The 57,671-nt window shown below is 32.0% G+C and carries 55 protein-coding genes (2 of these 55 only partly in view); 35 read left to right on the top strand and 20 right to left on the bottom strand.

Translation table 11 applies throughout. The features are described 5' to 3' along the window. The 13 genes from AB3G39_RS09830 to AB3G39_RS09770 all read left to right on the top strand — a co-directional run. Nucleotides 1–284: the end of a hypothetical protein gene (locus AB3G39_RS09830; RefSeq protein ID WP_369765061.1), read on the top strand. Its footprint begins 901 nt before the window's first position; 284 of the gene's 1,185 nt are visible here — the last part of the coding sequence; its start codon lies beyond the left edge, outside the window; it ends in the stop codon at nt 282–284. 458 nt (nt 285–742) lie between these two features. Beyond that, nucleotides 743–1,360 carry a GNAT family N-acetyltransferase gene (locus AB3G39_RS09825; RefSeq protein WP_367770124.1) on the top strand — a complete coding sequence of 206 codons (618 nt, stop codon included), beginning with the start codon at nt 743–745 and terminating at the stop codon, nt 1,358–1,360. Nucleotides 1,361–1,429: 69 nt separating this feature from the next. Further along, nucleotides 1,430–2,623, top strand: a complete 1,194-nt coding sequence (locus AB3G39_RS09820; protein ID WP_367753280.1) for an argininosuccinate synthase — start codon at nt 1,430–1,432, stop codon at nt 2,621–2,623. A 130-nt stretch (nt 2,624–2,753) separates the two neighbouring features. Then, complete coding sequence (argC, locus tag AB3G39_RS09815; protein ID WP_369765060.1) at nt 2,754–3,731, top strand: N-acetyl-gamma-glutamyl-phosphate reductase; 978 nt, start codon at nt 2,754–2,756, stop codon at nt 3,729–3,731. Between the two features lie 71 nt (nt 3,732–3,802). After that, nucleotides 3,803–4,939: an aspartate aminotransferase family protein gene (locus tag AB3G39_RS09810; RefSeq protein WP_367770128.1), complete on the top strand. Its 1,137-nt coding sequence runs from the start codon at nt 3,803–3,805 to the stop codon at nt 4,937–4,939. Between the two features lie 84 nt (nt 4,940–5,023). Next, the gene (locus AB3G39_RS09805) at nt 5,024–6,220 is read left to right on the top strand and encodes a glutamate-5-semialdehyde dehydrogenase (protein WP_369753870.1); all 1,197 of its coding nucleotides are present in this window, start codon (nt 5,024–5,026) and stop codon (nt 6,218–6,220) included. A gap of 90 nt (nt 6,221–6,310) precedes the next feature. Further along, on the top strand, nt 6,311–7,072 hold the full coding sequence (gene proB / locus AB3G39_RS09800) for a glutamate 5-kinase (protein ID WP_369765059.1): 762 nt from the start codon (nt 6,311–6,313) through the stop codon (nt 7,070–7,072). Between the two features lie 66 nt (nt 7,073–7,138). Next, entirely contained in the window at nt 7,139–8,086 is a 948-nt protein-coding gene (locus AB3G39_RS09795; protein ID WP_369765058.1) for an N-acetylornithine carbamoyltransferase, read from the top strand. Next, nucleotides 8,076–8,861: an acetylglutamate kinase gene (argB, locus tag AB3G39_RS09790; protein ID WP_369765057.1), complete on the top strand. Its 786-nt coding sequence runs from the start codon at nt 8,076–8,078 to the stop codon at nt 8,859–8,861. Before AB3G39_RS09795 ends, argB begins: the two co-directional genes overlap by 11 nt. 52 nt (nt 8,862–8,913) lie before the next feature. Then, nucleotides 8,914–9,984, top strand: coding sequence for a M20 family metallo-hydrolase (locus tag AB3G39_RS09785; protein ID WP_369765056.1), 1,071 nt, complete (start codon nt 8,914–8,916; stop codon nt 9,982–9,984). A 166-nt stretch (nt 9,985–10,150) separates the two neighbouring features. Further along, on the top strand, nt 10,151–11,431 hold the full coding sequence (argH, locus tag AB3G39_RS09780) for an argininosuccinate lyase (RefSeq protein WP_369766278.1): 1,281 nt from the start codon (nt 10,151–10,153) through the stop codon (nt 11,429–11,431). 143 nt (nt 11,432–11,574) lie between these two features. Beyond that, a complete protein-coding gene (locus AB3G39_RS09775) occupies nt 11,575–12,573 on the top strand; it encodes a DUF2157 domain-containing protein (protein WP_369765055.1) in 999 nt (332 codons plus the stop codon). Continuing rightward, complete coding sequence (locus tag AB3G39_RS09770) at nt 12,554–13,717, top strand: hypothetical protein (RefSeq protein ID WP_369765054.1); 1,164 nt, start codon at nt 12,554–12,556, stop codon at nt 13,715–13,717. The genes AB3G39_RS09775 and AB3G39_RS09770 overlap by 20 nt, the downstream gene beginning before the upstream one ends. 81 nt (nt 13,718–13,798) lie before the next feature. On the opposite strand, the gene ytxJ is transcribed toward AB3G39_RS09770, so the two are convergent. After that, the gene (gene ytxJ, locus AB3G39_RS09765; protein WP_369765053.1) at nt 13,799–14,188 is read right to left on the bottom strand and encodes a bacillithiol system redox-active protein YtxJ; all 390 of its coding nucleotides are present in this window, start codon (nt 14,186–14,188) and stop codon (nt 13,799–13,801) included. 158 nt (nt 14,189–14,346) lie between these two features. On the opposite strand from ytxJ, the gene clpB reads away from it, so the two are divergent. From clpB to AB3G39_RS09750, 3 genes are all read left to right on the top strand, one after another. Continuing rightward, nucleotides 14,347–16,953 carry an ATP-dependent chaperone ClpB gene (gene clpB / locus AB3G39_RS09760; protein ID WP_369769326.1) on the top strand — a complete coding sequence of 869 codons (2,607 nt, stop codon included), beginning with the start codon at nt 14,347–14,349 and terminating at the stop codon, nt 16,951–16,953. A 522-nt stretch (nt 16,954–17,475) separates the two neighbouring features. After that, nucleotides 17,476–18,564 carry a PAS domain S-box protein gene (locus AB3G39_RS09755; protein WP_369769325.1) on the top strand — a complete coding sequence of 363 codons (1,089 nt, stop codon included), beginning with the start codon at nt 17,476–17,478 and terminating at the stop codon, nt 18,562–18,564. A 178-nt stretch (nt 18,565–18,742) separates the two neighbouring features. Further along, a complete protein-coding gene (locus tag AB3G39_RS09750; protein WP_367770157.1) occupies nt 18,743–19,132 on the top strand; it encodes a DUF2809 domain-containing protein in 390 nt (129 codons plus the stop codon). 92 nt (nt 19,133–19,224) lie between these two features. Here AB3G39_RS09750 and AB3G39_RS09745 read toward each other — a convergent pair whose 3' ends face one another. Continuing rightward, a complete protein-coding gene (locus AB3G39_RS09745) occupies nt 19,225–19,506 on the bottom strand; it encodes a hypothetical protein (RefSeq protein ID WP_367753311.1) in 282 nt (93 codons plus the stop codon). A gap of 183 nt (nt 19,507–19,689) precedes the next feature. Here AB3G39_RS09745 and AB3G39_RS09740 point away from each other — a divergent pair, with 183 nt between their 5' ends. Together AB3G39_RS09740 and AB3G39_RS09735 are read left to right on the top strand one after the other, a co-directional pair. Continuing rightward, nucleotides 19,690–20,577: a carbon-nitrogen hydrolase gene (locus tag AB3G39_RS09740; protein ID WP_367770160.1), complete on the top strand. Its 888-nt coding sequence runs from the start codon at nt 19,690–19,692 to the stop codon at nt 20,575–20,577. Between the two features lie 2 nt (nt 20,578–20,579). After that, complete coding sequence (locus tag AB3G39_RS09735) at nt 20,580–21,623, top strand: agmatine/peptidylarginine deiminase (RefSeq protein ID WP_369765050.1); 1,044 nt, start codon at nt 20,580–20,582, stop codon at nt 21,621–21,623. A 78-nt stretch (nt 21,624–21,701) separates the two neighbouring features. Here the strand turns inward: AB3G39_RS09735 and AB3G39_RS09730 are convergent, their stop codons facing one another. Continuing rightward, on the bottom strand, nt 21,702–23,969 hold the full coding sequence (locus AB3G39_RS09730) for a M1 family metallopeptidase (protein ID WP_369765049.1): 2,268 nt from the start codon (nt 23,967–23,969) through the stop codon (nt 21,702–21,704). A gap of 179 nt (nt 23,970–24,148) precedes the next feature. Here AB3G39_RS09730 and AB3G39_RS09725 point away from each other — a divergent pair, with 179 nt between their 5' ends. The 3 genes from AB3G39_RS09725 to AB3G39_RS09715 all read left to right on the top strand — a co-directional run bounded on the left by AB3G39_RS09725 (nt 24,149) and on the right by AB3G39_RS09715 (nt 26,230). Then, a complete protein-coding gene (locus AB3G39_RS09725) occupies nt 24,149–24,997 on the top strand; it encodes an aldose 1-epimerase family protein (RefSeq protein WP_369769324.1) in 849 nt (282 codons plus the stop codon). Nucleotides 24,998–25,016: 19 nt separating this feature from the next. Beyond that, nucleotides 25,017–25,568, top strand: coding sequence for a GNAT family N-acetyltransferase (locus AB3G39_RS09720; protein ID WP_367753319.1), 552 nt, complete (start codon nt 25,017–25,019; stop codon nt 25,566–25,568). 110 nt (nt 25,569–25,678) lie between these two features. Then, on the top strand, nt 25,679–26,230 hold the full coding sequence (locus tag AB3G39_RS09715) for a DUF3575 domain-containing protein (RefSeq protein ID WP_367753321.1): 552 nt from the start codon (nt 25,679–25,681) through the stop codon (nt 26,228–26,230). On the opposite strand, the gene AB3G39_RS09710 is transcribed toward AB3G39_RS09715, so the two are convergent. Further along, a complete protein-coding gene (locus tag AB3G39_RS09710; protein ID WP_367770171.1) occupies nt 26,222–26,458 on the bottom strand; it encodes a VF530 family DNA-binding protein in 237 nt (78 codons plus the stop codon). The genes AB3G39_RS09715 and AB3G39_RS09710 overlap by 9 nt on opposite strands. A 70-nt stretch (nt 26,459–26,528) precedes the next feature. On the opposite strand from AB3G39_RS09710, the gene smpB reads away from it, so the two are divergent. Both smpB and AB3G39_RS09700 read left to right on the top strand, forming a co-directional pair. Continuing rightward, nucleotides 26,529–26,981, top strand: a complete 453-nt coding sequence (gene smpB / locus AB3G39_RS09705; protein ID WP_367770174.1) for an SsrA-binding protein SmpB — start codon at nt 26,529–26,531, stop codon at nt 26,979–26,981. 102 nt (nt 26,982–27,083) lie between these two features. Beyond that, nucleotides 27,084–28,136, top strand: a complete 1,053-nt coding sequence (locus tag AB3G39_RS09700) for a Fic family protein (RefSeq protein WP_367770177.1) — start codon at nt 27,084–27,086, stop codon at nt 28,134–28,136. A gap of 134 nt (nt 28,137–28,270) precedes the next feature. Here the strand turns inward: AB3G39_RS09700 and AB3G39_RS09695 are convergent, their stop codons facing one another. Next, nucleotides 28,271–28,912, bottom strand: a complete 642-nt coding sequence (locus AB3G39_RS09695; RefSeq protein ID WP_367753329.1) for a protein-L-isoaspartate(D-aspartate) O-methyltransferase — start codon at nt 28,910–28,912, stop codon at nt 28,271–28,273. A gap of 145 nt (nt 28,913–29,057) precedes the next feature. Between AB3G39_RS09695 and AB3G39_RS09690 the strand changes: the two genes are divergently transcribed. The 10 genes from AB3G39_RS09690 to AB3G39_RS09645 all read left to right on the top strand — a co-directional run bounded on the left by AB3G39_RS09690 (nt 29,058) and on the right by AB3G39_RS09645 (nt 41,515). Then, a complete protein-coding gene (locus AB3G39_RS09690; protein WP_369769323.1) occupies nt 29,058–30,023 on the top strand; it encodes a Gfo/Idh/MocA family protein in 966 nt (321 codons plus the stop codon). Nucleotides 30,024–30,081: 58 nt separating this feature from the next. Beyond that, nucleotides 30,082–30,969 carry a 3-hydroxyacyl-CoA dehydrogenase family protein gene (locus AB3G39_RS09685; protein WP_369769322.1) on the top strand — a complete coding sequence of 296 codons (888 nt, stop codon included), beginning with the start codon at nt 30,082–30,084 and terminating at the stop codon, nt 30,967–30,969. A 274-nt stretch (nt 30,970–31,243) separates the two neighbouring features. Further along, nucleotides 31,244–31,903 carry a YggS family pyridoxal phosphate-dependent enzyme gene (locus AB3G39_RS09680; RefSeq protein ID WP_369769320.1) on the top strand — a complete coding sequence of 220 codons (660 nt, stop codon included), beginning with the start codon at nt 31,244–31,246 and terminating at the stop codon, nt 31,901–31,903. A 71-nt stretch (nt 31,904–31,974) separates the two neighbouring features. Beyond that, the gene (locus AB3G39_RS09675; protein WP_369769319.1) at nt 31,975–33,336 is read left to right on the top strand and encodes an exonuclease domain-containing protein; all 1,362 of its coding nucleotides are present in this window, start codon (nt 31,975–31,977) and stop codon (nt 33,334–33,336) included. A 26-nt stretch (nt 33,337–33,362) separates the two neighbouring features. Further along, nucleotides 33,363–34,190, top strand: coding sequence for an ion transporter (locus AB3G39_RS09670; protein ID WP_369769318.1), 828 nt, complete (start codon nt 33,363–33,365; stop codon nt 34,188–34,190). 161 nt (nt 34,191–34,351) lie between these two features. Next, on the top strand, nt 34,352–35,278 hold the full coding sequence (miaA, locus tag AB3G39_RS09665) for a tRNA (adenosine(37)-N6)-dimethylallyltransferase MiaA (protein WP_369769317.1): 927 nt from the start codon (nt 34,352–34,354) through the stop codon (nt 35,276–35,278). An 8-nt stretch (nt 35,279–35,286) separates the two neighbouring features. Next, on the top strand, nt 35,287–36,027 hold the full coding sequence (locus AB3G39_RS09660) for an acyl-[acyl-carrier-protein] thioesterase (RefSeq protein ID WP_369769316.1): 741 nt from the start codon (nt 35,287–35,289) through the stop codon (nt 36,025–36,027). Nucleotides 36,028–36,186: 159 nt separating this feature from the next. Beyond that, complete coding sequence (locus AB3G39_RS09655; RefSeq protein WP_369765044.1) at nt 36,187–38,079, top strand: tellurite resistance TerB C-terminal domain-containing protein; 1,893 nt, start codon at nt 36,187–36,189, stop codon at nt 38,077–38,079. Continuing rightward, complete coding sequence (locus AB3G39_RS09650) at nt 38,076–39,389, top strand: ATP-binding protein (protein WP_369769315.1); 1,314 nt, start codon at nt 38,076–38,078, stop codon at nt 39,387–39,389. Before AB3G39_RS09655 ends, AB3G39_RS09650 begins: the two co-directional genes overlap by 4 nt. Nucleotides 39,390–39,400: 11 nt before the next feature. Beyond that, on the top strand, nt 39,401–41,515 hold the full coding sequence (locus AB3G39_RS09645) for a DEAD/DEAH box helicase (protein WP_369769314.1): 2,115 nt from the start codon (nt 39,401–39,403) through the stop codon (nt 41,513–41,515). Nucleotides 41,516–41,742: 227 nt separating this feature from the next. Here the strand turns inward: AB3G39_RS09645 and AB3G39_RS09640 are convergent, their stop codons facing one another. From AB3G39_RS09640 to AB3G39_RS09580, 13 genes are all read right to left on the bottom strand, one after another. Beyond that, a complete protein-coding gene (locus tag AB3G39_RS09640; RefSeq protein ID WP_369765041.1) occupies nt 41,743–42,456 on the bottom strand; it encodes a response regulator transcription factor in 714 nt (237 codons plus the stop codon). A gap of 3 nt (nt 42,457–42,459) precedes the next feature. After that, nucleotides 42,460–44,049 (bottom strand): sensor histidine kinase, encoded by a 1,590-nt coding sequence (locus AB3G39_RS09635; RefSeq protein WP_367753347.1) that lies wholly within the window; start codon nt 44,047–44,049, stop codon nt 42,460–42,462. Nucleotides 44,050–44,108: 59 nt separating this feature from the next. Further along, a complete protein-coding gene (gene coaE / locus AB3G39_RS09630) occupies nt 44,109–44,705 on the bottom strand; it encodes a dephospho-CoA kinase (RefSeq protein WP_367770197.1) in 597 nt (198 codons plus the stop codon). 2 nt (nt 44,706–44,707) lie between these two features. Then, nucleotides 44,708–45,706, bottom strand: a complete 999-nt coding sequence (locus tag AB3G39_RS09625) for a glycosyltransferase family 2 protein (protein ID WP_369769313.1) — start codon at nt 45,704–45,706, stop codon at nt 44,708–44,710. A 135-nt stretch (nt 45,707–45,841) separates the two neighbouring features. Beyond that, nucleotides 45,842–46,648 (bottom strand): enoyl-ACP reductase, encoded by an 807-nt coding sequence (locus AB3G39_RS09620; RefSeq protein WP_369769312.1) that lies wholly within the window; start codon nt 46,646–46,648, stop codon nt 45,842–45,844. A gap of 99 nt (nt 46,649–46,747) precedes the next feature. Further along, entirely contained in the window at nt 46,748–47,938 is a 1,191-nt protein-coding gene (fabV, locus tag AB3G39_RS09615; protein WP_369769311.1) for an enoyl-ACP reductase FabV, read from the bottom strand. 92 nt (nt 47,939–48,030) lie between these two features. Beyond that, nucleotides 48,031–49,683: a DNA repair protein RecN gene (gene recN / locus AB3G39_RS09610; RefSeq protein WP_369769310.1), complete on the bottom strand. Its 1,653-nt coding sequence runs from the start codon at nt 49,681–49,683 to the stop codon at nt 48,031–48,033. Nucleotides 49,684–49,736: 53 nt separating this feature from the next. Then, complete coding sequence (locus tag AB3G39_RS09605; RefSeq protein WP_367770210.1) at nt 49,737–50,621, bottom strand: DUF4835 family protein; 885 nt, start codon at nt 50,619–50,621, stop codon at nt 49,737–49,739. Next, nucleotides 50,614–51,825: a bifunctional phosphopantothenoylcysteine decarboxylase/phosphopantothenate--cysteine ligase CoaBC gene (coaBC, locus tag AB3G39_RS09600; protein ID WP_369765036.1), complete on the bottom strand. Its 1,212-nt coding sequence runs from the start codon at nt 51,823–51,825 to the stop codon at nt 50,614–50,616. The genes AB3G39_RS09605 and coaBC overlap by 8 nt, the downstream gene beginning before the upstream one ends. 6 nt (nt 51,826–51,831) lie before the next feature. Continuing rightward, nucleotides 51,832–52,149, bottom strand: coding sequence for a DNA-directed RNA polymerase subunit omega (locus tag AB3G39_RS09595; RefSeq protein WP_007138306.1), 318 nt, complete (start codon nt 52,147–52,149; stop codon nt 51,832–51,834). An 8-nt stretch (nt 52,150–52,157) separates the two neighbouring features. Continuing rightward, the gene (locus AB3G39_RS09590) at nt 52,158–52,952 is read right to left on the bottom strand and encodes an outer membrane protein assembly factor BamD (RefSeq protein WP_367753363.1); all 795 of its coding nucleotides are present in this window, start codon (nt 52,950–52,952) and stop codon (nt 52,158–52,160) included. A 137-nt stretch (nt 52,953–53,089) separates the two neighbouring features. Continuing rightward, entirely contained in the window at nt 53,090–53,971 is an 882-nt protein-coding gene (gene dapA / locus AB3G39_RS09585; RefSeq protein ID WP_367753365.1) for a 4-hydroxy-tetrahydrodipicolinate synthase, read from the bottom strand. 6 nt (nt 53,972–53,977) lie between these two features. Further along, on the bottom strand, nt 53,978–54,496 hold the full coding sequence (locus AB3G39_RS09580; RefSeq protein WP_369765035.1) for a hypothetical protein: 519 nt from the start codon (nt 54,494–54,496) through the stop codon (nt 53,978–53,980). 47 nt (nt 54,497–54,543) lie between these two features. Here AB3G39_RS09580 and AB3G39_RS09575 point away from each other — a divergent pair, with 47 nt between their 5' ends. Beyond that, nucleotides 54,544–55,323 carry a 5'-nucleotidase C-terminal domain-containing protein gene (locus AB3G39_RS09575; protein WP_367770218.1) on the top strand — a complete coding sequence of 260 codons (780 nt, stop codon included), beginning with the start codon at nt 54,544–54,546 and terminating at the stop codon, nt 55,321–55,323. Between the two features lie 120 nt (nt 55,324–55,443). Continuing rightward, the gene (locus AB3G39_RS09570) at nt 55,444–56,355 is read left to right on the top strand and encodes a bifunctional UDP-sugar hydrolase/5'-nucleotidase (RefSeq protein WP_367770220.1); all 912 of its coding nucleotides are present in this window, start codon (nt 55,444–55,446) and stop codon (nt 56,353–56,355) included. Here AB3G39_RS09570 and AB3G39_RS09565 read toward each other — a convergent pair. Both AB3G39_RS09565 and ligA read right to left on the bottom strand, forming a co-directional pair. Beyond that, the gene (locus AB3G39_RS09565; protein WP_367770223.1) at nt 56,341–57,024 is read right to left on the bottom strand and encodes a hypothetical protein; all 684 of its coding nucleotides are present in this window, start codon (nt 57,022–57,024) and stop codon (nt 56,341–56,343) included. The genes AB3G39_RS09570 and AB3G39_RS09565 overlap by 15 nt on opposite strands. Before the next feature lie 4 nt (nt 57,025–57,028). Further along, a protein-coding gene (gene ligA / locus AB3G39_RS09560) for an NAD-dependent DNA ligase LigA (RefSeq protein ID WP_369765034.1) crosses the window boundary here: on the bottom strand, nt 57,029–57,671 show its 3' portion. 1,364 nt of this gene lie beyond the right edge of the window; only the last 643 of its 2,007 coding nucleotides appear in the window; the start codon falls outside the window, past its right edge — the gene reads right to left on this strand; its stop codon occupies nt 57,029–57,031.

Here is a 57,671-nt window from a genome sequence, read left to right as displayed (position 1 = left end):
AATTCAATCAATTTAAAGCGTGTCAAATAACCGCTAAAGTTGATTATGTAAATCTAAAAACCAATCAATTATTAGAATCATTTCCAATTGCATCTGAGTTTATATTTGAAAATAGATATGCAACTTACAAAGGAGACAAAAGAGCTGCTGATATTGATTACTATAACTATTTTGACCGAAGACCATTACCATTTCCTTCCAATGAACAAATGGTATATCATACTGGTGAAGACTTGAAAGAAAAACTAAAAGCTATAATTACACAAAATAAATTCAGAAAATAAATAATCTTCAATTTGAATAGTACATTTTAGCAATGAAATATTAAAATATCGAGTTTTACTAACATTTTGCTAAAAAATTGTTAGAAAATATAAAATAAAGATTACATGTCAAAAATAAGTGTACTTTTGCACCAATGAATTATACAAGATTACATATAACATCTATCTCACGGATAAAACCAGCTAGTACTTCGCCCGAAGTACGGATACTATCTTTATAGTAGCCAAAACAAGTTTAGTTATATAGTATTCATTTTTCATTTTACCGTTTTGAAATCCCAACTGTTAAACATTGGATTATCATATCCTAAAAACAATAAAAAACAACATTCAATAACATTTATATCTAATTGTTATTCAATACTTTATTACTTTGTTTTTACATATAAATTCTTTAACTTTTGCTTCTCAAATTTAATTTATAGCTTATTTTTTAACCAAAAAATTCATCTTCTGAAATGAATATCTCTATTATTATAGCCCAGGAAGAACATTTTAAGTACGCACAAATTATATGCGATACCATAGAATCATCTGCCTTATTGAGAGGAACTGGAATTGCAAAACGTACTCCTGAATACATCCAAAAAAAGATGGAAAATAAGGATGCCGTAATTGCTTTAGACAATGGTGTATTTGCAGGCTTTTGTTATATCGAAAGTTGGCAAGACAGTAACTATGTTGCACATTCTGGATTAATTGTACACCCTGATTATAGAAATTTAGGTTTAGCCAAAAAAATTAAATCTAAAGTTTTTGAATACTCTTTAAAGAAATATCCAAATGCTAAAGTATTCGGAATCACAACAGGTTTGGCCGTTATGAAAATAAATTCAGAATTAGGATACAAACCCGTGCCTTTTTCTGAACTAACTACCGATCCAAGTTTTTGGAAAGGTTGTCAAACTTGTACGAATTATGAGATTCTAAAAAGCAAAGACAATAAAATGTGTTTGTGTACAGGAATGCTTTATGACCCAAAAGAAAAACAAAAGATCCCACCAAAGCATCCTTTTAATGTCCGGATTTGGAACCGTTTAAAAAAAATTAAGCAGGCCCTTTTTTTGGAAGACTAAAAAGGAAATTAAAATAAAAATAAAATTAGCTAAATGAAACTAACACATTTAGCCCATAAAAGCTCAAAAATGAAAAAAGTAGTATTAGCATATAGCGGAGGTTTAGATACTTCATATTGTCTTAAATATTTAAAAAACGAAAAAGGATATGAAGTTCACACTGTATTAATTAATACAGGAGGATTTGATGATGAAGAATTAACAGCAATTGAAGAAAGAGCATATGAATTAGGAAGTGCACAACACGCAAACCTGACTATTGTAGACAAATATTACGATAAAGCTATCAAGTATTTAATTTATGGTAATGTACTTAAAAACAATACCTACCCTTTATCTGTAAGTGCCGAAAGAGTTTTTCAAGCAATTGAAGCCATAAAATATGCGAAATCTGTAGGTGCCGAAGCTATCGCTCATGGAAGTACTGGTGCAGGAAATGATCAAATTCGTTTTGACTTGATTTTTCAAACCATCGCTCCTGAAATCGAAATCATCACTCCTATTCGTGATTTAAAATTATCAAGACAAGAAGAAGTAGACTATTTATCAAAAAATGGTGTACACTATTCTTGGGAGAAAGCACAATACTCTATCAACAAAGGACTTTGGGGAACTAGTGTTGGTGGTAAAGAAACACTTACTTCACACCAAGCTTTACCAAGTGAAGCCTACCCTTCTCAATTAACAAAAGAAGGCGAAGAAAAAGTAACTCTAGAATTTAAAAAAGGGGAATTGGTTGCCGTAAATGGAAAAGCAGATAAGCCATCCAATAATATTGTTGTTTTAGAGAAATTAGCAAACGCTTTCGCAATTGGTAGAGACACTCATGTAGGCGATACCATTATTGGAATAAAAGGAAGAGTTGGTTTTGAAGCAGCTGCTCCGCTGATCATAATTAAAGCACACCATTTATTAGAGAAACACACTCTAGGAAAATGGCAGCAATACTGGAAAGAGCAACTAGGAAACTGGTACGGAATGTTATTTCACGAAGGTCAATTTCTTGATCCTGTAATGCGTAACATCGAGGCTTTCCTTGAAGATACTCAAAAAACAGTTAACGGAACAGTTACAGTTTCTTTAAAACCATACCATTTCTCATTGGACGGAATAGAATCTGCTAATGATTTAATGAATACTGGTTTTGGTCAATATGGGGAAATGAACAATGCTTGGACATCTGACGATGCGAAAGGATTTATTAAAATTCTAGGTAATGCTCAAAACATATTTTCATCGGTAAACAATGAAACTTACGAGTAAAAATTTAACAGTCGAAAGTCAAAAGTCATAAAGTCGAAATTACTTGGTATTATAAAATAATCCCATGTGATGAAGCAATTGACTTTATAAACTTTAAGACATTTGACTTTCTACTAAAAAAACATAGATTATGATTACTATTGGAATAATAGGTGGTTCAGGATATACAGCAGGAGAATTAATTAGAATTCTAATGTTTCACCCTAATGCAAAATTAGATTTTGTTTACAGTACAACTAACGCAGGAAAACCACTTTCTATAGCGCATCAAGATTTAATGGGCGATATCGAAATGAATTTTACGGACACTATCAATCCTAATGTTGATGTTCTTTTTTTGTGCTTAGGACACGGAAAATCAATTTCGTTTTTAGAAAACAACACATTCTCTGATAAAACCAAAATCATCGATCTAGGAAATGATTTCCGTTTAACGAAAGACAAAGATTTTGAAGGAAAATCTTTTGTTTACGGTTTACCTGAATTGAATAAAATAGACATTCAAAAAGCTAATTATATCGCAAATCCTGGTTGTTTTGCAACAGCTATCCAACTGGCTTTATTGCCATTGGCCGCTGACGGATTATTAACCGAAGATGTTCACATCAACGCTACTACGGGTAGTACTGGTGCTGGTGTTGGTTTATCCCCTACATCGCATTTTAGTTGGAGAAACAACAATTTCTCACACTACAAAGCTTTTGAGCACCAACATTTGGGCGAAATCAATCAAAGCATCAATCAATTGCAAGCTTCCTACAGTGACGAATTAATTTTTGTTCCAAACAGAGGTGATTTTCCAAGAGGTATTTTTGCAACTTTATACACAAAATCTGAGGAAAGTTTAGAAGATTTAGTTGCTAAATATGAAGCATTTTATGTTGACCAACCGTTTGTAACCGTTACTACAACTAACATTAACATGAAGCAAGTAGTACAAACAAACAAATGTATTATTAGTTTATTGAAAAAAGAGAACCGGATATTAATAACCTCTGTTATTGATAATTTACTCAAAGGCGCCTCAGGTCAAGCCGTTCAAAACATGAATTTAATGTTTGGATTGGAAGAAACTACAGGATTGCATTTGAAACCATCTGGATTCTAAAAAAGTTTAATCGGTGAATCGTTTAATCGATTAGCCGAATAAGCGATTAAACAATTAAACAAAAAATCAAAATGAACTTATTTGACGTTTACCCATTATACCCTATCACGCCTGTAAAAGCATTAGATTGCACTATTACAGACGATAAAGGAATTGAATATTTAGATTTATACTCTGGTCACGGAGTAATTTCAATAGGTCACACTCAGCCAGATTATGTGGCTAAAGTAAAAGCACAATTGGATAATTTGAGTTTTTACTCGAATGCTATCCAAAATCCATTGCAAGTAGAACTAGCTGATAAATTAGGAAAAGCGTCTGGCTTGACTGATTTTAGTTTGTTCTTATGTAGCTCTGGAGCTGAAGCCAATGAAAACGCTTTAAAAGTAGCTTCTTTTCATACCAATAAATCAAGAGTGATTGCTTTTGACAACTCGTTTCACGGAAGAACATCTGCTGCTGTTGCAGTAACCGATAACAAAAAAATTGTAGCGCCATTAAACGCACAACAAGCAGTTACTTTCTTGCCATTGAACCAAATCGAACTGGTTGAAACAGAATTGAAAAAAGGAGATGTTTGTGCCGTAATCATTGAGCCTATTCAAGGGGTTGGTGGTTTAGACCAAGGAACAACGGAATTCTTTCAAGGGTTGGAAAAAGTTTGTGCTGCTAATGAAGTGGTTTTGATTTTGGACGAAGTACAATCGGGTTACGGAAGAAGCGGAAAGTTTTTTGCACACCAACATCACGGAATCAATCCTGATATTGTAACCACTGCTAAGGGAATGGGGAATGGTTTCCCAATTGGAGGTGTTTTAATTTCTCCAAAATTCAAAGCAAGCTACGGATTACTAGGAACTACGTTTGGTGGAAGTCATTTGGCTTGCGCTGCTGGTATCGCAGTTCTAGACGTGATGGAAAGCAAGAACTTACTTGAAAACACGAATAAAGTATCCGAATACTTTTTTGAAGCAATTAAAGTAATTCCAGAAATCATCAAAGTAAAAGGAAGAGGATTAATGCTTGGAGTTGAATTTGACTTTGACGTGAGTGCTTTGAGAAAGAAAATGATTATTGAAAAACATATATTTACAGGTGGAGCCAACAATAAAAACTTATTGAGAATCCTTCCTCCATTGACTATTACAACCGAAGCAATTGACACATTTATCGTTGCTTTACAAGAATCATTGGCCGAATTGAAATAATATTTTAAACATATAAGTCTAATAAGCCCTCAAACTTATATGACTTATATGTTTAATTTCTTCTATACTATTAAACTAAAAACGATGAATACCTTATTATCCATAGAAAAACGAAATGCTGTTTTAAGTAGAATGGCTGTACTTCTTGAACAAGAGAGAGCCCCTCTTAAAGCAATCAATCAACAGGATTTAAACAATTATTCTGGGGATGATTTGGCTATGGAAAAACGTTTATTAGTTGATGATACTAAGATTGATGGAATGATTTTATCGTTGCAACAATTGGCTAGTCAGGAAGATCCAGTAGGTAAAGTTCGTTTTAACTTCACTCATGATAACGGATTAAAAATCAGTAATAAAACTGCTGCATTTGGAACAATTCTAATCATCTACGAATCACGTCCAGACGTAACTGTTGAAGCAGGCGGAATTGCTTTCAAATCGGGAAATAAAATTTTATTGAAAGGCGGTAAAGAATCGTTACTTTCGAATCAAAAAATCGTGAGTCTATGGCATCAAGCATTGACTGATAATGACGTTGCCACTTCTTGGGTAGAATACCTAAATTATGATAGAACTGAAACCCAAGCTTTCTTAGAAAAACCAACACAAAAAGTTGACTTAATTGTTCCGCGTGGTGGAGAAAAATTAATTGCCTTTACAAAAAAACATGCTACTTGCCCCGTTATTGTAAGTGGTAGAGGAAACAATTTTGTTTACGTAAATGCAGAGGCCAATTTAGACCAAGCACTTTCTATCATTGTAAACGGAAAAACCTCAAACATATCTGTTTGTAATGCTTTAGATAAAGTATTAATTGATACTAATCTTCCTAATTGGGAAGTATTTGCAAATAGAGTTGTGGCAAAATTAAAAGAGTTCAATGTAATTGTTTTAGGAGATTCAACTGTAGCTGCAGCTACAAACGTTCCTGCAATCGAATCCGATTTAATTTGGTATGAAGAGTTTCTAGATTATAAAATTGTAATTGGTACAACCAATTCTGATCAAGGCGCCATTGATAAAATAAATAAATATTGTGGCGGGCATTCAGCTTCGATAATTACAACAAATAATGAAACAGCGCAAATATTCATGGACAATGTAGATACTGCCGCAGTTTATCAAAATGCCTCTACTCGATTTACAGACGGTGGTCAGTTTGGCCTAGGAGGAGAATTAGCAATAAGCACTGATAAATTACATCAAAGAGGTCCTATTGGTTTACAGCACCTAGTTACTAATAAATGGTATATTTATGGTGAAGGACAGATTAGATAGGGATTTAAAGATTAAAAGATTCATGTATTAAAAGATTGGGATAAAGAAATTTTTAAATTCTTAAATCTTTCAATTTTTAAATTAGAAATAATGGCTAAAAAAAGAATATTACTAAAAATAGGAAGCAATACCTTAACCAAGGAAACCAATCATATTTCGAGAGGAAAGATTGAAGATATTGGAATGCAAATAGCTGCTTTAAACGATCAATACGAATTTGTAATTGTAAGTTCTGGTGCTATTGCAGCTGCAAAACAATTTGTAAAGTTAGAAAGTAAAGGAAAAGAAATTTTCGTTAAACAAGCATTAGCATCTATTGGACAACCCCATTTAATGCGGATTTTCCATGAAAACTTTAGTGATTTAGGATTATTGACTTCACAGTGTTTATTGTCATATTCAGATTTTGAAAAAGAACAATCCAAAGTGAATATCGTTAACACCATCAATGTATTGATTGAGAATAATTATATCCCAATAATTAATGAAAATGATACAGTTGCTACAGACGAAATCCAATTTGGAGACAATGATAAATTAGCAGCTTTAACAGCGGTACTTTTAAAAGTTGATATTTTAATAATCGCAACAAACACAAACGGAATCTATACAAAAGCTTCAATTCATAACGATATTCCAGAAACCATTTCATTAGTAACTGATTTAGCTTTAATGCAACAAGAAGTTGGCGATTCTAAATCATCACATGGTACTGGTGGAATGCAATCCAAAATTGAAGCGGCTGCAATTGCAAAAGCCGCCAATATTGAAACTTGGGTTGTCAATGGATTAAAAGATGATTTTATTTTGAATGCGATAAACAACAGTATTCCGTTTACGAAAATTATATAAATGTTTATGTGTTTAATCGGTTAAACGATTAACTGATTAAACAAAAACCGATTAAACAATAAAACAATGAACTACATATCAGTAAAAAATATAGATTCACTCGACACATGGGTGAAACAAGCTTTAAAAATTAAAAAGAAGCCTCTTAAAAACAAAAAGCTAGGTAAAAACAAAACCTTAGGAATGTTGTTTTTCAACCCGAGTTTAAGAACGCGTTTGAGTACTCAAAAAGCAGCTTTAAACCTAGGAATGAATGTGATGGTAATGAATTTTACCAATGAAGGTTGGACACTAGAGTTTGAAGATGGCGCAGTGATGAATCAAGGCGCTTCAGAACACATTAGAGAAGCTGCCGAAGTAGTTTCTCAATACTGTGATATTATTGCGGTAAGAGCATTTGCTGGCTTAGTTGACAAAGAAAAAGACAATTCCGAAACAGTTTTGGCTGGATTCTTAAAATTTGCAACTGTACCCGTTGTCAACATGGAAGGTTGTACAGGACACCCATTACAAGCATTGGCTGACGCCATAACCATGGAAGAACACAAAACGGCACACCGTCCAAAAGTAGTTTTATCTTGGGCGCCACACCCTAGAGCTTTACCTCAAGCTGTAGCCAATTCTTTTGTGGAAATGATGCAGTTACAAGATGCCGACTTTGTAATTACTCATCCTGAAGGCTACGAATTGAATCCAGAAATTACAAAAAATTCAATCATTGAATACGATCAAAACAAAGCGTTTGAGAATGCCGATTTTATTTATACTAAAAACTGGAGTAATTATATTGATTACGGAAAAATAACAAATTCAGACCCAAACTGGACTGTGACTACTGAGAAAATGGCATTAACGAACAATGCCAAATTCATGCACTGTTTACCCGTGAGACGAAATGTAATTGTTACAGATGAAGTGATAGACAGCGAAAATTCAATCGTGATTGAACAAGCCAACAACAGGACTTATGCAGCGCAATTAGTATTACAAAAAATATTAGAAAATGCACAATAAAAAACCCATTACAGTAGTTAAAATTGGTGGAAATATTATTGATGATGCCGCAGAACTTAAACAATTCCTAGCTGACTTTTCAAAAATAGAGGGGCATAAAGTATTGGTTCACGGTGGAGGAAAATCGGCTACCAAAATGGCAAAAAGCATTGGCCTAGTTCCTCAAATGATTGATGGACGGCGCATTACTGATGCTGCCATGCTTGAAGTTGTGGTCATGATTTATGCAGGACAAATCAACAAAGATATTGTGGCTCAATTGCAAGCCAATAACACTAATGCGATCGGATTTTCAGGAGCTGACGGGAATTTAATCCAATCCGAAAAAAGAAACCATCCTACCATTGATTACGGTTTTGTAGGTGATGTTAAAAAAGTCAACACTTCCCTACTGGCTACTTTAGTAAATAGCGCCATTGTTCCTGTATTTTGTGCCATTACACACGATAAAAAAGGACAGTTGCTAAATACTAATGCAGATACAATTGCTAGCGAATTAGCGATTGCTTTATCGGATGTTTTTGAGGTAACATTGAGTTACTGCTTTGAAAAACCTGGTGTTTTATACGATGCCGAAGATGACTCATCAGTAATTGAAAAAATGAATTACGAATTGTACGCCAAATTAAAAGCCGAGAAAGCCATACATTCCGGAATGATTCCTAAATTAGATAACTGCTTCAATAGCTTGTCCAAAGGAGTGCATAGCATAAAAATTGGTCATCATAAAATGCTGAAAGACGCTAATGCAGTTTGCACACAAATTGAATTATAATAAAAGTTAGTCACACCCTTAAAAAAAGAATTGTGGCAAAACATAATAAAATATGAAAAACAAAGAAACACTTACTCAAGAAGCCATTGCATTACTAAAAAACCTGATTGAAACCCAATCTTTTTCAAGCGAAGAAGAGCATACAGCGGCTTTAATCGAAAAATGGTTTATAGTAAACGAAATTCCATTTGAGAGAGAAAATAACAATATTTGGGCATACAACAAGACTTTCGACAAGAGTAAACCAACACTTTTATTGAATTCGCATCACGATACGGTAAGACCCAATCAGGCGTATACCAAAGATCCTTTGAAAGCCATTGTTGAGAATGGAAAATTATACGGTTTAGGGAGCAACGATGCTGGTGGATGCTTGGTTTCACTTTTGGCAACATTTGTACATTTTTATCCTGCTGAAAATCTTCCTTACAACATTGTAATGGTAGCATCGGCAGAAGAAGAAAGCAGTGGAAAAAAAGGGCTAAATAGCGTGCTTAAAAGTTTACCTGAACTAGAGTGTGCCATCGTTGGAGAACCTACTTTAATGCAATTGGCCATAGCCGAAAAAGGTTTATTAGTTCTTGATGTTAAGGTAAAAGGAACGCCAAGTCATGCCGCACATCAAAATGATGATAATGCACTCTACAAATCAATTCCTGTGATGGAATGGTTTAAAAACTATACTTTCGAAAAAATATCAGAGCAATTAGGACCAGTAAAAATGACTGTTACCCAAATAAATGCTGGAAAACAACACAATGTTGTACCGTCTGAGTGTGATTTAGTTGTGGACATTCGCGTCAACGATTGCTACACCAATCATGAGATATTGGCCATCGTAAAAGAAAATGTACCTGCAGAAGTTACATCACGTTCCATGAACTTGAGTTCGTCATCAATCCCAGAATCGCATGGGTTAGTACAGGCAGGAATTGCTTTAGGAAGAACCACCTACGGCTCACCTACCCTTTCAGACCAGTCCGTTTTGAGCTGTAAATCCTTAAAATTAGGACCTGGTGACACCCTGCGTTCACACTCTGCTGATGAATTTATCTATTTAAATGAAATAGAAGAAGGAATCGAATTGTATATTAAAATACTTAGTGATTTTTTAAAGCAATAAAATAATTAGGAGCTATTTCCTGCTATCCGCTATATCTTTCCCTGCTTAAAAAAGCAGGAAAAGGATGTCGCTACTATCAGGGCTAGAAGATCTTAATAAACAACAAAAATACTATTTAAGTTTTAACCATAAACTTGACACATTAAACCTGAAACAAAAAAACAATATGAAACTTTGGGAAAAAGGAATACCAACTGATAAACAAATAGAACAATTCACTGTTGGTAACGACAGAGAATTGGATTTAGTTTTGGCTAAATACGATGCTTTAGGATCTATTGCTCACGCTAAAATGTTAGGAAACATTGGTTTATTAACCACTACCGAAACTGATTCTTTAGTCTCTGCATTAAACGAAATCATCGCTGATGTTGCCGCTGGAAATTTCGAAATTGAAGATTCATTTGAAGATGTACACTCCAAAATTGAATATTTACTGACAGCAAAACTAGGTAATGCTGGTAAAAAAATCCATACCGCTCGTTCTCGTAATGACCAAGTTTTGGTTGATGTCAACTTGTATTTAAAAGATGTTGTAATCGAACTAAAACAGCAAGTAAAATCGCTTTTTGATTTACTAATGGAATCGGCAGAGAAATACCAAAATGTATTGTTACCAGGCTATACGCATTTACAAATTGCTATGCCATCGTCATTTGGGATGTGGTTTTCCGCTTATGCCGAAACTTTGATTGATGATATCACCATGTTGAATGCCGCTCTAAAAGTGGTAGACCAAAATCCGTTAGGTTCCGCTGCAGGTTACGGAAGCTCCTTTCCTATCAACAGAACTTTCACAACCAATGAACTGGGATTCGAAACCCTAAAATACAATTCGGTTGCCGCTCAAATGAGCCGTGGAAAATCAGAAAAAACATTGGCTTTTGCCATGAGCAGCGTGGCAGCAACTTTGGCTAAGTTTTCGATGGATGTATGTTTGTACATGAGTCAAAACTTTGATTTCATTGGCTTACCAGCACATTTAACTACAGGTTCGAGCATTATGCCTCACAAGAAAAACCCTGATGTATTTGAGTTGATTCGTGGAAAATGCAATAAAATTCAAGCCTTACCTTATGAAATCACTTTAATTACAAATAATCTACCTAGTGGTTACCACCGTGATTTACAGTTATTGAAAGAGGGATTGTTCCCTGCCATTCAAAATTTACAGGCCTGTTTGGATATTGCGATTTTTTCTATCAAAGACATCAAAGTAAAAGACAACATCCTAGCAGATCCAAAATACAACTACTTATTTACTGTTGATACCTTAAACGAAATGGTGGTTGCTGGAATGCCATTTAGAGATGCTTATAAAGCGGTTGCAGAGCAACTGGAAAATGGAACTTACACTTCTCCAAAAGAAACCAAACACACGCACGAAGGAAGTATAAACAACTTATGTTTGGCTGAAATAAAAGAAAAAATGAATCAGGCTTTCTAAAAACTGGAAATCAATTTAAAAAATACTACGCACTGTAAATCACAGTGCGTTTTTTTATTCCCTATTTTAAACCTCAAAATATCATAATGCTAAATGTTAAAAAAATAACTATATATTTATAAAAGTAATTTTAAACGATTCGTATGGGAAAATTTGAAGAAAACGCCACAAATAGACTTTTTGAAAAAAATTTAATACCAGAGGAGCAATTCAAAGAAATTACTGTTCACCGAGATTTAAATATATTTTCATTGCATTCAGAATTAAAATTCTCCTTATACTTATCTGTTTTACTATTTACCTCGGGAATTGGTATTTTAATTTATGAAAACATTGATACCAGTGGCCATATCGCAATTCTCTCCTTATTATTGATAGTAACAGCAATTTGTTTTTATTTCAGTTTTAAAAACACGATAGGATTTAAAAAACAAGAAACTAATTTTGAAAATCCACTATTTGACTACTTAATTCTTACTGCTGTACTATTGAGTTGTATTTTCATAGGATATCTACAATTTCAGTACACTGCTTTTGGTACTCATTATGGATTAGCAACATTAATTCCCACAGCAATCGGACTCTTTTGCGCTTATTATTTTGATAATAAAAGCATCTTATCTATTGCTATTACAGGATTAGCTGCATATATCGGTTTATCTGTAAGTCCACAATCATTACTAAACAATAGTTTTTACGAAACAACTACATTAAGTTATTCGGCAATAGGTTTAGGAGTTATATTAGTTCTATGGTCCATTTACAGTAATAAGATTGCATTAAAAACCCATTTCACTTTAATCTATTTAACATTTGCCTTACACCTAATCAGTTTTTCCTGCATCAATAATTTATTCAATCCGTATTGGGGAATATTTGGATTTCTATTACTAGCCTCATCTTATTATTTTTATAAATCAAGCTATGAAGTTAAATCTGTTTCTTTATTCGTCTTCACCATTATATATGCTTACGTAGGTATCAATATTTTTATTTTTAAACTTATTGATATAGCAAATATCTCTGATTTTCTAATCCCGCTATTATATCTAGCTCCCTTTTATTTCATTGGTTCTATAATTTTATTTATCCGACTTATTAAAAAATTCAATAAAAATAGCAATGATGATACAATACGATAAAACCGAATTAGAGAATGTATCTTTAGTTGAAGAAGCACATTCTTTGAAAAATGCTGGCTTTATAAGCAAAGAACAATACAACTTGATAGTAAAAGAATTAATTATATTAAAAAGTAATACTAACATCCTTGTACGCATTGGTTTTTTTATACTTGGCAGTTTTTTATATTCTTCTATTTGTGGATTTATTTCTTTAATTCTCCTTCAAGCACTTACTGAAAATTATAAAGTTCTTCTTTTTATCTATACTATTATAGGTTTTGTAGGAACGGAAATTTTAACCAAGCAAAAATATTATGGACATGGTCTTGACGATGCCTTTTTGATTGGCTCCCAATTAACTTTGGCAATAGCCATAGGAATTTCAACAAATGGAAACGGATTAGTAATTGCCTCGATTCTTACTATTACTTCATTATTGAGTTACCTTCGTTATCTTCATTTATCAATGGCATTTCTGTTTTGTATATCAGGAACTTCGACATTGGTGTATACCCTATTTGAGTTTGGCGCCATGGGTAAAACGATTTTACCATTTGTAATTATGCTTTTTTCTGCAGGCATTTATCTTTATAGCAAAAAGGTTTTGGAAAATTTAAAAACGTTTTACTACTACAAAGGAATTCAATTAGCCTATAGCTTTAGTCTTATTTTATTTTACCTATCGGGAAATTATCTAGTAGTTAGGGAACTTTCAGTAGCATTACTTGGTGCGGGTATTGCTCCAAATAGTGATATCCCTTTTGCTTTTTTGTTTTATGCTTTTACGTTTATTGTTCCTATTGGCTATGTGGTGTACTCTTTGTTAATTAAGGACCGAATCATGCTTTGGATTGGATTAGTAGCACTATGCTTTTCTTTTTACACTATACGCTTCTATTACGCTATTTTGCCTATTGAAATAGTCTTAACCATAGGCGGATTAGTATTGTTTGCCTTTACTTATTTTTCGATAAAAAAATTAAAAAATAATACTACAGGAATCACATTCCAACCAGATCGTTTTAGTACAAAAAATGCATTTATGAATGCTGAAGCTTTAATTACTTCTCAACTGGGATTAAAACCCGAAATTAATCAAGAATCCAATATAGAATTTGGTGGTGGTGGTTTTAGTGGTGGCGGATCGTCAGGCAACTTTTAAAAACAAAAAATAAAGCCACGAATTCACGAATTATAAAGATTTTAATTCGTGAATTCGTGGCCTTATTTTAAACTTTCAGGATTATACTTTAGTCTTCAAAACTGTAGCGTCAATATCACTGTGAGAAGCATTATAAATCGCTTTTCCATCTTTTATAAGTAGCAACTGAGGAGATTGATGTTGTACTCCAAAACGATTTGCAATTTCATTAGAAACTTCACGATACGCTATTAAATCTAAAAAATATGGCGTAACTTTATCTGAGCTATCAAACTCATTTTCAAACTGTTTCAATGCCATTCTGCTTACACTACAACGTGTACTGTGTTTAAAAATAGCCACTGGATTTTCATTTGAAAGTGTCATTATTTCGTTCAACTGCCCCAAATCAGTTAAGTTATTCCAGTCCATTTTGCTACTAGAATCATTTTGGTTCTCTGAACCACTAAAAATATTTTTAAAAAAACTCATAATTTGTCGTTAATGCAGTCATTTTGACTGGTTTTTATGATAAAAATCATATTTTATACGCCATTTTGTCTATAATATTGTAATGGAATATAAATTGAAGATCTGTTTGCAAAGTTATCAATTAACTATAATTATATAACTACAAAAACAATAAAATCATGAACATAAATAAATTTACCATAAAATCGCAAGAAGCCATACAGCAATCGCAACAATTGGCTCAAAGCTTTGGACAGCAACAAATAGAGAACGAACACATTTTCAAAGCCATCTTTGAAGTCGATGAAAATGTAGCACCTTTTATTTTGAAAAAACTAAATGTAAATGTTCCATTATTCATACAAATATTAGATAGTACAATCCAGAGCTTCCCTAAAGTTTCGGGCGGTGAAGTGATGCTTTCGAGAGATGCAAATACGGCACTAAACGAAGCGGAGATTATTGCTAAGAAAATGAACGATGAATTCGTTTCTATTGAGCATTTAATTTTGGCTATTTTTGGTTCTAGAAGCAAAGTTTCCCAAATCTTAAAAGATCAAGGTGTAACCGAAAAAGGATTGAAAGCAGCCATTGACGAACTACGTAAAGGAGAAAGAGTTACTTCAGCATCAGCGGAAGAAACGTATAACTCATTGAATAAATACGCTAAAAACCTAAATGAATTAGCCAAAGCAGGTAAACTAGATCCAGTTATTGGTCGGGACGAAGAAATTAGACGTGTATTACAAATTCTTACGCGTCGAACTAAAAATAACCCCATGTTGGTTGGGGAACCTGGAGTTGGTAAAACTGCAATTGCCGAAGGTTTAGCGCACCGTATTGTGGATGGCGATGTTCCTGATAATTTAAAAGACAAGATAGTTTTCTCACTAGATATGGGAGCGCTGATTGCGGGAGCCAAATTCAAAGGAGAATTTGAGGAACGCCTCAAAGCGGTAGTGAAAGAAGTCACTGCTGCCGAAGGTGACATTGTGCTTTTTATTGATGAGATACATACCCTTGTAGGTGCAGGTGGTGGCGAAGGCGCTATGGATGCTGCTAATATTTTGAAACCAGCTTTGGCTCGTGGAGAATTAAGAGCCATTGGTGCAACGACATTAGACGAATACCAAAAATATTTTGAAAAAGACAAAGCCTTAGAACGTCGTTTCCAGAAAATTATCATCGAAGAACCCGATACCGAAAGTGCGATTTCTATCCTTCGTGGTATCAAGGAAAAATACGAAACACATCATAAAGTACAGATAAAAGACGAGGCTATTATTGCTGCGGTCGAATTATCACAACGTTATATTACCAATCGTTTTCTTCCAGACAAAGCGATTGATTTAATGGATGAGGCCGCTTCTAAAATCCGAATGGAAATCAATTCAAAACCAGAAGAACTGGATGTTTTAGATCGAAAAGTGATGCAACTTGAAATCGAAATCGAAGCCATCAAAAGAGAAAAAGACGAGACCAAGCTCAAAACCTTAGGAATGGATTTAGCCAACCTAAAAGAAGATCGCAATAAAATCTATGCCAAATGGAAATCAGAGAAAGATGTAGTTGATAATGTGCAGGCAATCAAAACGGAAATTGAAGATTACAAATACGAAGCAGAACGTGCTGAGCGTGATGGTGATTACGGTAAAGTAGCCGAAATTCGTTACGGAAAAATCAAAGAAGCCCAAGAGCGTCTCGATGTCTTACATAAAGAATTAGTCGAAAATCAAGCCGGTGGAAGCTCTCTAATCAAAGAAGAAGTTACTCGTGAAGATATTGCCGAAGTAGTGGCTAAATGGACTGGAATTCCAGTGATGAAAATGCTACAAGGAGAACGCGAAAAACTATTGCATCTAGAAGAAGAGCTACACCGTCGTGTGGTAGGACAAGAAGAAGCGATTGAAGCCGTGAGTGATGCCGTACGTCGTTCTCGTGCTGGATTGCAAGACATGAAAAAACCAGTAGGAACTTTTCTATTCTTGGGAACAACTGGTGTAGGAAAAACCGAATTGGCGAAAGCCTTAGCTGAATACTTGTTTGATGATGAAAACGCCATGACGCGCATTGATATGAGTGAATACCAAGAACGCCACAGTGTGAGCCGTTTAGTAGGTGCGCCTCCAGGATATGTAGGTTATGATGAAGGCGGTCAATTGACCGAAGCCGTGCGTAGAAAACCGTATTCGGTGATCTTATTGGATGAGATTGAAAAAGCACATCCTGACACGTTCAACATCTTGCTACAAGTACTGGATGAAGGACGTTTAACAGATAACAAAGGACGTTTGGCCGATTTCAAAAACACCATTATTATCATGACTTCTAATATGGGTAGTCAGATCATACAGGAAAAATTCGAAAATCTAAAAGGAAGTATGGAAGCCGCTACTGAGGCTGCCAAAGTAGAAGTTCTTGGTTTATTAAAACAAACGGTACGCCCTGAATTCATTAACCGTATTGACGAAATCGTGATGTTTACCCCTTTAACAAGTGCCAATATCACAAGAATTGTGAGTCTACAATTGAAATCAGTGACCAAAATGCTTGCCCTACAAGGCATTACCATGGACGCCACACCAGAAGCCATAGAATATTTAGCCGAGAAAGGTTTCGATCCACAATTTGGTGCCCGCCCCGTAAAACGTGTGATTCAAAGAGATGTATTGAACACCTTGTCCAAAGAAATTTTGGCTGGTAAAATAGCTACTGATAGTATCATACTGTTGGATGCTTTTGACGGAGAATTGGTTTTTAGAAATCAATCCGAATTAGTAGAATAATTATTTATAGTTTTTTTGTAGTAAGAAAACACCAGTCATGAAGCTGGTGTTTTTTTATACCTTATTTTTAAGGAGCAGAACTAGTGTTTTCCATAAAAACCCTCCCTCCTGCTTTCGGCTGTATCTCTCCGTTGCACTACGAGGATGCCGCCTCCATCAGGGCTAGAAAGAACGAGCTATTTTCATAATTTGAAGTAAATTATATATATTAATGTGCTTACCGGAGCGTTCCGCTCGTGACCACAAAAAAAATAACCCCACTGGTTCACGTTTGTCTCAATTATCTGGAACTTGTTTCCTACGAGTACTTGCCTAAATTAGAAAATGAGTAGTAGCATTTTGAACGTGGCTAACTAAAGCGATAAATATAACAGCAACCTCATTTTGTTAATTTAAATTATAGTATAATTTATATTGTAAATAATTATTTGCTAAATTTGAAAAAGCACCGTTTACTTTTTAAAAGCAATTCATTTAATAAATATTGGTCTAAAATCCCAGTTAGTCTAATTTTCAAACGCAATGACAATAAAAAAAAATCCTACTTCAGATATCGAATATCATTTTGATAATTTTTTTAATATTTCAGCTGATCTAATTTGTATTGCCGGATTTGATGGTTATTTTAAAAGAATAAATCCCGCTGTCTCAGAATTATTAGGGTACACCGATGAGGAATTGTATGCTAGACCCATACATACATTTGTTTATGCACCAGATCTTAAAATGACAATCGAAACGAGAGAACAAGTGTATAAAAATAAAGCGCTGTTAAATTTCGAAAATAGATACTTAACCAAAACTGGGGAGCTGGTATGGTTATCTTGGACTTCGATGCCAGTTGAAGATGAAAAATTAGTATATGCCATAGCTAAAAACATTACTCATAAAAAAAGAATTGAAGAAGAGCGAAATATACTCCTTGCAAATTTGACAAAAATTAATAAAGACCTCAAACATTTATCCTATACCACCTCGCATGATTTAAAATCTCCCGTAAATAATTTACTATCGGTATTTGATCTTATTGATATTTCTAAGATTAATGATGAAGAGACCCTTGAATTTATAACGATCCTAAAAACAACAACAGAACGTTTAAGCCAAACTTTAAAAAAATCCGTAGATGAATTAATTCAAAAAGATGAGTTAAATGCTTCAATTGAAGAATTAAGTTTAAAAGAAAATTTAAAGCAAGTATTACTTTCTATAGACTCTTTAATAAAAGAGTCTAAAATTAAAATCGCTATTGATTTTGAAGCAGTTCCTACTATTAATTTCAATAAAGAATACCTCAAAAGCATATTCTTAAACTTAATCACAAATTCAATAAAATATTCAAAACCAGATACTTTCCCTTCTATTTCTATTACTTCTACAACAGAAAATGGAAAAAGTCAGTTAATTTATTCCGATAATGGATTGGGTTTTGACATGGATTTAGTCCGTGATAAAATATTTGGATTGCATCAAAAATTCCACAATCATATTGATAGTAATGGTATCGGACTTTACTTAATTTACAATCACATCACTAATTTAGGTGGTCGGATTGAAGTAGAAAGTCAAATAAACGAAGGAGCAAAATTCACAATAACATTCAAGGACTAAAAACAGAATAACGTCAAAAACACACGATTAAATCATCGCTACCATGAATTATTTGGTGTGGGCTTCGTTTTAAAAGCACAAATTATTTTTATAAAAATACCATCTAGCGTTACCGTTTGAACGTAAGAAACAAACAAAATCTAGATTTTAAAGAACATAATACATTAAAAAATAAATCATGTTAACCTTCAATAAAAACTACTTTGGAGTTACTATTCTACTTTTTGTAATTGAAGTTATAATTGCTGTTTTTGTACATGACAATTTTGTAAGACCTTATCTTGGGGATGTTTTGGTAGTAATTTTAATCTATTGTTTTATTAAATCATTTTTAAAATTAGGCGTTTTACCAGCCGTGCTATTTGTATTGATTTTCTCTTTTTCAATAGAGTTTCTTCAATATCTAAATATTGTCAAGACCTTACATTTAGAAAATTCTAAAATAGCACGAACAGTAATAGGAACTTCCTTCTCTTGGATTGATTTATTAACCTATTTGATAGGTTTAATTATCGTTATTGTCGTAGAGAAATATGTACTAAGAAAGGATATCGAAACAATTAGATAATACTCCTCAAGCAAACCAAAAATGCGATTCCACGGTTAAGATTAATCAAAGTGTTGATTCATAATAATCGTACTTTATTTTATTTATGCTTATTATAATATCCTAAAAATTCTATTAATGGGAATTTCAACACCTTGCTTTAAAACGACACTTTCATCAGTTAGTGCCCAAACTGTTGTTTCTACCATTTTTTTAGAGTTGCTGTCTTCGAAGTAAATTTGGATTTTTGAATGTTCTAAATTCCCTAAAGAAAGCGCACGTTCCAAATCATTTTTTCTTTGCTTGATTGCAACATCGTCTTCTAATACTTCAATATGAGGGAATTTTAAAGAATGGATGCTTTCTTTTTCGATGGTTTCAAAATCACTAGTCATAATTATTGGGGTTTTTATTAATCAGTAGTTTTAATTTATTGGCAATGCTATTTTAATAGGGTTTTAATTAGTAATACAAATATAAAATACATTTCCTTTCTCCATACATTGTTATTACTATTTTAACAAACGTCTTTTTAATAGTCACATAAATTCCTATTTTTGTACTCTAAAATTTATCTGATGCCAAATAAAAAATACAAAATAGCCGTAATCCAATTGAACCTTAACGATGTTGCCGAAAACAACTTGAAAAAATGTTTAAGCTGGGTTCGTGATGCGGCAAGTCAAGGTGCGGAAGTAATTTCGTTACCAGAATTATACAGCAGTCATTATTTCTGTCAAAGTGAAGATGTTGATAATTTTGCTTTAGCAGAACCATTGTATAGTACTTCATTTATTGCTTTTAGTGCTTTGGCAAAAGAGTTAGGTGTTGTAATCATTGTTCCTTTCTTCGAAAAAAGAATGGCTGGCATATACCACAATAGCGCTTACATCATTGACACAGACGGATCAGAAGCAGGATTGTATCGCAAAATGCATATTCCAGATGATCCTCATTTTTATGAAAAATTCTACTTTACGCCAGGTGATTTAGGTTTCAAAACAATTCCTACTAAAAAAGGAAAAATTGGAACACTAATTTGTTGGGATCAATGGTATCCAGAAGCCGCTCGTTTAACGGCGCTTCAAGGTGCTGAGGTTTTATTTTATCCTACCGCTATTGGATGGCATCCAGCCGAAAAAGACGAATATGGTGTCAACCAACACGGTGCTTGGATGAGCGTGATGAAAGGACATGCTGTTGCAAATGGCGTTTATGTAGCTGCTGCAAATAGAATCGGACTAGAACAATACTTGCCAGATACGGCAGGAATTCAATTTTGGGGATCTTCATTTATTGCCGGACCACAAGGAGAAATTTTGGCGCAAGCCTCACACGACAAAGAAGAAATCTTAATTGCCGAAGTAGATCTTGACTTACAAGAAAATGTACGTCAGAACTGGCCATTTTTTAGAGACAGACGCATTGACGCTTTTGGAGATATTACTAAAAGAGCAATCGACTAAATATGAATACTACAAATAATAGAAGATTTCCTGCAGAATGGGAAAATCAACAAGGCATATTACTTTGTTTTCCTCATAACGGAAAAGATTGGCCAGGAAAATACGAAGCCGTTCAATGGGCTTTTGTTGAATTCATTAAAAAAGTAGCTACTTATGAAACGGTTTTCTTAGTAGTCATAGATGAAAAGCTAAAAGACAAAGTGACCGAAATGCTAGAAATGGCAAGAGTAGACTTAAATAATATCTCTTTCATTATCCAAAAAACGAATAGAAGCTGGATGCGTGATTCTGGACCTATTGTTGTTTATAATGGCTATCAAAGAGAAGCATTGAATTTCAACTTTAACGGTTGGGCAAAATATAAAAACTACCAATTAGATAAACACGTTCCTGAAAGGGTAGCAAATTTTCTAGATATGCCACTTACGCAAGTGATGTACAAAGGAAAACCAGTTATCGTTGAAGGAGGTGCAATTGACAGTAATGGAAAAGGAACATTATTGACTTCAGAGGAATGCCTGATGCACCCTGATATTCAAGTTCGGAACCCTGGTTTTACTAAAGTCGATTACGAAGCTGTTTTCAAGGAATACCTTGGAATTACTAACGTGATTTGGCTTGGAGATGGTATTGAAGGCGATGACACTCATGGTCATATTGATGATTTATGTCGTTTTATTAACGAAGATACAATCGTGACCATTGTAGAAACAGATCAAAAAGATAATAACTACCGACCATTACAAGATAACTTGAAACGTTTGCAAAATGCTAAGCTTGAAAATGGAAAATCACCTGTTATTGTTGCTTTACCAATGCCTAAACGCATTGATTTTGAAGATTTAAGATTACCTGCTAGTTACGCTAATTTCTTAATTTTGAACAAATGCGTTTTAGTTCCAACATTTAACGATGTTAACGATCGTAAAGCCTTAAATATTCTAGCGGAATGTTTCCCTGATAGAGAAATTATTGGGATTAGTGCCATAGACTTTATATGGGGGTTTGGAACTTTACATTGTTTAAGTCAACAAATTCCAACTTAAAATATCATTTGATTATTCTTATAATAAAAAACACCAGCAAGTTTGCTGGTGTTTTAGTATGATAAAATTCGTAAGGTTCTATTTATCCTTTGTAAAAGGAATTTTTTGAGTTTCACTGATAATCATATCGAATCCTGTTTTATCTTCATTAAACTGGAATTTAAGACCTGCTCTTTTAGATTCAAATAAATCTTTACCAATAGGCTCTACAGAGAACTGAGGATAATTAGTAATTAACGCACTAAGAACCGAATTCTTTTCTGTAAAAGTAATTTTAATTGGTGCTTTTGTATTAGAGTATGTTCCTAAATAACCATCTAAAATAACATCTTTTTCAACAACTCCTGAACCTGATTTCCACATATTATTTCCTTCATTATTATCAGGAAAAACATGATCTGGATCCAAAGTGATGCTTTCGATTTCTTCAGTAGAATTATGTTTAAATGACCAAGTGGTATTTTTCTGCCAAACTTCTACAGGCAATTTTACTCTATCCACTTTACCACTTTTAGTTTTTATATCCAAAACGATTGGCATTGGCATTTTTTCAAAATTCTCCACTGTAATAACAACCCCTTGTTTTGGGTCATTTTTTACGTATTTAATAGAATTAATTCCTTGATCAAATTTCCAGTTATTCACAAACCAACCTCTCCAAAACCAACTTAAATCCTCACCAGCAACATTCTCCATTGTTCTAAAGAAATCATCTGGTGTAGGGTGTTTAAAAGCCCAACGTTCTACATAAGTACGGAACGCTAAATCAAATCGAGCTTCCCCTAATACCTGCTCTCTTAAAATAACTAAACCAGAGCTAGGTTTTGAATAACATAAAAGACCAATATTAGCCTCTTTCATATTATCAGGAGAACTCATAATTACTTCTAAATTAGAATCCGTATATCTATTGGCTAATTTATGCATATCAGAATCTTCCGTTTTATACTCTCCATTATTGAAATCAACAGAGCTCAATGAATTGATAAAAGTGTTAAACCCTTCATCCATCCATCCAAATAAACGCTCATTTGATCCTACAATCATTGGAAACCAGTTGTGACCAAATTCATGATCAGTAACGCCCCATAAATCTTCTCCTTTTGATTCCCATCCACAGAAAACTATACCAGGATATTCCATTCCTCCTTCATTTCCTGCAACGTTGGTTGCTACAGGATATGAATACTCGAACCATCTTTTAGAATAGTTTTCTATAGATCCTTTTACAAATTCAGTTGAACGACCATACGCATCATTTCCTGCGCTTTCAACAGGATAAGCAGATAATGCTAAAGATTTTTTACCGCTTGGTAAATTAATTTTGGCTCCATCTAAAATAAATGCTGCCGATGATGCCCAAGACATATCTCTAGCATTTTTTAATTTATAATGCCATGTTTTCGTTGCAGTTCCGGTAGCACTTGATGTTGTAGCAACTTCATCTGCAGTACGAATAAAAACGGTTTTATCGCTTTGCTTTGCTTGTGCTAATCTCGATTGCTCTGTAGCTGAATAAACTGCTGTTGGATTTACTAATTCACCTGAACAAACTACAATGTGATTTGCTGGAGCTGTTATATTTACGTCAAAATCTCCGTATTCCAAGTAAAACTCTGATGCGCCTAAATAAGGATTCGTATTCCATCCTCTTACATCATCATACACGCACATACGTGGATACCATTGTGCAATTGTAAAAATCTTACCATTTTTAGTTTCCAAAACTCCTGTTCTATCCGATCCTTCTTTAGGAGAGATATAAGAGAAATCTATTTTAATTTTTACTGACCCACCTTTTGCTTTTAATTCCTGCGGAAGAAAAATTTGCATTCTTGTATCCGTAATTAAAAACTTAGCTTCTACTTCTGTAACTTTTCCTTTTACAGCATTTACAATCGTTACTGATTTAATTTTATGACCACCATCAAAAACCTCACCTTGAGCTCCGTTACGACTTCCAGCAAGCGGCACAACTGAATTTCCACGTGAATCACCTTTAAATAAATTTTGATCCACATTCATCCACACAAAAGACATTTTGTCTGGACTATTATTTGTATAAGTAATAATATCTGTACCTACAATCTCGTTTTTGTTTTCATTCAATTTAGCAGTCAAAACATAATCCGCTCTGTTTTGCCAATACTCAGCACCAGGTTGACCACTAGCAGAACGTGTCGTTGTTCCATTTTTCGAATAAAAAAATGGTGCAAAAGCATCATGATAATTGTAATTTGAAATTGGAGCAGTTGATGTAGTTGCTGGAACTTGTTGTGCCCATAGGGACGAAATTCCTAATAATAAAGCCAATTGGAAGATTGCTTTGAACCGGATATTTTTCATGTTTTTGACTGTTTATAAAGCAAATTAATGAAAAAAAAACTTATGAGTAAATTAAATTCAACGCTTTAATCAAAAATTATGAAAATTTTATTAAAATTACAATTAGCTCAAATCCTAGTTTAAAATAAAATTATAAAATATATTTACAGTAATTATTAAATCACGTAAAAAAGAAAATTTTGACTGTAACACTTCTTAATTCAAATTTAACTGCTAAAATTAATACTATTGGAGCTGAATTATTTTCACTAGTATCGAATGGGAAAGAATATATCTGGGAAGGAAATCCAGCATTCTGGGGTAAGCACTCCCCTGTTCTATTTCCAATTGTTGGAACATTAAAAAATAATACGTACACTAATAATACTATTTCATACCAACTATCACGTCATGGTTTTGCTAGAGATACTGAATTTAAATTAATAGATAAAAAAGAGAGTAGCGCTATTTTTTCTATACAATCTAATGAAGAAACATTAAAAGTATATCCATTTAATTTCGAACTTCAAATAATTTATACTTTAGAAGATAATAATTTACATATCCAATACAAAGTAATCAATAAAGGAAATGTACTAATGCCATTTTCAATAGGTGCGCACCCTGCTTTAGCCTTGCCAGGAGCATTTGAAAACTATAGTATGGAATTTGAAATTGAAGAACCATTAGTGTATAACTTATTGGAAAATGATTTGATTTCGAATAATACAAAAACACTTTCGACAATTGAAAATAAAGTGGCATTAAACTATCCACTATTCGAAAATGATGCCTTAATTTTCAAAACTTTAAAATCAAATTATTTGACCATTTTTGAACATCAAAAACCTTTGATACGAATGCACTATAAAGATTTTCCACATTTAGGAATTTGGACAAAAAACAATGCCCCTTTTCTTTGTATTGAGCCTTGGTTTGGGTATTCTGATTCTACTGAAAGTACTGGTAATATAATGGAAAAAGAGGGAATCCAAATTCTAGAGCCTAAAGCAATATTTAATTCCCAATTCAGCATCGAAATTCTTTAAATAAATACTATAAAACAATATGTTAACTATAAATTTCAATCCATTTCCAAATCTTGAAACAGAACGTTTAATTTTAAGACGAGTAGTAAAAAGTGATGTCAAAGAAATTTTTTACTTACGTTCTGATAAAGAAATAATGAAATACATCCCGAGACCTCTAGCAAAAACAAATGAAGATGCTTTAGAACATATAGCTACTATAGATGCAACCATTGATAAAAATGAAGGGATTAACTGGGCAATTACTTTAAAAAACAGCTCTAAACTTATTGGAATTATTGGTCATTATAGAATCCAACCTCAAAATTATCGAGCTGAAGTGGGTTATATTTTACATCCTGATCATCATGGAAAAGGTTTTATTCCAGAAGCATTAAAAAAAATTTTAGAATATGGTTTTAACGAAATGAAACTACACACTATTGAAGCTGTAATTGATCCAAATAATGCTGCCTCTGAAAAGGTCCTCCTAAAAAGTGGTTTTAAGAAAGAAGCTCATTTTATAGAAAATCAATTTTATGAAGGTCGTTTTTTAGATACTGTCATCTATTCACTTTTAAATAAATCATAAGTAAATCAATTTTTAATTGTAATAAATATAGTAAATTGGTTACAATATTTTATTTTTGTACTTAAACTCAATGCCATTAATTAATAATAACACACAATACATTTCATCTTATGAAAAGAATATTTTTTTTTATAATTCTAATTTTTTCAATTCAATCTCAAAGTCAGACATATATTAAAGCTAATGCTTTTACTACTTTATTAACTGCACCGAACGTAGGTATAGAAACAAGTATTGGAAAAAAAACTACGATTGAAGTAGACGTTTTAGCTTTACCATGGAAATCTATCAATAATATACCGAGGCAATTTTACACATTTACAACTGAATTTAGATATCATTTTAAGGAGCAAAATAATGGTTTTTATATTGGGGCTCATATTGGGGCTAGTAAATATAATTTTCAAAAGTGGAATTATATAAATACCGATAAATACGAAATAGGTAAAGGTTACTTTCTTGGTTCAACAATTGGTTACAAAGCTAAGATAAATGATAAGTTTTACTTAGATTGTTTCCTAGGAGGTGGTTGGCATCAAGGTTTTTATAAAGGATACTTAATTAGTACTGGTGAACGATACGAAACTGCCCAACATTATAATAAAAGCGGGGAGTGGTTGCCATATAGAGGTGGCGTGATGATTTCTTATAAATTAAATTAATTTTGAAAATTTAGACTCATTTTTAACATACAATTCTTCCACTTGTTTTCGAGCCCAATCGGTTTTTCGTAAAAAAGTAAGACTCGATTTTATACTGGGGTTCTCATTAAAACATTTAATTTTAATTAATTCTCCCAAAGTATCAAATCCATAATGATTAACCAGTTTTTCTAAAATAGTTTTTAGAGTAATTCCGTGAAGCGGGTCTTTTGATTGTTGCTTTTCCATATTGCAAATTTATGCCAATTTTATAAAAAAAATTGCTGATTCATACATTTGTTGCTACATTTGTCATCCTATGCTAAAAACTATCAACATACTTAATAAAAGAGCTCGATTTGATTACGAAATAATCGAAAAATTCACTGCTGGAATTGTCTTGGCTGGTACTGAAATTAAATCAATACGTCTTGGAAAAGCGAATATCACCGAAAGTTTTTGTGAATTTAGTGGTACAGAGCTTTTTGCAATAAATACTTATATCGAGGAATATACTTTTGGAAACCAATTCAATCATAAAGCAAGAAGTGAACGCAAACTTTTATTAAATAAGCGTGAACTTAAAAGCTTATCAAGATCAGTACAAGCGAAAGGACTTACGATAGTCCCTTTAAAATTATTTACCAACGAAAAAGGAATGGCCAAACTCGAAATTGGTCTTTGTCGTGGTAAGAAAACCTATGACAAGCGTGAGTCTTTGAAAGAACAAGATACTAAACGTGATTTAGATCGAATTAAGAAGGCTTTCTAGAAACCTATCCCCAATTTTATCCAAAAAGAATCGATTTAAAATAGTATTTTTATTTAAAAAAATGACTAAATTTGTCAAGACAATAAAAAACATTTTCATTTTATGAAAACCTTACTAAAAAACGGAAGAGAGAAAAAAGCGCTAAAAACAAGAGAATTAGCGCAATTAATGGGTATTGATCAAGCTTTAGTAAGTAAGTTTGAAAGTGGCGCACGCAAACCAACTAAAGATCAAATTATAAAATTGGCTTCTATTCTTGAAATTGATTATGAAACTTTGATGATTACTTGGTTAAAAGAAAAAATTCTCTATGAAATTGGTGAAGAAACTTTTGCTCTTAAAGCATTAAAAGAAGCCGAAGACGAATTAAAATATATTAGAACAACAGTACCAAATCAAAAAATCTCAAAAGCGTTAGGAAAACTTTTAGATGAAATTGATGCTTTAAAGATTAAACTAGATAAATTTCGTCAATTTGATAGTTTTAGAATTGCACAAGCTCTAGAATTGGAATATACTTTTGAAAGTAATCGCATAGAAGGGAATACTCTTACGCTTCGCGAGACTGATTTAGTCATCAACGAAGGATTAACCATTTCTGGAAAAAGTATGCGCGAGCACCTTGAAGCCATTAATCATCAAGAGGCTATTGCTTACATTAAACAGTTAATGGAGAAAAACAACACTCTTAACGAGCGTGAGGTTTTATCAATTCATAATTTGATTCTGAGGGGAATTCAATCCGAAGACGCTGGTCGTTATAGAAAAGTTCAAGTAATGATTAAAGGAAGTACTTATATGCCTCCACAACCTTATATGGTAGCCAAAAACATGGAAGATTTCTATATTTGGTATGAGACTCACAAAAACAGCCTACATCCCATCGTCTTAGCTGCCGAAATGCACGAACGCTTAGTTACCATCCATCCTTTTATTGATGGAAATGGCAGAACTTCACGCTTGGTCATGAACTTAATTTTATTGCAACATGGTTACGTTATTGCCAATATTAAAGGAGATTATGAAAACCGTATGCATTATTATCAATCCCTAGAAACGGCACAAACCCAAAACAACAAAGAAGATTTCTTATTGTTTATTGCGCAAATAGAAAAGGAAAGTTTGGAGCGTTATATTGGTATCATAGCGCAATAAACTTTTTTGATAGCAATGCCGATATTTAGTATCGTTTCGCAAAGATTCACAAAGAGAAAACAGAGAACTGTAAAAGAATAAAAAAATCTGCGTGCAACCTCGCAGTATAATTTCAAAAAGAAAACGGGAGTGTTTTAATTTTTATCTTCTAATAAAGGAACAAATCGAAACTCTCCCAATTCATGTTTCTCAAACTGAGTTTCATTTTTACGAATAAGCAAAGTCATAATTTGCACATCATCTCCCAAAGGAATAACCAATCTCCCTCCTATTTTTAATTGCGCCATTAATGGTTTTGGAATAAATGGTGCTCCAGCTGTAACAATAATACTGTCAAATGGAGCATAACTTGGTAATCCTTTATACCCATCGCCAAAAGAAAGATGCTTGGGACGAATACCTAACTTAGGCAACAAGGTTGATGTTTGCTTAAATAATTCATTTTGGCGCTCTACACTATATACTTTAGCGCCCATCAAATATAAAACAGCAGTTTGATACCCTGAACCAGTACCAATTTCTAAAACTTTATGATCTTTTTGAATTTCTAACAATTGCGATTGAAATGCAACGGTATAAGGTTGCGAAATAGTTTGCCCTGCACCTATAGGAAATGCCTTGTCTTGGTACGCATAATCTTCAAAGCTAGAATTCAAAAAAAGATGTCTCGGGATCTTTTTAATAGCATCCAAAACATTTTTATCTGTTATTCCTTTTTCTTGTAAAACACTTACTAATTGGTTTCGAAGTCCTTGATGTTTACCTGTATCTTTCAAACTTTATTAATTTTATTTTGGTAAAAATAGAAAAGAAATTCTAATTTCAATTGCCAATTTTTAATTTTTAAATAGGCAAATAATTGTGCCTCATCTCTAATGGATTAATCATTTTATTCCTATTTTTGTAGAAATTACAATCATTATGCTGAAAATTGGAGTATTGGGTGCTGGCCATCTAGGAAAAATACATTTGCGATTATTACAACAATCTGAAAAATATGAATTAGTTGGTTTTTATGATCCGAATCAAGAGAATGCTGAGAAAATTTCAAAAGAATTTGGGTACAAACATTTTAGTACAATTGCTACTCTTATTCATGCTGTAGATGTTATCGATATAGTTACGCCAACACTTTCCCATTACAAATGTGCTAAAGTAGCCATCAAATCTGGTAAACACGTTTTTATAGAAAAACCCATTTCAAACACACTTGAAGAAGCAGAAGAAATCATAGCTCTTGCAAATGAATTCAATGTAAAAGGGCAAGTAGGACACGTGGAGCGTTTTAATCCTGCATTCATTGCCACCAAGAACATGATTGAAAATCCCATGTTTATTGAAACACACCGTTTAGCTGAGTTCAATCCTCGTGGTACAGATGTACCTGTAGTTTTGGATTTAATGATTCATGATATTGACGTGATTTTAAGCGTAGTAAAATCTAAAGTAAAAAATGTGAGTGCTAGTGGAGTTTCTGTAATTAGTGACACGCCTGATATTGCTAATGCCCGAATCGAATTTGAAAATGGTTGTGTAGCCAATTTAACAGCTAGCAGAATTTCGATGAAAAACATGCGTAAAACACGTTTCTTTCAAAAAGATGCTTACATCTCTGTTGACTTTCTAGAGAAAAAATGTGAGGTGGTAAAAATGAAAGATGCGCCAGAAATTCCTGGCGATTTTGATATGATTTTACAAAATGCCGAAGGTGTTAAAAAACAAATTTACTTCTCCAATCCTGAGGTAGAGCAAAACAATGCTATTCTTGATGAATTAGAAACTTTTGCTGATGCAATTAATAACAATACTACTCCTATTGTAACTTTAGAACAAGCGACAGAAGCATTGAGAGTTGCTTATCAAATAATTGATTGTTTTAAAAAATAAAATAGTCTTTCTGATTTAAAAGTTAAACGAGAAAACTTTAAAATTTAAACACAAATAAATGAAAATAATAGCAGTAATTGGAGCAGGAACAATGGGTAACGGAATAGCCCACACTTTTGCTCAAAGTGGTTTTACAGTAAAATTAATTGATGTCTCTGAAAAATCATTAGATAAAGGAATGGCAACTATAGCTGGAAATCTGGACAGAATGATTGCAAAAGGAACCATCACTCAAGAAGATAAAGCAAAAACAATCACTAATATTATTACTTATACAGACATTAAAGACGGTGTTGTAGGAGTTGATTTAGTTATTGAAGCTGCTACTGAAAACGTAGCGTTGAAATTAGATATTTTCAAGCAATTAAATGAAGCTTGTTCACACAATACTATTTTAGCAACAAATACTTCATCGATTTCAATAACTCAAATTGGTGCTGTAGTTACACATCCAGAACGTGTAATTGGGATGCACTTTATGAATCCAGTGCCTATTATGAAATTGGTTGAAATCATTCGTGGGTATAACACAAATGATGAGGTGACTAAAATCATAATGACCCTTTCTGAGAAATTAGGAAAAACTCCAGTTGAAGTTAATGATTACCCTGGTTTTGTTGCTAATAGAATTTTGATGCCTATGATTAATGAGGCCATCGAAACTTTGTATAATAAAGTAGCAGGTGTTTATGAAATTGACACTGTAATGAAATTAGGTATGGGACACCCAATGGGACCTTTACAATTGGCTGATTTTATTGGTCTTGACGTATGTCTTGCCATATTAAACGTGATGTATGACGGTTATAAAAATCCAAAATATGCTCCTTGTCCTTTATTAGTTAATATGGTTCGTGCAGGAAAACTAGGAGTAAAATCTGGAGAAGGTTTTTACGACTATAGTAAAAGTAAAAAAGCAGAAAAAATTTCTAAACAATTTATATAATATTTTTGTTTTCATTCGCAGAATTTAATGAAAAAACTGCGAATGAAAACCTACAATCCCACTAAAGCTCTTTATTCAAATTTACAGAAGTTATTGATTCTAAAAAAAGTAAAACATACTTTTATAATGAATTTCATGGTTTAGTTTTAAGATACTAATTCAGAAATCAGCGTTACTAATCATCAATAGCACTAAAAATTCGTAATACAGATCAGACACTACAAGGAATGATTTAATTCATCTCAGAAAAAGTTTGAACAACAAAAAAATAAAAATGGATATAGCAGCCAATTTACAATTTATACAATCTACTTTACCTCAAAACATAACTCTTGTTGCCGTTTCAAAAACAAAACCTATTCCAGATTTAATGGAAGCTTACAATGCAGGTCAACGCATTTTTGGCGAAAATAAAATCCAAGAAATGGCTGAAAAATGGGAACAAATGCCCAAAGATATTCAATGGCACATGATTGGTCACGTGCAAACGAATAAAGTCAAATATATGGCATCATTTGTGAGCTTAATTCACGGAGTAGACAGTTTGAAATTATTACAAGAAATAAACAAACAAGCCTTAAAAAACAATCGCGTTATTAATTGCTTATTACAAATGCATATTGCAGAAGAAGAAACTAAATTTGGTCTTGATGAAGAAGAATTAGCATCACTCCTAGCCTCAAATGAATTTCTCGAGATGAAAAATATCAGAATTGTAGGATTAATGGGAATGGCAACATTTACTGATAATCAAAACCAAATTAAAAAAGAATTCATACATTTAAATTCTATTTTCAAGGGATTACAATCTCATAAAGATTCATTACTTCAGGTATCAATTTTATCCATGGGAATGTCGGGAGATTATAAATTAGCGATTGAATGTGGTAGCACAATGGTTCGCATTGGAAGTAGTATATTTGGAGGAAGATAACAAGTGCTAATTAGCTACTATTTATTCTAGCTGTTTTTCAATTTTAAACCTCAAACTTTAAACAAAAAAATTTGTACGCAATACTAGACATAGAAACTACTGGAGGACAATTCAATGAAGAAGGGATTACAGAAATTGCTATCTACAAATATGATGGTCATGAAATTGTAGATCAATTTATCAGTTTAGTCAATCCTGAAATTCCTATTCAACCCTTTGTGGTGAAGTTGACTGGTATAAATAATGCCATGTTGACAGGTGCTCCTAAATTTTTTGAAGTAGCCAAACGTATAATTGAAATGACCAATGACTGTGTTCTTGTAGCACACAATGCCGACTTTGATTATCGTATTTTACGCACTGAATTTCGACGTTTAGGATATGACTTCAATCAACGTACACTTTGCACAGTTGAATTATCAAAAAAATTGCTACCTGAACAACCTTCACACAGTTTAGGAAAATTAGTTCGCGCTCTAGGAATTCCTATGGCTGATAGACACAGAGCCAGTGGAGATGCTATGGCAACTGTCAAATTATTCAAAATGCTTTTGGATAAAGACATAGAAAAAGAAATTGTTAAAGACCTAATTAAGACCGAAATTCAAAAGGGAATAGCTCCAAAACTACAAGATATTATAGAAAGTTTACCTTCAAGATTCGGTACGTATTACATTCACAATGAATCAGGTAAAATAATTTTTATTGGCAAAAGCCGAAACATAAAAAAAAGAGTCAATCAGCATTTTACAGGAATTACTACAAGTGCAAAAAAAATACAAAAAGAAGTTTTCACGGTAACCTTTGAAGAAACTGGATCAGAATTAATCTCCTTTCTGAAAGAAATTGAAGAGATCAAAATCAACAAACCAGTTTATAATAGAATGGCTAGAAAAAGTAATTTTTCATGGGCTATCTATGCAGAGAAAGATACCAATGGGTATTTAAATTTAAAACTTCAAAAAGCGGATGGGAGAAAAAAAGAAATCATAGCATACCCCAACGCTCTTGAAGGAAAAAATGCTCTATATAGAATTTCGACCGAATTCAATTTATGCCAAAAATTCACTGGATTATATCAAACCAAAAATCATTGTTTCCAACATACAATTAACGAATGTGATGGCGCTTGTATAGGTAAAATTACAACATCAGAATACAATCTCAGGGTTCAAGCTTTCATAGACAAAAATGGATTTGAAAACACCAACATGATTATTATAGATAAAGGAAGAAAAATCAGTGAGCGTTCAGCTGTTTTAGTTGAAAATGGCGTTTTAAAAGGCTATGCTTTTTATGATTTAAACTATCAAATTACAAATGTTGAAATTTTAAAAAATATTATTATACCCATGGACAACAATCGAGATACCCGCAATATCATTCAAGGATATATTAGAAAAAATAAAGGTTTTAAGATTATAAAGTTCTAGCAAAATCAAAAAAATATTTCATCTAAATGCGTAAGATAAAATCAAAATATGATCTTTTTAAACAAAAAACGCATATCATTATCTATGGTACTAGCACCAAAGCAGGTCGCCTATTTGATTTAATTCTGCTTGGTCTTATCTTACTAAGTGTCCTCTTAGTAATGATGGAAACCGTTACCGAATTCGATTTGAAGTACCATACAGAACTTGTTTTTCTAGAATGGATTATCACTGTCTTTTTTACCATCGAATACCTATTACGTATTTTGACAATAGATAAATCCTGGAAATATATTTTTAGTTTTTATGGCATCATCGATTTGCTCGCCATTTTGCCCATGTATTTATCGATTTTCTTCATTGGGACTAGTATTTTTAGTGTCGTTCGTTCGTTGCGATTACTTCGATTATTCAAAATATTAAATCATCCACAGTTTACCAACCAATCAACCCAATTGAAACAGGCCATCAATGCCAGTCGCGGTAAAATTGTTGTTTTTATTTATTTTGTACTCATCATTACAATTATTATAGGCTCAATCATGTATGTAGTCGAAGGCAAGCAAAGTGGTTTTACTAGTATTCCAGCAGGAATTTATTGGACTATTGTAACACTAACTACCGTAGGATACGGGGATATTTCACCTGTAACTCCACTGGGCCAATTCATCGCTTCCTTTGTAATGATTTTAGGATATGGTATAATAGCAGTTCCCACGGGAATTGTCACCGCAGAGATTGCTAAAAATGTCCAAAAACCAACTATTAGTCCACAAAAACCATGTGAAAATTGTGGAAATAATAATTATCCTGATAAAGCTCATTTTTGTCACAATTGTGGAAAGCCACTTTAAATAGTAATAAGTAGCCACTTCCAGCTATTCATTGCAACTCCTCCGTTTACAATTTGTATTTCTAAGCCATAAAAGGAGCTTCAAAAGGCGCTCTTTTACGTCAAGAAATACTAACTTGCAATCGTCTGGGGCTTTCATTTCTATCTGGGCTAAAAATAAATATGAAATACCTAATTACTATCATCGGACCTACGGCTATCGGCAAAACTGCGTTGAGTATTCACCTAGCTAATCACTTCAATTGTGAAATTGTTTCCTGTGACAGCCGCCAATTTTTCAAAGAAATGAGCATCGGCACAGCTGTTCCAAGCAAAACAGAATTGGCTGCGGCAAAACATTATTTCATCCAAAATAAATCTATTTTTGAATCATACACAGTAGGTGATTTTGAAAAAGAGGCGATTGTTAAAATTGACGAATTATTCTTAACGAATGATTATGTTGTTCTTGTGGGAGGTTCTGGATTGTATGTTAATGCTATTTTAAAAGGATTTGATGAATTTCCCGAAATAGATCCCTCGGTTCGAGAAGCAGTAAATGTGAGTTATGAAAAATTAGGAATTGGTTATTTGCAAGAACAACTCCAAAAACTAGATCCTAACTATTTTAAAACCATTGAATCTGAAAATCCTCAAACCTTGCAAAACCCGCAACGCATGATGCGTTTTGTAGAAGTATGCATTGGTTCTGGAAAACCATATTCTTCTTTTTTAAATCAGAAACAAAATAGCCGCAACTTCATTCCTATTTTGATAGGACTCGAAGCAGAAAGAAGCGTAATGTATAATAGGATTAATCAACGGGTTGATATTATGATGAACGATGGACTATTAAAAGAAGCCAAAAACGTCTATCCAAACAAAGAACTCAATGCATTACAAACTGTAGGTTATAGAGAATTATTTAGTTATTTTGACAAAGAAATAACCTTAGAATTTGCTATCGAAGAAATCAAGAAAAATACGAGACGTTTTTCAAAACGCCAACTTACTTGGTTTAAAAGAGACGAAAAGACAAAATGGTTTGACTTTGAAACGCCCTATCAAACTATATTTAATTATATTAAAACAATAACTCATAATTCATAACTTAAAATATGCCTATAAGTTCAAATTTTACTTCAATATTAAGCAAGGATTGGGAAATCAATTTTACACAATGCATGCCTAATGGTTACTTAAAATACACTGATTTGTGTAATCTTTTACAACTAACCGCTGCAGCACATTCGGACATGGGTGGAATTAGTTTTTCGGATATGCAGGAATTCAACCAAGCTTGGGTTTTGAGTAGAATGCGAGTTGAAATTACTGCATTACCAAAATGGAGAGATGTTGTAAAGGTAAAAACTTGGATCAACACACTAGAAAATTCCCGTTCTGTTCGTGCATTAGAAATGTATCTCAATGGAAAAAAAATTATTGGTACCGAAACTTTTTGGGCTGTTTTTAATACTGAGAAACGTCGTCCAGAAGCGCTGGCTTTACCTTACGAACACTTTGAATTGTATCCCGAAAAGAGGGCTACAGTAGAAACTTTTTCTAAAATAAGCATCAGCCCTGAAAAAGAAGAGTTATTTGAAAAAACAGTCTTCTTATCTGATTTAGACATTGTAAATCATGTAAATAATGTGAAATACTTGGAATGGTGTCTTGATTTGGTAGAGGAGAAAATAATCCTAAATCAAGAGATTAAAAGTTTTGAAATGAATTTCATGAAAGAACTCTCTTTAAAGGACCAAGTGGTTATTCATGAAAATGTATCCGAAGAATCATTCGTATTTAGCATTACTAAAGAAGAAAAAAACTGTTTCGCATTACAACTGAATTTGAAATAGATTGTTGTTTGTAGTAACAATCATCTTTTATTAAAAAATAAATCTTTACGGTTTCCCGTAATGTAACGAAAATAAAAAAAGTTATTTTTGATATAATTAAATAAATATTTATTTTATGGGAGTAAACAAAATTCAAAAATGTTCTAAAATTATAAAAATATGATTGGCTTTATAATAATATCGATTTTAGTCATTATCATTATTTTTGGAACAAAGCAAGACAAAACTATCTCAAATAACTATGAAAAAAAACATGATGGTTTTCTTGAAAATTTTTCTACTACTGCTAATAAAAATAATGACAACTCAATCATTGATATTACAGGTCAATCATTTACAATAAATTCAGATCCTGTTTTAAACAATTATATTCTAGGGGTTCCTCAATGGACACATCAATATGTGTATTCATACTCTGAAATAAACAGTGCTAGTAATGCACAGATAAAATTTTATTCCATCTTAAAGAATAGTTTTTTAAAAGGAGTACATTATGATTTAGTTGGAAATACGAACTACGCATTTATTTTATTATTTGATTTTTTAGAAGAATACGATTCGCATAAAAATATATCTCTATTAGAGAGCCATCTTACTATATTAGGGAAATGTTATCCTAAGACAAGGCCATATTGTAAGTCATTTATAAATAAAAAATTAAATAATAATACTCTATTATCATCGAATGATGCATATACATATTCAAATAACTATTATGATGATTATTGGAAATTAGGAAGTAAGTATAAAACGAAACTAAATTTAAATAAGGAAGAGGTAGAACTGCTTAATTACATTTATAATCCAAACAACAATTTTTTCAATATTGAGTATTGTTGTCTTGAAATTCTTAAACTGTACCTTAATGTTGTTTCAGATTTAAAATTAAAATATATAGCAGAAGAAACAAATTTGAATGAGCAATTTATAGCTGTTTCTGATGTCATAGCTAGAAAGCAATTTAGATACAGAAAAGGCAGTGATAATTACAAATACGCTATAGATTCAACTAGAAAAGAGTTCTTTTTGTATATTCTGAAATTTTGCGAAAATACAGTTCGTGAGTTCTATTGTCATAAGCGTAAGCTTAATTTAGACATTCACTATACTTCTGAAGAAGCCAAAATGGAATTTGAAATTAAAATAGTTTCAAAAGTAAATGACCTATTACCGATATTAATTTCTAAGGTAGCTAAGCCAGATGAAGCTACAGATATTGAACTTAATGCACAAAACACAACTCGTTGGAAAATTAAACTTGAGGAATTGACAATTAATTACAATGCTAAACCAAAAGAATTTATTGATTCAGTTATTTCACTTGGAAAATTAAACAAAAAGAACCCTTCAGTTGAAAATGTATTTTTTGAAGCGTCAAAATTTATTGCAAAACATGATAAAGAGTCGTCACTGATTCTTTATGTATACTATTTATATTATGATTTAAAGTCATTAACGTTTGACAATAAACAACATACAAAAACAATACAGAAATCTCTTTTTAAAACAAACGAACAATTTGATGATTTTCAATTAATTGTAAACAATTTAATTGAAAGTAAGAATTTAAATAAAGCCCTTAAACAAGTTCCTGATATTTACAAAATTAAGCGAAAAACTATTCAACTTGACAGAACTTCAATAAAGGAAGTTATAGAGCAACATTCAGAAACAGTTGAACTTTTAAATGAATATTTAAAAGATGACGTAGAAGAAGAAGTTATTGGAGTAGAATTTGAAGATGTAGGTAAACAAGAAATTGAGATTAAAATCCCTAATAGTAATAAAGAACTTCACAAGTCAACTTTTGTAGACGAAATAATATTAACTGAAATACATATAGCAACATTAGAATTATTTACAAAAAACAATTTCTCAATTTCTCAAATTGATTTTGAAACATTTGCAAAATCAAAAGGAGTATTTAAAAATCAATTAATAGAGAGTATTAATGAAACTTGTTATGATTTTTTAGACGATCTATTAATTGAAGAGGAAGAAGATTATTACACTATTGACACAAACTATTTTCAAAAAATTTCAACCAAATGATAAATAATATTAAACCTAAAGAAGCCACATCAATTATCAATTCATTGATAGGAGGAGTAGTTCCTAAAATTGGTGTTCAACACATTACAGTTGGTCGCTCAGAAGAGATAAATGCAGTTGTTACAGCCCTTGAAGACGTGAAGAACGGTCATAGTATGGTTAAGTTTTGGATAGGAGATTTTGGTTCTGGAAAATCTTTTATGCTTCATGTTCTTAACACTGTTGCTTTAAAGCAAAAATTTGTTGTTGCTAGTGCGGATTTCACCCCCGATAATCGTTTATATTCCAATGATGGAAAAGGAGTCGCTCTTTATTCATCTATTATGGACAATGTTTCAATACAGACAAAACCTGAAGGAGGAGCATTACCTACTTTATTGGAAAAATGGATTGAACAGGTAATTACGAAAACGGCTGAAGAAAATAATATTTCATTGACTGAAATTCGTAATGAAAACTACTTAAGTCTAATTCAGACTAACATTATGAAGACTATTAACGAAATTACCGATGTTGGAGGTTTCGATTTTGGTGTCGTTATAATGAAATATTATGAAGGATACATAAAAGATGATGATCAATTAAGGAGAAATGCTTTAAAATGGTTAAAAGGAGAGTATCGAACAAAAACTGAAGCAAGACAAGACTTAGGAATTAGAAAAATAATTAATGATTTAAATTATTATGATATGCTCAAAAACTTCTGTAAGTTATTTGTTAGCATGGGATACAGCGGGTTTATGGTAAATTTAGACGAAGCTATCAACCTATACAAAATATCAAATTCAGCTGTTAGAGAGAAAAATTATGAAAAAATTCTAACGATATACAACGATTGTTTTCAAGGAAAAGTTTCAAATTTATTTTTCAATTTCGCAGGTACAAAAGAAGTTTTAGAAAACCAAAGGCGAGGTTTTTTTAGCTATGATGCTTTAAAAACAAGACTTGTGACAAATAAATATGAAACTGCGGAAATAAGAGATTTTGCACAGCCTGTAATACGGTTACTACCGCTTGATCATAACGAAATTTTTGTGTTATTAAAAAAATTAAAGGCAATATTTGATTTTAATTATAAAACTGAATTATTAGTTTCAGATGATGATATCCAACAATTTATGGAAGAATTGTTTAACAAACCTGGTGCGTCTGAGTTTTTAACTCCTAGAGAAGTTATCCGAGATTTTTTAAACATACTAAACATCATCCGCCAAAACCCAACAGTAGATAAGAATAAATTATTTGGAGAAATTGAAATTTCAGATGAAAGACCAACTGAATTCTCATTAGATAGTATCGAAGAATTATAATGGCGTTTGATTTGCTTTCAGAACCAATACGAAAATTTATTCGTGATAAAGGATGGGAACAATTGCGTCCAATTCAAGCTGCTGCTATTACAAGGATTCTAACATCTGATGACAATTATATTTTAGCATCAAGAACTGCCTCAGGAAAAACAGAAGCTGCTTTTTTACCTATTCTTTCAAAAGTTGACTTTAATGAGTCAGGTGTTCAAGTCCTTTATATTTCGCCACTAATTGCATTAATAAACGATCAATTTTACCGAGTAGAAGAACTATGTAAAAATCTTGATGTAGATGTTGTAAAGTGGCACGGAGAAGCAAATAAAACAATAAAAGATAGATTGTTGAAGCAACCGAAGGGGATTGTTTTAATAACCCCAGAATCTTTAGAAGCAATGTTTGCTAACAAACCATTCAATGCAAAGCAATTATTTTCAAATTTAAAATATGTTGTAATTGATGAGATTCATTCATTTATTGGAACAGATAGAGGAGTTCAGTTGAAATCTATTCTTTTTAGAATACAACAAATAAATTCAAAATCATTTAGTATTGTTGGTTTATCGGCAACAATTGGTGATTATGATGAAGCTAAAAAATTTACTGGAGATGAATTAAAAACTAAAGTATTATTAGACCGAACTGCAAAAGAAATTAATGTGATATTTAAGTATTTTAAAAGTAAAAATAATGATTTACCATTAGAGCTTTTAAAAGATTTATATGTAGAAACTAAAGATAATAAAGTTTTAATTTTCCCTAACAGTAGGGGACGTGTAGAAGAGGTCGCCGTAAAGCTTAGGAAAATTTCAGAATTAGTAAAAGGTCATTCTAATTATTTTTCGCATCATTCATCAGTTGATAGAGAAGTTCGGGAATATGTTGAATATTTTGCAAAGAACAACAATAGACAGAATTTTTGCATTTCTTGTACATCTACACTAGAATTAGGTATAGATATTGGAGCAGTTGATGAAGTTGTTCAAATTGATTCAACACAAAGTATAGCGTCGCTGATTCAACGAGTGGGAAGAAGCGGAAGAAAAGAAGGTGAAAGCAGTAATTTATACCTATACGCTACAAATGAATGGAGTTTACTTCAGTCAATTGCTTGTTGGCTATTATATAAAGAAGGTTTTATTGAGCCCCCTCAAAAAAACGAAAAGCCTTATGATATTTTAGTTCACCAAGCTTTATCTATCACAAAAGGATATTCAGGAATTATATTAAAGGATTTAATACAACAACTACGTGAAAATTCAGCTTTTAGTGGAATTGAATTATTTGAAATTGAAGAAATTCTTGATCATTTAATTGAAATAGATTTCCTTGAAAAATTACAGCAAGAGGTTATAATTGGTGTACAAGGAGAAATGGTTGTAAATAGCCGTGATTTTTATAGTGTGTTTAAAACTGAAGAAAATTTTAAAGTAGTAAACGCGGGTAATAAAATTGGAGAAGTTCCATTTTCTCCACAGATTATTGAAAACGAAAATATTTTACTTTCAGCTAAAATTTGGAAAATAAAATTTGTTGACCACAAAGCAAAAAAGATAGAAGTGATTCCGGCTAAAGATGGCAAAAAACCAGTTTTTTTTGGTAATGGCGGTTTAGTAAATTCTAAAATAAGAGATAAAATGCTTGAAATTCTTTATTCTAAAATGAATTATGATTTTCTAGACAAACCAAGTTCCGAAGAATTAGCAATTCTACGTAAAGACTTCTCGGTATTTAATTTACAGGATTTGAAATATGATAGACCTTTATTATCAGGAGAAAATAAAATAGAACTCTTTACTTTTACAGGGACACAAATAAATAGAACAATTAAATTACTTTTAGATATTGCTGGTATTAAAAATATTTTTAACGATTCTAATAGTTCATTCTATATTCAAGGTAGTAAATTTGAGTTAACTTCAAAATGGAATATTTTACCTCTCCCTTTAGCAGACATCGATAAGCATATTTCTAATCTTTTAGACTTGAATCCTACAATATTAGATTTCAGTAAATGGGGCCATTATTTACCTGCTAAGTATCAGGTTAAACTTTTGAAGGATAAATATTTTGACATTGAACAAACTAAAAAATTCCTATTATCAATAAAATTATTAACAAATGAATAATTTATTAGCATCGTACTAAACAAACTTGAAATAAGCATCATATCCTAACCCTGACTGAAACGAAAAGCATTTTGAAATAAAAAAACTGAATTTCCTGCCTAAAAAAAGCGACCAGCGGAAGCTCTTTTTTAGGTATTGGAAATTGTTTTTTTTATGATAAATATTGTAGCGTAAGGCAGGAATAGTTTCAAAAAAAAAGCTCCGATTTCTCGAAGCCTTTACTTTATTTATGTTGTTTTATTCTTAACTACCAATCTAAAGCCTTCTCCATGAATGTTTAGAATTTCAACATCTTCGTCTAGTTTAAGATACTTTCTTAATTTAGCAATGTACACATCCATACTTCTTGAAGTAAAGTAGTTGTCATCTCTCCATATTTTAGTTAAGGCCAATTCTCTTGGCATTAAATCATTTTCATGAAGGATTAACATTTTTAATAATTCATTCTCTTTTGGAGACAATTTAATTGGTTCTTCTCCATTAAAAGTTAAGAATCTCAATTTTGAATTTAGGTGAAATTTTCCAACATTAAATTCAAACTGAACTTGTTCTGCTTTCACATCTGAAGACTTTCTTTGAATAATTGCTTTGATTTTCATAAGTAAAACTTCTGAATCAAAAGGCTTGTTCAAATAATCATCAGCACCAGCTTTGTATCCTTTTAAGACATCCTCTTTCATTGATTTTGCTGTCAAAAAGATAATAGGCACTTCGCTATTTTTCTCTCTAATTTCCTTAGCCAAAGTATACCCATCTTTATAAGGCATCATGACATCAAGAATGCATAAATCGTAAGTATCTTTTTTGAATTTTTCAAATCCTTCCATCCCGTTTTTAGCTAAAACGACATCAAAATCATTTAACATTAAATAATCTTTAAGTACAGCACCAAAATTTAGGTCGTCTTCTACTAAAAGAATTTTTTTATTTATATTTTCCATATTTTAATTTATTAGTGGTATTTTTATTATGAAGGTACTCCCTTTTCCCTTTTCACTTTCAACGTATACTTGACCATTATGGTCTTCAACTATTCTTTTTACATACGCTAAACCTAATCCGTGTCCTTTAACATTATGAAGGTCTCCTGTATGCTCTCTATAAAATTTTTCAAAAACTCTTTTCTGAGCAACTTTACTCATTCCTAATCCTTTATCTTTTACCTTTATAAGAATCATGTCTTTTACATTTTCAGTATAAACATCAATTTCAGGTATATCTGGTGAGTACTTAATGGCATTTTCTAATACATTTACAATTACATTAGTAAAATGAACCTCGTTTATTAAAACGGTAGTTCTTGCAGCATCAAAATGACAATTAATTGTACCTTCTCTGTCTTCTAATATTAAATTAACATGCTCAATAGCATCATTTATAACTTCCTCAACATCGCTTGATTCTTTTTCGATATCAAGTTCTTTTTTCTCTAATTTTGAAATCCTCAATACATTTTCTACCTGAGCATGCATTCGCTTATTCTCGTCACGAATCATTTGCAAATATTTCAAAACCTTCTCTTTATCATCAATTATCTTTGGATTTTTAATGGCATCCAAAGCCAAATTGATTGTCGCAATAGGAGTCTTAAATTCATGCGTCATGTTATTTATGAAATCTGTTTTGATTTCTGAAATTTGACGTTGGCGGATCAATTGGTTCAATGCACTTGAATAGGCCACCAAAATAATCAATGTGAAAACGATTGACAATACTGTAATTCGTATCAGTTCAGACAACAAGAATTTTTTCTTGTGTGGAAACGTAACTAATAACTTATATTTTTCATTTCCTTCATTATCCGCGAAAACAGGAATAGAATACGTTGCCTCTTTATCATATTTAAAATCATCAGATTTTATTTTAGTAGCTAAACCATTACTATATATTCCAAATTCAAATTTTGTTTTAACCCCATATTCTTCCAATTCTTTTTTGATTAATTTCTGAAGAGTTTCTTTAGAAATCCTTTCTTGAAGAGGCATTGCAGAGGCAATATCTTTAAAGAAAATTTCAAATTGAGCATTATCTAAAACATCTAAATTTCCTGATTTTTCAATTTTTACATCTGGAGTAAGACTTTGAGATAAATTTGATTTATCAATGGTATTGTTGTTATAAACCTCAGTAACACGTTTAGAATTAAAATTCTTAAAACGTTCTGCACCTGAACCAAATTTCTTTTCAAAGAACGAAGGAGATATATTATAATCTTCCGAAATAATACTATTAGAATAAACAATAGTTTTATTTGTTAAAGGATTCTTTTGAACATAATAAAACTCTAGTAAATCATTCTTTTGAGGAATTTTTCCAGTACTATCTTTATAATGATTGTATTTATCATAAAAACTATATGCTTCTTGTTTTTGAAGTTTATCAGCAACATTAGCAATAACTTGTGTTACGTGAAATTTAAACTGTTCATCGTTATTTTTAAACGAAGAATTAAACCAATACACTTGAACGAGAATTATTCCTATTAAGGATAAGCTCATTAACAAAACAAGTAATCTAAAAAATAATTTATTCATCGGAACAAAATTAACATTTTAACAGTATGAATGATAATATATTAACCAAACATTAACATCTAGGACTCCTTTTGTTTTATCCTTAAAATTTTAAGAATATTGTCAATTTCGTTTTTTGAAATATCTAAATTAATATTTTCAATTATATAATCACTTTTCGAAATACGTTGTGCATCAGTCCATTGCGAATTTATTCTTTTTAAAACAAGATCTCGGGTTGTATTATCTCGTTGTAAAACTCTTTCAATCCTTAATTCTATAGGTGCTGTAACCGTAATTATTATATCAAAATCTTTATAATTACCGCTTTCAAATAAAATAGCCGATTCATACATTACAAAAGGAAATGCATCGTTTTTCAAAAGCCAAGCTTTAAAATCCTCTTTTACAGCTGGATGAACAATACTATTGAGCACTTTCAATTTATCAGAATCATTAAACACAATTTCAGCCAGCTTTTCTCTATTTAAAGTAGTCCCTTCAAAGATGGTCTCGCCAAATTCTTTTTTAATAGCATGAACGATTTTTGAAGATTGCATTACTTTTTTTGCCTCATCATCTGCAATATAAACGGGAATTCCTCTTTTTATGAAAAGTTTTGCAATAGTAGTTTTACCGCTCCCAATACCACCCGTTAAGCCAATAATTTTTGCCATAATTAAACTTTAAAAAATAATTCTGGAAAGGCAATTTGAGGTTTTTGCTTTAAAACGATAACTTTAATATAGGATTCTATAAATCCCAAACCATAACCGTAAAATTGTTTCCAAACAGCAACTATCGATAAATAACCAATTTTGACACTTTTATTTTGATAAGCTGAAACAATAAATAAAATTAGAAAATAAACAAAATACAATTTCAACAAATAATCATACGTAAATATCAATAAGAAAACGGCTAATCCGAATCCAATAATAAATACGGAAGGAAAGAAAAAGGTAAGCTTATTGTATTTTGGATACCAACTATTCAATATAGGTCTCGCTTTACCAAATTTATTTACTTGAATGGAAAACTTCTCCCAATCAATCCTTCTCTTATGATATACATACGCATTTGGAAATAGTTTGGTTTCAAAACCAAGATTCCACAATCGGATAGATAAGTCTGGATCTTCACCTGGATGAATGTATCCAAAGCCTTTAGACGCTTCAAAAGCTTTGCGAGACAAACCCATATTAAAACTCCTAGGTTGGAATTTATCGATTTTTTCAGAACCACCACGTATTCCTCCTGTTGTTAAAAAGGAAGTCATGGCAAAATTAATTGCTTTTTGAATATCCGAAAAACTATCTAAAGCTTTATCAGGACCTCCGAAACAATCCACATAATTTTCTTTTAAAGCTTTATCAACTTCATTCAAATACTGCTTTGGAATAATACAATCTGAATCGAATATGATAAAATAATCTCCTTTGGCTTTGAGCATTCCAAAGTTCCTTGAATCTCCAGGGCCTGAATTTTCTTTATAATAATAGGAAATAGATAATTTAGCTGAATATTTTTGAAGAACATCTTCACATTTTAAAGACGATCCATCTTCAACAAGCACAATTTCAAAATCTTCTTTATAATCTGTTTGTGACAAACTTTCTAAAAGTTCATCAACTTCATCCGGTCGATTATAAACGGGAATAATTAAAGAAAACAACATATATAGCTATGTGGTATTAGTTAAAATAAATTGGATAAATAAGGGAGCAAAGATATACTTTTAAAGTATATCAATAAAAAAACCATCACGAATTAAGTAATGGTTTTAACAAACATTTTATTATGAATTGACTTATTATTCAAACATTTCCATGACTTCCTGACTCACTCCCATAGTAGAGAATCCACCATCATGAAGCAAGTTTTGAAGTGTAACCATTTTGGTTAAATCGGAGAACATGGATACCGTATAATTAGCACAATCCAGCGCCGTTGCATTACCAAGAGGAGACATTTTTTGTGCAAATGAAATAAATCCACCAAAACCTTTTACTCCTTGTCCCGCTTTTGTAGGAGTTGGCGATTGAGAAATTGTATTCACTCTTACCTTTTTATCTCTACCAAAGAAATAGCCAAAACTACGGGCAATTGATTCTAAATATGCTTTATTGTCTGCCATGTCATTATAATCTGGAAAAACACGTTGTGCCGCCATATAAGACAATGCAACAATACTTCCCCACTCATTCATAGCATCTTTTTTGTACAAAACTTGCATTACTTTATGAAATGAAACTGCTGATACATTCCAACCTTTTTCTGTATAATCATAATTCTGATTTGTGTAATGATTTCCTTTTCGGACGTTGACAGACATCCCTATAGAATGCAAAACAAAATCAATTTTTCCTCCAAGAATTTCGATAGCTTGATCTACTAAATTTTCTAAATCAGGTACTGAAGTAGCATCTGCAGCTATGACTTTAGAACCCGTTTTTAAAGCTAATTCATCAATTGACCCCATACGCATTGCCGCTGGAGCATTTGACAAAATAAAAATACCGCCTTCTTCATGAACTCGTTCAGCTGTTTTCCATGCTATTGAATTTTCATCTAAGGCTCCAAATATAATTCCTCTTTTCCCTTTTAGTAAATTGTACATTTATTATACTTTTTTAGTTAAAAAAACACCTTAATTTCTAAAGGAATGATCCAATATGAAATTAAGGTGTTATTAAAAATTTATTACTGTAAATGAATATTATCCAATACTTTCGACACCAACCATTTCATTTGTATCTGCTTTGTAATCTACTCCTTCAAATCCAAATCCGAATAGGTTATGAAAGTCACTTCTGTATCCTTCTAAATCTCCTAATTCTGCTAAATTTTCAGTTGTAGCTTCTTGCCATAATTTGGCTATTTTAGCTTGTACATCAGCACGCATCTCTAAATCATCGATACGAATTCTTCCTTTTTCATCAGTAGGAACTGCTGCACCTGTATACAATCTATCTTGGTACAAACGTTGTATTTGCTCAATGCATCCTTCATGAATTCCTTCTTCTTTCATTATTTTATACAATAATGAAATGTACAATGGAATAACTGGAATAGCTGAACTTGCTTGCGTAACCAAAGCCTTGTTTACTGATACATACGCTTTACCATTAATATCCGCAAGACTATCTGTAATTGTAAAAGCAGTAGCTTCTAGATGATCTTTAGCACGACCAATTGTTCCTTTTCTATAAACCGCTTCAGTCAATGATGGTCCAATATAAGAATAAGCAACTGTTGTAGCTCCAGGAGCTAATAAATTCTCTGCTTTTAAAGCATCAATCCACATAGCCCAATCTTCACCACCCATTACTTTAACGGTATTCTCAATATCATCACCGCTACAAGGCTCGATAGATATTTCAGAAACTTTACCGGAGTGAAAATCAACTGTTTTATTTGTAAAAGTACTTCCTATAGGTTTCAAAACAGAACGGTGCAAGATTCCTGTTTTAGGATCCAAACGAACTGGAGAAGCCAAACTATAAATTACTAAATCAATTTGTCCTAAGTCCGCTTTAATTAAGTCTAATGTTTGTTTTTTTACTTCATCTGAAAAAGCATCTCCATTGATACTTTTTGCATATAATCCCGCTTTATGCGCTTCTTTTTCAAAAGCTGCAGAATTATACCAACCCGGAGAAGCTGTTTTACCTTCGCTAGGTGGTTTTTCAAAAAACACACCAATAGTTGAAGCATTCGATCCAAAAGCACTTGTTATTCTAGATGCCAAACCAAAACCAGTTGAAGCTCCAATAACCAAAACTTTTTTAGCACCATCAATAATGCCTTTTGATTTCACATATTCGATTTGATTTTTAACATTTTGCTCGCATCCTTCTGGGTGAGATGTCAAACAAATAAATCCTCTCATTCTTGGTTCTATGATCATTTTTATACTTTTTATTCGTTGATTTATAATTTTAATTACTTCGGTTTTCTTTACGTAGGCTTTTCAAAGCAGAACAAATATAATCCAAAAATCTAGTTCAGCAAGGCTTTTGCATGATTTAGAGCCGAATCAGAAACAACAGTTCCTGATAACATTTGGGCTATTTCAACAATACGTTCTTCATCTGATAAGAGTTTCAACTCTGATTGTGTGTCCTCCCCGATAGTTGATTTAAACACTTTAAAATGTGCATTACCTTTGGCAGCTATTTGTGGTAGATGTGTGATAGCAAAGATTTGCATTCCGTTACTCATTTCTTTCATTATCTCTCCCATTTTAATAGCAATCTCACCGGAAACACCTGTATCAATTTCATCAAAAATTAAAGTAGGCAATTTTGAATATTGTGCTAATATCGCTTTAACAGCAAGCATTATTCTAGACATTTCACCACCAGAAGCCACTTTCTTTAATATTCCAAAGTCGGTTCCTTTATTAGCCGAAAACAAAAATTGAAGTTCCTCTTTTCCATTAGCTAGGTAAGAGTCTGATTCAACTAACTGAATATCAAAACGAACATTAGGCATCCCTAGAGTTTCTAAAATAGTAATCATTTTTTGAGACAAAACTGGAATAGCTTGATGTCTTTTATCATGAATACTTTTTGCAATTAAATCTAAGGCGATTATTTTCTCTTCAATTGCAATCGTAATACCTTTAATTTCTTCTTCTAAATTACCTAATTCTAAAACAGACTGCTCTAAATTAGCTTGAATTTCTACTAATTCATCGACTGAGGTAACTTGATGCTTTTTTTGCAAATTGTAAATAAGTTGCAATTTTTGTCCAATCGCATCCATTTTTTCTGGATCATTGCTTAATTTTTCTGAGCAACGATTTAATTCATTCGAAATATCATCAAACTCAATTGTCAAACTTACTATTCGTTCAGATAACGCGCTATAATCTGTTGAAAATGAAGCTATTTTTTGTAATGAACTTTTAATTTCTTTTAGATTATTCAAAACACCAATTTGTTCATCGTTTCCAATAGCTAAAGAGCGATCAATAGATTCTTTTATTATTTCGACATTATTTAATTTTTCAAAATCAGACTCTAAAACCTCTTGTTCACCTGATACTAATTTAGCTTCAAGGAGTTCGTTCAGTAAAAAGGTATTGTATTCTTGCTCTTTTATTGACTCACCTTGTTTTTTAATTAGGGAATTAAGTTTAGATTTATCTTGTTTATACGATTTTAAAAGAGACTGATATTTTAAAATATTATCCTGATTGTTTGCAATTGCATCAATTATTTCAAATTGAACATTTTCATCAGAGAGTTCTCTTGTTTGTTGTTGTGAATGAATATCAATCAAAAACAAACCCAAGTCTTGTAATTCTTGAAGATTTACAGGACTGTCATTAATAAATGCTCTTGATTTACCTGAAGGAAGAATTTCACGCCTAATTATAGTATCGTCTTCGTAATCTAAATCGTTTTCTTTAAAAAAAGGAGCTAAATTATATTTAGAGATTTCAAAATGAGCTTCGATAATACACTTTTCCTCTTTGTTTTTTAAAGAAGAGAGATCCGCTCTTTTCCCTAATACCAATCCTAATGCGCCTAATATTATCGATTTACCAGCACCTGTTTCTCCTGTAATTATTGAAAATCCTTTAGAAAAATCGATCGTTAATTTTTCTATTAGGGCATAATTTTTTATCGATAGTGCAGTAATCATTTAGCTGTTTTTAGGGTAATTATGAGTGTAATATTCTTAAAATTGAGCAAATGTCAATATTTTAACATGGCCCATTTACTTGAATTTAAAGGAGAAACTTTATTTAAGTTTTCAATTAAATCCGAAACTGTTATAGAGGGACCTCCAGAAAAAATAGAAACAATTTCATCAGACTTAGCATCAAAAAAAATGCGAGTTAGGAATGCATTAGGTTTGGAAGCATTCAGTTTTCCAATATTTAATAATGATAATTTAATTTTTTCTTTAGCCGATTTCAAATCCTTTGACATTACATCTAATCCCGTATGATATTCAAAACTCGTTTTGCGTAATTGAGAATAAGCAGGAGATAACATATCGTTGATTAAAAAATACCTGTTTTGATTTCCATCAATTTGGCTCCATCCTTTATATCCACTTTGCTGAGCAATTCCAGCAATATTTTGTGCAGTTTCAAAATTAGAATTTCCCGATTCGGACTCAAAGGTATCATTATCCATTCCTAGTATAATATAACTATAGAATGAAATAACTGAAACTAAATTAGATTCAAAAACGGTTGGGTTAAAAATTAAACTCTCGTATTCTGTATATCTAAAACTAAAATCTTTATCATTATAATTCAAAACTGGTGAAGAATAAGAAGAACCATAAATAGGTCTGGAGGATTGAACTTGTATCGTTGCAACAAATTGATCTGAGCTGTTTGACTGTATTGTAATAAACATGGAGCAATTAATTTTCTCCTGCTGTTTATAGTTTTGCCCGTTCCAATCGGTTTTATTTACAAATTCATTTAAAGAAGTTTCTAAAGTTTTAAAAACTTGTTGATTTGAATTACTCAATTTTTGTGAATTTACCGATACTGTACAATTTAGCTGTTGCGCTTGCACAAGCCCAAATGACAATAACACAAAAAAGGTAATTATTTTATTCATGAAAATAGTTTACTACTTTGTTTAAAATATCGTCAGAAACTGCTTCTTTCGATTTCAAATCCATTGGTTCAATATTAAAATCTTTGTCGATAAAAGTAACTTTATTAGTAGTTTTACCAAAACCAGCTCCTTCATCTTGCAAAGAATTTAGAACAATCAAATCTAAGTTTTTTTTCTGGATTTTCCCCTTTGCATTTTCAATTTCGTTTTCTGTCTCCAAAGCAAATCCAATTAAGAACTGTTTTTTCTTGATTGCTCCAAGTGAAGCTAAGATATCTTTTGTTTTTTCTAATTCAATTGTAAAGTTGTCCGGTGCTTTTTTTATTTTTTGTGTAGCTACCGTTTTTGGTCTATAATCCGCAACGGCGGCTGCAGCAATAGCTACATCTACATCATTAAAATACAGATGACAAGCATCATACATTTCTTGCGCAGAAACCACATTAAGCACTTTAATTAACGAATGGTTAGCTTTAAATTTTGTTGGCCCCGAAACTAAAATAACAGATGCTCCTAAATTTGCCGCGCTATTTGCAATATCAAATCCCATTTTTCCCGAAGAATGATTTCCTATAAAACGCACAGGGTCTATTGCTTCGTACGTAGGACCAGCTGTTATTAGTATTTTTTTTCCTTTTAAAGGCAATTTACTTTCTAAATCAGCTTCAAGAAAAGCGATGATGTTTTCTGGTTCAGCCATTCTACCTTCACCAGAAAGTCCACTTGCTAATTCTCCGCTTTCTGCAGGAATGATCGTATTCCCAAAATCTCTTAAAGACTTGAAACTAGCTAATGTTGAAGGATGTTTGTACATATCTAAATCCATTGCTGGAGCAAAGTAAACTGGGCATTTAGCCGAAAGATAAGTAGCGATAAGAAGATTGTCACAACTGCCATTTGCCATCTTAGAAAGCGTATTTGCAGTTGCTGGAGCTATAACCATTAAATCAGCCCATAATCCCAATTCGACATGATTATTCCATTTCTCGTTTTCTTTCTCTTGATTAAAAAAAGTAGAATGCACGGGATTTTTGGATAATGTAGATAAAGTAAGAGGAGTTACAAAATCCTTAGAAGCAGGTGTCATTATCACTTGGACATGTGCACCTGCTTTTATGAAAAGTCGTACTAAAGACGCTGTTTTATAGGCGGCAATTCCACCAGATATTCCTAGTAAAATTTTCTTACCGCTTAAAACTGACATATAGTATTATTTAGTTGAATCTCTATGGTAAATTTTACCATCTAACCATTCTTGAACTGCTAAAGCATGTGGTTTAGGCAATTTTTCATAGAATTTTGAAACTTCAATTTGTTCTTTGTTTTCAAAAACTTCTTCAAGACTGTCATTATATGTAGCAAATTCTTCCAATTTCTCTGTCAATTCTTTCTTGATCTCAGAGTTAATTTGGTTCGCTCTTTTAGCCATAATGGTTATTGCTTCATACACATTACCAGTAGGTTCTTCAATAACAGTTTTATTATATGTTATTGTATTTACTGGAGCATTCGTCTTTTTTAAATCCATGACTTTATTTATTTAGTAAATTTTTGTAAATCTTGTTCAACACGAGCTAACATTACGTTCGCTTTTTCTTTATATTGGGTATCTGCCTTAAATTTTATTAAGTTAGAATACGCCGTTTTTGCAACATTTAATCGATCTTCCATTTTAGAATCAATACTGTTAATTCCTAATTGATAAGCAGAATCAAATTTATAATACAAAGCATCTTCTTTGTATTTTGTACCAGGATAATCAGCAATAAAATTATCTAAAGCTACTAACGCTGATTTATAATCAGAAATTGTATTGTATCCTTTAGCATTTTCAAAAACTTTTTTCTCAATTTTTTCTGCTAATACCTTTACCGTTTCATTAGCTTCCGCCAAGTATTCTGAGTTAGGATAACTATCTATAAAAGCTTGTAACTTATCAATTGCTTTAGTAGTATCTGTTTGATCTAAACTATAGACTGGAGATAATTTTGAATAACTTTTTGCTCCTAAAAATGCAGCTTCTTGTAATTTTTCACTTTTTGGATAACCCGATACAAAACTTTCGAACTGATATCCAGCTAAGTAAAATTGACCTGTTTTATAATAAGACTGTGCAAACATATAAAACAATTTTTCTGCTTGAGGTTTTCCTCTATATGCTGGTGCAATTTGCTCAAAAAGTCGAATTGCTTTAGTATATTTTCCAGCATCATATAACTTAGTTCCCATTTCAAACTTTACGGCTACATCATCCTTTTTTAAAGCCTTTTGATATTCATTACAAGAAGTAAAAAAAGCAATCAGAAGTATTAGAGATACAATTTTTTTCATTTTTTTATTTTTTTAAAATCTCATGAACTGTTAACAATCCACAAAAAATCATACCGAAGTTTCGGTTGCAAATTTAGTTATTAATTTAGCTACTACAAAATATTTCTTTGCTTAAAAAAAAGCAGTGTTTTAAAGGCTTATTTATCGATATTTTTAACAAATTCCGATATTCTATTACTTAGAGATTCATCTACCTTTACTAAAGGTAATCGTACAAAATTCTCTGTAATCCCTAGTGATTGAAACACTTGTTTGATTCCCGCAGGGTTTCCTTGTTCAAAAATCATATCGATACAGTCCATTAAAAGATAATGCAGTTTATAAGCATCATCTACCTTACGGTTCAAACCCAATCGTATCATTTCAGAAAATTGTTTAGGAAATCCTTGCCCAATTACCGATATAACACCTGAACCTCCTGCTAAAACCATTGGTAAGGCAATCATATCATCACCGGATATTACAAGGAAATCTTTTGGTTTATTTTTCAATAATTGAAGTGCTTGAGCCATATCACCCGCAGCTTCTTTAATAGCTACAATGTTTTTAAAGTCATTAGCTAAACGAAAAACGGTTGACGGCAACATATTACTTGCTGTTCTTCCAGGCACATTATAAATAATTACTGGTACAGGAGAAGCTTCAGACACTGCCTTAAAATGCTGATAAATACCTTCCTGTGTTGGCTTATTATAAAATGGTGAAACTGATAATATTGCTACAAAAGGAGAAAAATCTCTTGTCTTCAATTCTTCTACAATCTTTCTAGTATCATTCCCTCCTACTCCTAGTACTAAAGGTAATCTTCCATTATTGGCTTCAATAACCGTTTTTATAACTAGTTCCTTCTCTTCTTGAGATAGTGTAGCATTTTCTGCAGTTGTACCTAAGATAACAAGGTATTCAATTCCTCCATCTACAGAAAAATTTACTATGCTTTTTAAAGCTTCTGTATCAACTGAAAAATCTTCTTTAAATGGAGTTACTAGAGCAACACCCGTTCCTATTAATGATTGCATGTTAGATTATATTTTGTTTAAAATTTTTAAATACCTAAATAATTCGTGAGTAAAGACCTTATAGTTTTCTGCATTTGTATTGATCATTAAATCATTTAATCTTTTATCAATAGAAGAAAAACCAACTTTAAAATGCGCTTTTGATTCGTTTGTAACAACTAACAAAATTGCTTTTTCTACATCATAATAGCTTATTAGTAAATCAAACTCTTTATTTACAAAATCATTTACAGCTGGATTGCTTATTGTTGCATTCCAGTTTAAATCTTTTGAACTAAAAGTAGCTTGCGAAATGCTTTTATTTTTTTTTAAGCGATTTCTATAAACTAATACTTCTATATTCACTTCCAAGATTCCGTTTAACCGTAACTCATTTACTAAAAGATTTATTTCAGAAAAATAACTCTCGTCAATAAGTAAACCTACTGTTTTAATAGTTCCTGAATCCAGATTGCTCTTTACACTAAGTAAACTATTTTTTACTGTTTTTTTTACAGAAAACTCTTTTATATAATTTAAAAACATACTATTTTTACTCGCTTACAAAATTAATTAATTAAGTCATATTATAAATGGTAAATCTAAAAAAGTATAACGAAGTTTTAAAACTTTTTGTTATATTCTTAACATTTTTTTTCGTTTTTTCTTGCGGTAGTTCGAAACTGCAAGTTGCAAGAATAGAAGGAAAACAAATACCAATCACCGATAAAGAAAATCAAGTTACTGAAATAGAAAACTTTATCAAACCCTACAGAGAACACATTAATAAAGATTTGGATAGTGTTTTAGCATACTGCCCCATAACATTAGATAAAAAAGCCATAAATGGGCAAACCACTATTGGGAATCTAATGGCAGATGTTACTTTAAAAAGAGGAAACACTGTTTTTAAAATGCGTGAAAATAAAACAATTGACATCTGCTTGCTTAACCATGGCGGTATTCGCGCTATACTTCCAAAGGGTAATGTTACTACAAGAACCGCATTTGAAATAATGCCTTTTGAAAATACGATGGTTGTGATTGCCCTAAAAGGAGAACAAGTTTTTGAAATTGTTGATTATTTCATACTTGAAAAACAACCACATCCACTTGCTGGATTGACATTTACTATTGACAAAAACAATCATCCCAAAAATGTATTAGTACAAGGCAAACCTATTGAAAACGACAAAGTTTATTATGTGGGCACCAATGATTACTTATCTAATGGTGGTGACAATATGAATTTCTTCAAAAAAGGAATAGCTACCTATGATCTAGATTACAAATTAAGAAACATATTAATTGATTATTTCAAAGAAACCGATACGATTAAATCAACTCAAGACAATCGAATTATTGTTGAATAATTATAACCTATTTATTAGCACTGTATTTTAGCCCCGATTGAAGTAAAAATCCTTTTTATTTTTTCTTTAAAAATAAAAAGATTGCAACGGAAAGCGGGAAACAGCTCCAAAAACAAACAAATGAAAAGAAGAGATTTTATAGAGAAAACTGCTGCAAGCACCGCAATGTTGAGTTTAGGTTTATCATTGAGTAGTTTTACAACTCCTGATATAAAGAAAATAACAATTCTTCACACCAATGATGTGCACAGCCACATTGATCCTTTTCCTGCTGATGATCCTAGAAACGCAAATATGGGTGGTGTTGCAAGAAGAGCTTCGTTGATAGAAAACATACGAAAAGAAGATCCTAATGTATTGTTGCTTGATGCTGGAGATATTTTTCAAGGGACGCCGTATTTTAATTATTATGGTGGAGAACTGGAATTTAAATTAATGAGCATGATGCAATATGATGCTTCTACGATAGGGAATCATGACTTTGATAATGGTATTGCAGGGTTGTATGCTCAAATGCCTCATGCAAAATTTGAGTTTCTATCGGCCAACTATGATTTTAAAAATACCATGATGAATGGCTTAGTAAAACCGTATAAAGTTTTTAATAAAAATGGAATTAAGGTTGGCGTTTTTGGAATTGGAATTGAACTTGATGGTCTAGTTGATAAAAAAATGTACCAAGAAACGGTGTATAACAATCCTGTTGAAACGGCGCAAGAAATGGTTCGGATATTAAAAAAGGAACAAAAATGTGATTTAATTATTTGTCTTTCACATCTGGGTTATAATTATAAAAATGAACCAAATAAAATTTCTGATTTAAAATTTGCAGCACTTACGGATGATATAGACTTAATAATTGGGGGACACACCCATACTTTTCTTGATAAACCAACAGTTACTAAGAATCTATCAGGAAATGATGTTTTGGTCAACCAAGTTGGTTGTTATGGAATAAATCTGGGCCGAATCGATTTTTATTTTGATTCAAATAAGAGAAAAGCTTCTGAAGGGAAATCAATTATCGTTTAATCGTTCCGTGGTAATAACAAACTTATAAAAAGAAAAACAAACTATGGTGTTTAAAAATAGAGCCATTGGTCTTAAACTGGTAATCTTAAAATCAGAAAGGTAAAACTTCTCAATAAATACTACAAAAGTCTGCATAAGAGACATGATTCCAAAAACAAATAACCAAATGTCTTTTCTATTAAAAGTTAACAGATATTGGGACAATATAATTCCGCTAAGTACTGATATTAAGATAATTTGAACTACTAAAACCACATAACTTCTTATCAATATATCATCGGGGATAGAAACTAAATACAAAAAATAAATCAAAAAGGGTATTGAAGCCAATAATGGCGGTATGTAATCCTTGATTTTAACCAACTTTACTACATAATATATCTCAATTATACGATGAAAAAAAACAGCTATCAAGGCATAAAAAAGCATGTTTTTGTCGTTTGGTATAAATAACAATCTACCTATTAACAAGAATAGCATGTTAATAAAAAAGAGCGGGTTTTTCCGTATGGAAGAATAGCTATACAATGCAAATAACAAAACTATTTCTAAGGGCTTAATTATATATAGAATATAACTATCGTCAGAAACTACCTCAATAAATCCCATTAAAAAAAATAATGCAATTAATGATTTTTCAAGAGTAGTTTCTTTACTTAAAACCTTCATTTTTTTAAAAATTATCAGTAACCATCTTCAAAAAATCATCTTCAGATAGAATAGGAATATTTAACTTATTGGCTTTTTCTAATTTAGCCGGCCCCATATTGTCACCTGCAACAACATAATCTGTTTTGGTAGAAATTGAACTTCCTACTTTACCACCATTATCTTCAATTGCTTTTTTCAAATCATCTCTTGAAAATTTAGAAAATACACCTGAAACCACAAATGTTTTTCCAATCAATTTATCCGTAGCATTAGGGTTCACTTTTTCAACGATTTCAAATTGTAGTCCGTACTCTTTTAACCTTTCGATAATAATTCTATTTTCATTGTTTTCGAAAAAATCAATCACACTTTGCGCAATTCGTTCCCCAATTTCATCCACCAATACTAAATCCATCAAGCTTGCCTCACTTAAAGCATTAATGTTTTTATAGTGTTTAGCCAGTTTTTTAGCCACCGTTTCACCTACAAACCGAATTCCAAGAGCAAATAAAACACGTTCAAAAGGAATATTCTTAGATTCAGCCACACCCTTAACTAAATTTTCAGCTGATTTTTGTGCCATTCTTTCCAAAGGGAGAATTTGCTCCACAGTCAACTCATACAAATCAGCATAATTATGAACTAGATCATTATTAAAAAGTAGT

It is taken from the genome of Flavobacterium sp. WC2416 (assembly GCF_041200095.1).
Lineage (GTDB): Bacteria > Bacteroidota > Bacteroidia > Flavobacteriales > Flavobacteriaceae > Flavobacterium.
This window is presented reverse-complemented; position numbering and strand designations above follow the sequence as displayed.

Excerpts from the sequence above, each read along its gene's own strand:
- AB3G39_RS09825 (WP_367770124.1), top strand. The coding sequence starts at position 743 with ATGAATATCTCTATTATTATAGCCCAGGAAGAACATTTTAAGTACGCA.
- AB3G39_RS09820 (WP_367753280.1), top strand. The coding sequence starts at position 1,430 with ATGAAAAAAGTAGTATTAGCATATAGCGGAGGTTTAGATACTTCATAT.
- argC (WP_369765060.1), top strand. The coding sequence starts at position 2,754 with ATGATTACTATTGGAATAATAGGTGGTTCAGGATATACAGCAGGAGAA.
- AB3G39_RS09810 (WP_367770128.1), top strand. The coding sequence starts at position 3,803 with ATGAACTTATTTGACGTTTACCCATTATACCCTATCACGCCTGTAAAA.
- AB3G39_RS09805 (WP_369753870.1), top strand. The coding sequence starts at position 5,024 with ATGAATACCTTATTATCCATAGAAAAACGAAATGCTGTTTTAAGTAGA.
- proB (WP_369765059.1), top strand. The coding sequence starts at position 6,311 with ATGGCTAAAAAAAGAATATTACTAAAAATAGGAAGCAATACCTTAACC.
- AB3G39_RS09795 (WP_369765058.1), top strand. The coding sequence starts at position 7,139 with ATGAACTACATATCAGTAAAAAATATAGATTCACTCGACACATGGGTG.
- argB (WP_369765057.1), top strand. The coding sequence starts at position 8,076 with ATGCACAATAAAAAACCCATTACAGTAGTTAAAATTGGTGGAAATATT.
- AB3G39_RS09785 (WP_369765056.1), top strand. The coding sequence starts at position 8,914 with ATGAAAAACAAAGAAACACTTACTCAAGAAGCCATTGCATTACTAAAA.
- argH (WP_369766278.1), top strand. The coding sequence starts at position 10,151 with ATGAAACTTTGGGAAAAAGGAATACCAACTGATAAACAAATAGAACAA.
- AB3G39_RS09775 (WP_369765055.1), top strand. The coding sequence starts at position 11,575 with ATGGGAAAATTTGAAGAAAACGCCACAAATAGACTTTTTGAAAAAAAT.
- AB3G39_RS09770 (WP_369765054.1), top strand. The coding sequence starts at position 12,554 with ATGATGATACAATACGATAAAACCGAATTAGAGAATGTATCTTTAGTT.
- ytxJ (WP_369765053.1), bottom strand. The coding sequence starts at position 14,188 with ATGAGTTTTTTTAAAAATATTTTTAGTGGTTCAGAGAACCAAAATGAT.
- clpB (WP_369769326.1), top strand. The coding sequence starts at position 14,347 with ATGAACATAAATAAATTTACCATAAAATCGCAAGAAGCCATACAGCAA.
- AB3G39_RS09755 (WP_369769325.1), top strand. The coding sequence starts at position 17,476 with ATGACAATAAAAAAAAATCCTACTTCAGATATCGAATATCATTTTGAT.
- AB3G39_RS09750 (WP_367770157.1), top strand. The coding sequence starts at position 18,743 with ATGTTAACCTTCAATAAAAACTACTTTGGAGTTACTATTCTACTTTTT.
- AB3G39_RS09745 (WP_367753311.1), bottom strand. The coding sequence starts at position 19,506 with ATGACTAGTGATTTTGAAACCATCGAAAAAGAAAGCATCCATTCTTTA.
- AB3G39_RS09740 (WP_367770160.1), top strand. The coding sequence starts at position 19,690 with ATGCCAAATAAAAAATACAAAATAGCCGTAATCCAATTGAACCTTAAC.
- AB3G39_RS09735 (WP_369765050.1), top strand. The coding sequence starts at position 20,580 with ATGAATACTACAAATAATAGAAGATTTCCTGCAGAATGGGAAAATCAA.
- AB3G39_RS09730 (WP_369765049.1), bottom strand. The coding sequence starts at position 23,969 with ATGAAAAATATCCGGTTCAAAGCAATCTTCCAATTGGCTTTATTATTA.
- AB3G39_RS09720 (WP_367753319.1), top strand. The coding sequence starts at position 25,017 with ATGTTAACTATAAATTTCAATCCATTTCCAAATCTTGAAACAGAACGT.
- AB3G39_RS09715 (WP_367753321.1), top strand. The coding sequence starts at position 25,679 with ATGAAAAGAATATTTTTTTTTATAATTCTAATTTTTTCAATTCAATCT.
- AB3G39_RS09710 (WP_367770171.1), bottom strand. The coding sequence starts at position 26,458 with ATGGAAAAGCAACAATCAAAAGACCCGCTTCACGGAATTACTCTAAAA.
- smpB (WP_367770174.1), top strand. The coding sequence starts at position 26,529 with ATGCTAAAAACTATCAACATACTTAATAAAAGAGCTCGATTTGATTAC.
- AB3G39_RS09700 (WP_367770177.1), top strand. The coding sequence starts at position 27,084 with ATGAAAACCTTACTAAAAAACGGAAGAGAGAAAAAAGCGCTAAAAACA.
- AB3G39_RS09690 (WP_369769323.1), top strand. The coding sequence starts at position 29,058 with ATGCTGAAAATTGGAGTATTGGGTGCTGGCCATCTAGGAAAAATACAT.
- AB3G39_RS09685 (WP_369769322.1), top strand. The coding sequence starts at position 30,082 with ATGAAAATAATAGCAGTAATTGGAGCAGGAACAATGGGTAACGGAATA.
- AB3G39_RS09680 (WP_369769320.1), top strand. The coding sequence starts at position 31,244 with ATGGATATAGCAGCCAATTTACAATTTATACAATCTACTTTACCTCAA.
- AB3G39_RS09670 (WP_369769318.1), top strand. The coding sequence starts at position 33,363 with ATGCGTAAGATAAAATCAAAATATGATCTTTTTAAACAAAAAACGCAT.
- miaA (WP_369769317.1), top strand. The coding sequence starts at position 34,352 with ATGAAATACCTAATTACTATCATCGGACCTACGGCTATCGGCAAAACT.
- AB3G39_RS09660 (WP_369769316.1), top strand. The coding sequence starts at position 35,287 with ATGCCTATAAGTTCAAATTTTACTTCAATATTAAGCAAGGATTGGGAA.
- AB3G39_RS09655 (WP_369765044.1), top strand. The coding sequence starts at position 36,187 with ATGATTGGCTTTATAATAATATCGATTTTAGTCATTATCATTATTTTT.
- AB3G39_RS09650 (WP_369769315.1), top strand. The coding sequence starts at position 38,076 with ATGATAAATAATATTAAACCTAAAGAAGCCACATCAATTATCAATTCA.
- AB3G39_RS09640 (WP_369765041.1), bottom strand. The coding sequence starts at position 42,456 with ATGGAAAATATAAATAAAAAAATTCTTTTAGTAGAAGACGACCTAAAT.
- AB3G39_RS09635 (WP_367753347.1), bottom strand. The coding sequence starts at position 44,049 with ATGAATAAATTATTTTTTAGATTACTTGTTTTGTTAATGAGCTTATCC.
- coaE (WP_367770197.1), bottom strand. The coding sequence starts at position 44,705 with ATGGCAAAAATTATTGGCTTAACGGGTGGTATTGGGAGCGGTAAAACT.
- AB3G39_RS09625 (WP_369769313.1), bottom strand. The coding sequence starts at position 45,706 with ATGTTGTTTTCTTTAATTATTCCCGTTTATAATCGACCGGATGAAGTT.
- AB3G39_RS09620 (WP_369769312.1), bottom strand. The coding sequence starts at position 46,648 with ATGTACAATTTACTAAAAGGGAAAAGAGGAATTATATTTGGAGCCTTA.
- fabV (WP_369769311.1), bottom strand. The coding sequence starts at position 47,938 with ATGATCATAGAACCAAGAATGAGAGGATTTATTTGTTTGACATCTCAC.
- recN (WP_369769310.1), bottom strand. The coding sequence starts at position 49,683 with ATGATTACTGCACTATCGATAAAAAATTATGCCCTAATAGAAAAATTA.
- AB3G39_RS09605 (WP_367770210.1), bottom strand. The coding sequence starts at position 50,621 with ATGAATAAAATAATTACCTTTTTTGTGTTATTGTCATTTGGGCTTGTG.
- coaBC (WP_369765036.1), bottom strand. The coding sequence starts at position 51,825 with ATGTCAGTTTTAAGCGGTAAGAAAATTTTACTAGGAATATCTGGTGGA.
- AB3G39_RS09595 (WP_007138306.1), bottom strand. The coding sequence starts at position 52,149 with ATGGATTTAAAAAAGACGAATGCTCCAGTAAATACAATAACATATAAT.
- AB3G39_RS09590 (WP_367753363.1), bottom strand. The coding sequence starts at position 52,952 with ATGAAAAAAATTGTATCTCTAATACTTCTGATTGCTTTTTTTACTTCT.
- dapA (WP_367753365.1), bottom strand. The coding sequence starts at position 53,971 with ATGCAATCATTAATAGGAACGGGTGTTGCTCTAGTAACTCCATTTAAA.
- AB3G39_RS09580 (WP_369765035.1), bottom strand. The coding sequence starts at position 54,496 with ATGTTTTTAAATTATATAAAAGAGTTTTCTGTAAAAAAAACAGTAAAA.
- AB3G39_RS09575 (WP_367770218.1), top strand. The coding sequence starts at position 54,544 with ATGGTAAATCTAAAAAAGTATAACGAAGTTTTAAAACTTTTTGTTATA.
- AB3G39_RS09570 (WP_367770220.1), top strand. The coding sequence starts at position 55,444 with ATGAAAAGAAGAGATTTTATAGAGAAAACTGCTGCAAGCACCGCAATG.
- AB3G39_RS09565 (WP_367770223.1), bottom strand. The coding sequence starts at position 57,024 with ATGAAGGTTTTAAGTAAAGAAACTACTCTTGAAAAATCATTAATTGCA.